Genomic DNA, 57671 nt, shown 5'->3' with positions numbered 1-57671 from the left:
CTCGGCGGGGTCAGCACGAACACTCGCAGCCGCCCGATCGGTGGCACGCCGCGCCGGGGCGGGCTTGAGGTCCGGCAGCACGCCGGTGGCGATCAGCAGTTGATTGGCTTCGGCGTAAAGCTGATCAACATTGCTGAGCACATAGCGTTCGAACAACTTGAGGATGATCAGCTTGACCTTGATCTCCATGCCCAGGTTGCGCCCGGCCTGCAAGAAATACTCGCAGAGCAGCGTCGGCCCCAAGGGGTTGTGCTGTTCGACCAGTGTCTTGCTCAACAGTGTGCTGAGTCGGGCGGTGAGCTGGTCGAGGGCGAAACCGTCGCGATTCAGCACTTTGCCGACCATGGCCTCCACCGCCACGTTGCGCTCCATGTCGTCATCGGGCATCGACGCCGAGGCATCGAAAGCCAATGCCCGGGGCAAGCCAGCGTGAGAACTGTCGTACTGCGCGAGGCTGACGAAGGCCTCGAAATATTGCTCGAGAAATCCCCGTTCAATGCTTTTGCGCTTGAGGCGCAAATCGCGCATGGCCTCGAAGAAGATGTTTTGCTCGACATTGTTTCGGGCCCGGTCGGCCATTTCAAACAGGGTGTCGTCGGCGTTATCGAACAGCTCTTGCAAACCTTGCTTGAGCTGTTGAGCGGCCTTGTCGCGAACCTGAAGCAGAATCACGGGCAGGCGGGCGAGCGGCGAGTGAGTCGCCTGGTCGGTAGCGGCCTTGTGCAAAGGCACTACATTCCCGTCGTTGTGCATCCAAGCCTCCTGAAACGGTGATTCTTCGGTTCGGTTCGGTAAGAAAGATCGAGTACGCAGGCCACACAGCCGACGCTCAACGGGGACAGTCACCACCCGTTGTCATTCAATAATCGGGAATCCAAAGCTACGTCAAAGCTATGACGTCAAATGCAAGGCGAATTATCTGCAAAAGACTCTCCTTGTGCCAGCAGACTCTGCCCTTCCCCAAGAAATAGACGTTTATGAGAGCCCCTTGCTTAGCACTGATTGCTCGCGCGAATCGACCAAATGCAGGTTGGCGAACGATGGAATGGCCGTTGATGCCTTGGGTTGCCTCGCAGCATGGCCCTATAATCGGGCCACTTTGTTTGTGGAGCCCGTTATGCCGAATCTACGTCTCGCCGATTTGACCGCCGAAATCGAAGCCAACGTGCGCCGTGCGTTGCTCGAGGACATCGGCAGCGGCGACATCACCGCGCAACTGATCCCGGCCGAACGCCTGGCCAAAGCCACCATCATCACCCGCGATGAGGCTGTCATTGCTGGCACCGCGTGGGTGGATGCGGTTTTCCGGCAATTGGACCCGCGGGTTGCCGTTCATTGGCAGGTGCGCGACGGCGAACGGGTGAAACCCAATCAGGTGCTATTCCATCTCGAAGGCCCGGCGCGCTCGCTGCTGACGGGTGAACGCAGTGCTCTTAATTTCCTGCAAATGCTGTCCGGCGTGGCCACTCGCGCGCAGCACCTGGCCGACTTCGTCGCCGAGACTCAGGTGAAGTTGCTAGATACCCGCAAAACCCTGCCGGGGCTGCGCCTGGCCCAGAAATACGCCGTGACCTGCGGGGGTTGCCACAATCACCGCATCGGCCTGTATGACGCCTTTCTGATCAAGGAAAACCATATCGCCGCCTGCGGTGGCATTCCTGAGGCTATCGCAGCCGCGCACAAGATCGCCCCGGGCAAACCGGTGGAGATCGAAGTGGAAAGCCTGGCGGAGCTGAAGGAAGCACTGGCGGCCGGTGCCGACATCATCATGCTCGATGAACTGAGCCTGGATGACATGCGCGAAGCCGTGCGTTTAAACGCCGGCAAGGCAAAACTGGAGGCCAGTGGCGGTATCAACGAAAGTACATTGCTGCCAATCGCCAAAACCGGGGTGGATTATATTTCGATTGGTGCGATGACCAAGGATGTGAAGGCTGTGGACCTGTCGATGCGTTTAAGCCTCTGATCACGCCTTTGATAATAAAAAATGCCAGCCTGATGAAGGCTGGCATTTTTTTAGACCACCAGATTGTTCATCTCGCAGTACTCTTCCCACTCCACGCCCAATACCTCGGCCGCCTCCTTGTGCAGCGCCAGGCGCGCGGCCTCGAACTCTTCCGGGGTTGTGGTGTATTTGAGCGTCAATTCCCACGGCTGCAAGCCCTGAGCTTCCGCCTCATCCTCGAACGCCCATTGGATCTGGTCTCTCCGATCGTCGGCTGGCAAGTCCTTGATCTCTTCGGCCAACTGAGGCGACTCAAGCAGGTACTTTTTAAGTGCTTCTTCGTGTCTGGCTTCTTGGGTCAATTCTTTAACGGTCATGGCGTTCTCGCTGATCTGGGGAATGGAAGATGGATCTGGATCATCAAGGATCTCTCTGACGCAAAAAACCGTTTGAAGCCCGGTTTGTCTGGCCTTCAGAACCATTCGGGATCATCTGAAAACTGCTGGGCGATGCTCATGCAGACAACGAATATAGGACGTTTTGTCGAGGATGCACACGGGTCTTTACATCTATCCCACAAAAAGCCACGAACATAAGGTGCAGGAGGCCTTGGAACATAAGTCGAAATCCCAAGTCGTAGCGATGTGCCATATCGTCACTTCACAAGGAACCCCAGTGATGCGCAGTTTTTCGAAGCTTTCGTCTGCCCAGCTTGCCACCGCTGCCCTGCTGCTTGGCAGCCTGACATTGGCCAGTGCCGCTCAAGCGGCTGTCGAAGTCACCTCTGACCCTTCGATGTACTCCGACAAAATCTCCGCCCTCCACAATTCATTCGGTAAGGACACGCTCGTCAGAACCAGTGTCAGCATCGATGATCTGGAAAACCTGCAAAAAACCGTGAAGGCCAATGCCACCGAACTGGAAAGCCAGAAGCGCACCCTCAGCGAGCAGGCCCGTCAGATCGAAGAACTCACACGCAACAGCGGTTCCAGCTCAAACTCCAGCAGCAAGGAGATTGACGATCTCAAGCGCACGATCAATGAGCAGGAGCGCGATCTGAACAACCTTGGCAAGCAAGTGGAAGAGCTAAAGCGCAACAACGGCTCCAGCTCAAGCTCGAACAACAGCGAAATCTCCAGTCTCAAACGGGAGATCAGCGATCAGGATCGCGCGATGGATCAACTCAAGCGCACCGTCGAGGACCTGAGCAGAAAGGTGAAGTGAAGAAGAGAATGGTGCCCGAGACAGGAATCGAACCTGCGACCTTCGCGTTACGAGTGCGCTGCTCTACCGGCTGAGCTACACGGGCTGTGGGCTAAACCTAGCACTGGCTTCGGGGTCCGGCAACTTGTGGCGAGGGAGCTTGCTCAGATATTTTTCTGTACACAAAAAAATGCCCCGCCGCTTTCACGGTGGGGCATTTTTTATAACGTTGAAGCGGTCAGGCGAAGGGGGTGATTAAACGCCCGAAGCCTTGGCTGCTGCTACGTCTTTGATGGACAGCTTGATACGGCCGCGGTTGTCCACGTCCAGTACCAGTACTTCCACTTCCTGGCCTTCTTTCAGGATATCGGTCACTTTCTCAACGCGAGCATCGCTCAGCATGGAGATGTGAACCAGACCGTCCTTGCCCGGCAGGATGTTGACGAATGCGCCGAAGTCGACGATGCGCTCAACCTTACCAACGTAGATCTTGCCGATCTCGGCTTCAGCGGTGATGCCCAGAACGCGCTGACGTGCTGCTTCAGCCGCTTCCTTGGTTTCGCCGAAGATCTTGATCGAACCGTCGTCTTCGATATCGATCGAAGCCTTGGTTTCTTCACAGATCGCACGAATGGTCGCGCCACCTTTACCGATGACATCACGGATTTTGTCGGTGTCGATTTTCATCGCGATCATGGTCGGAGCGTTTTCCGACAGCTCGGTACGCGACTGGCCAATGATCTGGTTCATCTGACCGAGGATGTTCAGGCGCGCTTCCAGGGCTTGGCCCAGAGCGATTTCCATGATTTCTTCGGTGATGCCCTTGATCTTGATGTCCATCTGCAGCGCGGTAACACCTTTGGCGGTACCCGCTACTTTGAAGTCCATGTCGCCGAGGTGATCTTCGTCGCCCAGGATGTCGGTCAGGACGGCGAATTTCTCGCCTTCTTTAACCAGACCCATGGCGATACCGGCAACCGGTGCCTTCATCGGAACGCCGGCATCCATCAGAGCCAGGGAAGCGCCACAGACCGAAGCCATGGAGCTCGAACCGTTGGACTCGGTGATTTCCGACACAACACGAATGGTGTACGGGAACACGTCGGCAGCAGGCAGCATGGCCTGAACCGAACGACGGGCCAGACGGCCGTGACCGATTTCGCGACGACCAGCGCCACCCATGCGGCCACACTCACCTACCGAGAACGGAGGGAAGTTGTAGTGCAGCATGAACGGGTCTTTTTTCTCGCCTTCCAGGGTGTCCAGCAGCTGTGCGTCACGGGCAGTACCCAGAGTCGCGACTACCAGGGCCTGGGTTTCGCCACGGGTGAACAGTGCCGAACCGTGGGTCTTGGGCAGAACACCGACTTCGATGTTCAGCGGACGTACGGTCTTGGTGTCGCGACCGTCGATACGTGGCTTGCCGTTAACGATGTTTTCGCGAACGGTGCGGTATTCGATTTCACCGAAAGCCGCTTTGACTTCAGCGGAAGTCGGCTGACCTTCTTCACCGGACAGGTTGGCAACAACCTGGTCTTTCAGCTCGCCCAGACGTGCATAACGGTCGGCTTTGACGGTGATGGTGTAAGCCTGGGAGATCGCCTCGCCGAACTCGGCACGGATAGCGCCCAGCAGTGCGGTGGCTTCTGGCTGAGGAGCCCAGGTCCAGGTTGGCTTGGCAGCTTCAGCGGCCAGTTCCTTGACGGCGTTGATCACCACCTGGAACTCGTCGTGAGCAAACAGTACAGCGCCCAGCATCTGGTCTTCAGTCAGCTCTTTGGCTTCCGATTCAACCATCAACACGGCTTCCGAAGTACCGGCAACGACCATGTCCAGGCTCGAAGCTTTCAGCTGTTCGTAAGTCGGGTTCAGCAGGTAGCCGGTGCTTTCATGGAACGCAACGCGGGCAGCGCCGATCGGGCCATCGAAAGGAATGCCGGAGATGGCCAGGGCAGCCGAGGTACCGATCATCGCAGCGATGTCCGGATCGGTCTTTTTGCTGGTGGAAACGACGGTGCAGACAACCTGCACTTCGTTCATGAAGCCTTCTGGGAACAGCGGACGGATCGGACGGTCGATCAGTCGGGAAGTCAGGGTTTCTTTCTCGGAAGGACGGCCTTCACGCTTGAAGAAACCGCCAGGGATCTTACCGGCAGCGTAAGTCTTTTCCTGGTAGTGAACGGACAGAGGGAAGAAGCCCTTGCCTGGATCGGCTTGTTTGGCACCAACGACGGTCACCAATACGCTGACGTCGTCGTCAACGGTGACCAATACTGCGCCGGAGGCCTGACGGGCGATACGGCCAGTCTCGAGGGTAACGGTCGACTGACCGAACTGGAATTTTTTGATTACCGGGTTCACGGTGTCCTACCTTCTTTTGTGGCTCTTGGGGAACTTGTCTTCTTGCGAAATTCTTGGGCAATGTCGGGAATCGGCCCAACGCCTGTCCAGGGTAAAACGTATATCCAGATAAAACTTGAGGCTGGGAGCCTGCCATGCGCCAGCGGGAAACCCACTGACGCACGACAGACAACCAACCTCTAGCGCAATCGCTTATTAGCGACGCAGACCCAGGCGACCGATCAGAGCCTGATAACGACCCAGATCCTTGCCTTTCAGGTAGTCCAGCAGCTTACGGCGCTGGTTTACCATGCGGATCAGACCACGACGGGAGTGGTGATCTTTACCGTTGGCCTTGAAGTGACCTTGCAGTTTGTTGATGTTGTGGGTCAGCAGTGCAACTTGCACTTCTGGCGAACCAGTGTCACCAACAGCTTGCTGGTAGTCAGCTACGATTTGAGCTTTTTCTTGAACGTCGAGAGCCATGAGGCAATCCTTTTATCAGGAAACTGTTTCAAAGAAACAGCTTCAACAGGCCAGGGACAAATCCCTGTATCTAAAAATGAGTAGTGACCGTGCCTGTTAACAGCCACACTCGTTCGGTCATTCTGACCGAATCAGTCGACGTGGCGCGATGCGCCCGTCTTCGCTCACTTCACCGATACCGATGAAGCGACCGTTGTGATCCTGTACCCGTACCATGCCGAATTTCGGTGCATCCGGGGCGCGTACCGGTTGGCCGTTAAGCCAGTAGAACGCGCTGTGCTCCGAGAAATGCAACAGTGGCCAGTCCAGCAGGCCGCTGTCCGATGGCATCAGAAAGCGGTCGACCGCTTCGTTGCCGCCTTCGGCATGTACCGCTTCAAGCTCTTCCAGAGTGACTGTCTGTGCAAGCGTGAAAGGCCCGGCCTGGGTACGTCGCAATTCAGCCACGTAAGCGCCACAACCGAGTTGCTCACCGATATCCTCCACCAGGGTGCGGATATAGGTGCCTTTGCTGCAATCCACCGCAAGCCGCGCAGTATCACCCTCGAAGGCCAGTAATTCCAAGCGCGCAATAGTAACAGAACGCGGTTCGCGCTCCACTACTTCGCCTGCACGGGCCAGCTTGTACAGTGGCTGGCCATCACGCTTGAGCGCCGAGTACATCGGTGGTATCTGACTGATTTGCCCACGAAATTTCGGCAGCACAGCTTCGATATCGGCGCGACCAACGGTCACCGGGCGCTCCAGCAAAACTTCACCTTCGGCATCGGCCGTGGTGGTGGTCTTGCCCAGTTGCGCCAGGGTTTCATAACCCTTGTCGGAATCGAGCAGGTATTGCGAGAACTTGGTGGCCTCACCGAAGCACAACGGCAGCACGCCGGTGGCCAGCGGATCAAGACTGCCGGTGTGCCCGGCCTTCTCGGCATTGAGCAACCAGCGGACCTTCTGCAACGCGGCGTTGGAGGTAAACCCCAACGGCTTGTCGAGCAGGATGATGCCGCTGACGTTACGACGGATACGTTTGACCTGAGCCACCGATTACTCCTTGGCGTCTTCGGGTTCAGCCGCTACCGGGTGCTGATTGTCTTCAGCCACCGCACGCTCGATCAGGGCCGACAGGTGCGCGCCACGCACGACGCTTTCGTCGTAATGGAAGTGCAACTGCGGAACGCTGCGCAACTTCATTTCGCGAGCCAGCTGCATACGCAGGAAACCTGCGGCGGAGTTGAGCACCTTGATGCTTTGCGCGATGTCTTCAGCGCTGTCCTGGCCCATCACGGTGATGAAGATCTTGGCGTGACCGACGTCACGGCTGACTTCAACAGCGGTAATGGTGACCAGGCCGACGCGCGGGTCTTTGACTTCACGACGGATCAGCTGTGCCAGCTCACGCTGCATCTGATCGCCGATACGTTGGGTACGGCTGTATTCTTTTGCCATGTCTTGTTACCTGTTACTGCCCCACGGTGAAACCCGAGGGGTCTGAAAGCGGCAAACGCCCGGCCTGACAAAAGCCAGACCGGGCGTTGCGTTTAGAGTCCGGACGTTGCGCCGCGCATCTGCATGCGGCGGCTCATCGTGGCCCTTGAAGTGCGCGAGTTAGAGGCTGCGAGCAACCTGCACCTTCTCGAAGACTTCGATCTTGTCGCCGACTTTGACGTCGTTGTAGCTCTTCACGCCGATACCGCATTCCATGCCGGCACGTACTTCGGAAGCGTCATCCTTGAAGCGGCGCAGGGATTCCAGCTCGCCTTCGAAGATAACGATGTCTTCACGCAGTACACGGATTGGACGGTTACGGTGAACAACACCTTCGATAACCATGCAACCGGCGATCGCGCCAAACTTCGGCGAGCGGAACACGTCACGCACTTCAGCGGTACCCAGGATGTTCTCGCGAACATCGCTGCCCAGCATACCGGTGAGGGCTTTCTTGACGTCTTCGATGATGTCGTAGATCACGTTGTAGTAACGCATATCCAGACCTTCCTGCTCGACGATCTTGCGAGCGCCAGCATCGGCACGCACGTTGAAGCCGAACAGTACAGCGTTGGAGGCCAGTGCCAGGTTGGCATCGGATTCGGTGATACCACCGACACCGCCACCGACCACACGCACTTGCACTTCGTCGTTACCCAGGCCGTTCAAGGCACCGTTCAACGCTTCCAGCGAACCACGGACGTCGGATTTGAGGACGATGTTGAGCGTCTTCTTCTCTTCCTGACCCATGTTCTCGAAGATGTTTTCAAGCTTGCCGGCGTGAGCACGGGCCAGTTTGACTTCGCGGAACTTGCCTTGACGGAACAGAGCCACTTCACGGGCTTTCTTCTCGTCGGCAACAACGCTCATCTCGTCGCCAGCGTCCGGGGTACCGTCCAGGCCGAGAATCTCGACAGGGATAGAAGGACCGGCTTCCTTGATTGGCTTGCCGTTCTCGTCGAGCATGGCGCGAACGCGGCCATAGTTCGAACCGACCAGCACCATGTCGCCTTGGCGCAGGGTACCGTCTTGAACCAGAACGGTTGCAACCGGGCCACGACCTTTGTCGAGACGCGATTCAACCACAACGCCACGGCCAGGAGCCGAAGGGGTCGCTTTCAGTTCGAGAACTTCAGCTTGCAGCAGAACAGCTTCGAGCAACTCGTCCACGCCAGTACCGACTTTCGCCGAAACCGATACGAACGGGGTGTCGCCGCCCCACTCTTCCGAAGTCACGCCGTGAACCGACAGTTCGCTACGGATGCGATCGAGATCGGCGCCCGGCTTGTCGATTTTGTTCACTGCAACAACCAGCGGAACACCAGCAGCCTTGGCGTGCTGAACGGCTTCAACGGTCTGCGGCATTACGCCGTCGTCCGCTGCAACCACCAGGATCACGATGTCGGTCGCCTTGGCACCACGGGCACGCATGGCGGTAAACGCGGCGTGACCAGGGGTGTCGAGGAAGGTGACCATGCCGCGTTCGGTTTCAACGTGGTACGCACCGATGTGCTGGGTGATACCGCCGGCTTCGCCAGCAGCTACCTTGGCACGACGGATATAGTCGAGCAGCGAGGTCTTACCGTGGTCAACGTGGCCCATTACGGTCACAACCGGTGCACGGGAGAACGCTTCACCTTCAAACTTCAGGGACTCGGCCAGGGAATCTTCCAGGGCGGTGTCGCTGACCAGGGTCACTTTGTGGCCCAGCTCTTCGGCAACCAGTTGGGCAGTTTCCTGATCCAGTACCTGGTTGATGGTCGCTGGAGTACCCAGTTTGAACATGAACTTGATGATTTCAGCAGCCTTGACCGACATCTGCTGGGCGAGATCGCCAACAGTGATGGTCTCGCCGATCTTCACTTCGCGCACAACAGGGCCGGTTGGGCTCTGGAAACCGTGGGCGTTGCGTTTCTTCAGCTTGGCCTTGCCGCGACCACCACGACGGAAGCCATCGCTTTCTTCGTCGGTAGTACGTGGCGCAACACGTGGAGCAGGCGCTTTTTCCTTGACCGAAGCACGATGCGGAGCGTTTTTGCGCTCGCCATCGCCACTGCCACGACGATTGCTATCGTCGGCACGTGGTTTGTCCGGACGACGCTGCTCGTCGCGTTTGCGAGTGTCGGCCGCAGGTGCTGGTGCAGCTGCAACAACAGGCGCGCTTTCACGCACTGGTTCGGCAACTGCAGCAGGCGCTGCAACGGCATCGTTAGTAGCGGTTTGCGCAGCAGCAGGCTGGCGACGCGCTTCTTCTTCGGCGCGACGCTTGGCTTCTTCTTCAGCCTTCTGACGTGCAGCATTTTCTACTGCGCGGCGTTCTTCCTGTTCGCGTTTGCGCTCGGCTTCGATTTCTTCCGGGCTGCGTTGTACGAAGACTTTCTTCTTGCGTACTTCAACGCTGATGCTCTTGCTACCAGCAACACGCAGGGTGCTGGTGGTTTTGCGCTGCAATGTAATCTTGCGCGGTTCTTCCACTTTCGCCTTGTGGCTGCTCTTCAAGTGAGTCAGCAAAGACTGCTTCTCACTATCGCTCACACCTTCATCGGCGGCGGTGTGCGGCAGACCTGCCTCACGCATCTGCTGCAACAGGCGCTCTACCGGTGTTTTGACCTCATCGGCCAGTTGTTTCACCGTGACTTGCGTCATGCACTTCTCTCCTCAGGCCGCGCCTAATTACTCGAACCAATGGGCTCGGGCGGCCATGATCAACTTGCCGGCACGATCATCGTCAATGCCGTCGATGTCGAGCAGGTCGTCAATAGACTGCTCGGCCAGGTCTTCGCGGGTAATTACGCCGCGCACCGCCAGTTCCATCGCCAAATCCTTGTCCATACCCTCAAGCGAGAGCAGGTCTTCGGCCGGATGGGCGTCTGCCAGCTTTTCCTCAGTAGCGATGGCTTTAGTCAACAAACGATCCTTGGCGCGAGCGCGAAGCTCGTTGACGGTTTCTTCGTCAAAGCCGTCGATGTTGAGCATTTCTTCCAACGGTACGTAGGCAATCTCTTCCAGGCTGGTAAAGCCTTCATCTACCAGCACCTGTGCCAGGTCTTCGTCGACTTCCAGCTCGTCGATGAAGTTGCGCAGGATGTCGCCGGTTTCTGCTTGCTGCTTAGCCTGGATGTCCGATTCGGTCATCACGTTCAGGGTCCAGCCAGTCAACTGGCTAGCCAGACGCACGTTCTGACCACCGCGACCGATGGCCTGAGCAAGATTGTCTGCGCCAACGGCGATGTCCATTGCATGGGCATCTTCGTCAACGATAATTGCCGCCACTTCAGCCGGCGACATTGCATTGATCACGAACTGCGCCGGGTTATCGTCCCACAGGACGATGTCCACACGCTCACCGCCCAATTCGCCCGACACTGCCTGGACGCGCGAACCGCGCATACCGATGCAAGCGCCTTGCGGATCAATACGTTTGTCCTTGGAGCGGACCGCGATCTTGGCGCGCGAACCCGGGTCGCGGGACGCAGCCATTACTTCGATCAGGCCTTCAGCGATTTCCGGCACTTCGATGCGGAACAACTCGATCAGCATTTCCGGCGCGGTACGCGACAGGATCAGCTGAGGGCCGCGGTTCTCGGTGCGGATTTCCTTGAGCAGCGCACGCAGACGCACGCCAACCCGGAAGGTTTCGCGAGAAATGATGTCTTCACGGGCCAGCAACGCTTCAGCGTTATTGCCCAGATCGACGATCACGTTGTCGCGGGTGACTTTCTTCACGGTGCCGGAGATGATTTCTCCCAGGCGCTCGCGATAGGCGTCAACGACTTGAGCACGCTCGGCTTCGCGAACTTTCTGCACGATGACCTGCTTGGCGGTCTGTGCAGCAATGCGGCCGAACTCGATGGATTCGATCTTTTCTTCGACAACATCGCCGACCTTGGCGCCAGGATGCGTTTCTGCAACCTTGCTCGGCCAGGTTTCGATGGCCGGATCGTCCAGGTCTGCTTCTTCGACGACCGTCCAGCGACGGAATGTCTCGTAAGCACCGGTGTGGCGATTGATTTCCACACGCAGATCGACTTCGTCCTCAAAACGCTTTTTGGTAGCAGTGGCCAGGGCCAGCTCCAGCGCTTCAAAAATTACGTTTGCCGGTACGCCCTTTTCATTGGATACCGACTCAACAACCAGCAGTACTTCTTTGCTCATCGTACGCCTCGCCTTTCGCAAGCCATTGGATCCGCGGGATCCGCGTCTCAGTCAAAACTGGGAATAATGTTGGCCTTGTCGATCATATCGATCGGCAACAGGAACTCATGGTCTTCAACCTGCACCACGACGTCCTGCTCTTCTACACCGCGCAGAAGGCCCTGAAAGTTGCGCCGACCTTCAAAAGGCGAGCGCAGCTTGATCTTCACTTGTTCACCGGCAAATTTTGCAAACTGCTCAATAGTGAACAGTGGGCGTTCCATGCCAGGCGAGGAAACTTCAAGGGTGTATTCAACGGCGATCGGATCTTCAACATCCAGTACACCGCTGATCTGACGGCTGACGATGGCACAATCGTCCACCAGCACGCCGCCCTCTTTATCAATATAAACGCGCAACATTGAGTGGCGACCTTGAGCCGAAAACTCAATACCCCAGCATTCATAGCCTAGGGCCACGACCACCGGGGCCAGCAAGGCCTGCAACTCTTCTAGCTTGCTCGACACCTGAACCCCCTCGTGCATGTATGTGCATGCTGTGCAAAATAAAAAAATGGGCGAAACGCCCATCCTTGAAACGCCGTTGAACAGCGGCGTTGAAAGTGTCCAGCTAACAAAAAGCCCCTTAAAAGGGGCTCCTTAAACTGGTTGCGGGGGCCGGATTTGAACCGACGACCTTCGGGTTATGAGCCCGACGAGCTACCAGACTGCTCCACCCCGCGACAAAGCTGGGGCGGAAGTATACGACCGATCCCTGACAGGGTCAATGTAACCTTCCACCTACAAGAAAGCCCGCAACAGCGGGCTCTCCTGATAATTGGTACCGAGAAGGGGACTCGAACCCCTACACCCTATGGGCACAACCACCTCAAGGTTGCGTGTCTACCAATTCCACCACCTCGGCAATACTACGTTTGAAACCCTTCTTACTTCTGCTCTTGAGCTGGAGGTACGTCAGTCGCTGGAGTAGCCGACTTTTGCTCTTGAAGCACCGGAACATCATCAGAAGCCGGTTGTTGCTTTGGAACTTCCAACACTGCTGGGTTTGGCAAACCTACTTGAGTCAGCTGGTGAGCCTTCTCTTTAGCAAAGTAACCTAACCCCAAGCTGGTTATGAAGAAACCGGCGGCAAGTATAGCAGTAAACTTACTAAGAAAGGTAGAGGAACCTTGGCTTCCGAACACAGTATTTGAAGCACCTGCTCCGAAAGACGCGCCAGCATCCGCACCTTTACCCTGCTGCAGCAAAACCAGAGCAACTACGCCCAATGCACCCAGCAGATGAAAAACGACTACGACTGTTTCCAGCATTTTTTCAGTTTCCCGCGGCGCGACAAATCGCACCGAACTCATCTGCATTCAGGGAAGCTCCACCAATGAGCCCCCCATCGATATCCGGCATGCCGAACAGTTCGACCGCATTGGCCGCCTTCACGCTGCCGCCGTATAGAAGCCGCACACCTTGCGCGACTTCAGAATTCTCTGCCGCCAACTGAGCGCGAATGGCTGCATGCACATCCTGCGCCTGTTGCGGCGAAGCAGTCAGCCCGGTGCCAATGGCCCAGACCGGCTCGTAAGCGATTACTGCCTTTGCAAAGACACCTACACCCAGCTCCTCAATTATGCTGCCAAGCTGACGCCCGACAACCTCAAGAGTTTTTCCAGCTTCGCGCTCTTCGAGGGTCTCCCCTACGCACAACACCGGAATCAAGCCACATGCCTGTGCCGCTGCGAACTTGCGAATCAGCATTCCATCCTGCTCGCCCATTATCTGGCGGCGCTCGGAGTGCCCGACAAGTACCAGGGAACAACCTGCATCCACTAATTGACTCGGCGCAATTTCACCAGTCAATGCACCTTGCATGGATTCCACTGCAGAATTCTGCGCGCCGATCGAAATCGACTTGCCTTTCAAGCCATCAATCACTTGATTGATATGCAAGCAAGGCGGGAATACCGCGACATCAACACCGCTTGGCAAGGCCAGATGACCAAGGCCGTTGATCAGCTCAGCGACGCTGGCGCGGGTACCGTGCATCTTCCAGTTACCAGCTACCATAGGGCGACGCATGCTGTACCTCGTCGGTCAAAGTGGGCGCAGATGTTACCCAACACAATCATGGCTGGCAAGCCGAAATCAGGCAGAAACTTCAGTTACCAGTTTTGCGAGCTCTTCGGCGTAACCGCGAACCTGCGTTTCGTCCTCGCCCTCGACCATGACCCGCACCAGCGGCTCTGTCCCGGACTTGCGTAACAGTACACGCCCACGACCGGCCATCGCCTGGGTGACACGGTCACTGGCCTCCTTGACGGTCGGATGTTCGATCGGATTCGCACCACCGCCAAACCGGACATTGATCAGCACCTGAGGACACTTGCGCAGCGCCTGACGGGACTGAGCCAGGCTTTCTACGCGCCTCTTCAGCGCCATCAACACCTGCAACGCGGCAATGATTGCATCACCGGTGGTGGTGTGACTGAAGCAGACAATGTGCCCCGAGTTTTCTCCACCCACCTGCCAATCGCGCTCCAGCAACTCGGAGATCACGTAACGGTCGCCAACGTTGGCGCGCACAAAAGGAATCGCCAGATCCGCCAGGGCCAACTCCAGCCCCAGGTTACTCATCAGCGTACCGACCACACCGCCCTGCAACTTGCCGCGCTCTTGCAGATCGCGAGCAATGATAAACAACAACTCGTCGCCGTCGACGACAGTGCCAGTGTGATCGACCATCTGGACCCGATCACCATCACCGTCAAAGGCAATACCCAAATCGGCGTGCTCGGCCAATACGGCAGCTTGCAGCGGTTCCATATGGGTCGAACCGCAATTCTCATTGATGTTCAGGCCATTGGGATGAGCAGAAAGCACAACGACATCGGCCCCCAGCTCACGGAACACACTAGGCGCCACTTTATAGGTCGCACCGTGAGCACAATCGATCACGATCTTCAGCCCAGCGAAACTGGTGCCGGTCGGAACGCTGCTCTTGCAGAATTCGATATAACGGCCCGAGGCATCGTTGATTCGCGATACTTTGCCGATCTTGCTCGACTCAACCACGGTCATCGGGGTGTCGAGCAACTCTTCGATCATCAGCTCGACCTCATCCGGAAGCTTGGTGCCCCTCCCGGAGAAAAACTTGATGCCATTGTCGTCATGAGGGTTGTGCGAAGCGCTGATCACGATGCCGGCTTCGGCATGAAAGGTGCGTGTCAGATAGGCGATGGCCGGCGTCGGCATCGGCCCCAGAAGCATCACATCAGCACCTGCCGAGGTCAGCCCGGCCTCAAGCGCCGACTCGAACATGTAACCGGAGATCCGGGTGTCCTTGCCCACGAGCACCTTGCAGGCACCCATGCTGCGAAATGCCATGCCTGCCGCCCAGCCAAGCTTGAGCATGAAATCAGGAGTAATCGGGTATTCACCGACCCGACCACGAATGCCATCGGTGCCAAAGTATTTTTTGCTCATAAGTACTCCATCATTCTTATTCGGCTGATTCTACTGCGGCAATCATTCGCACTACGTCGACCGTTTCAGCCACATCATGGACGCGCAATATACGCGCCCCCTTGATTGAAGCCAGTGCCGCGAGCGCTAAACCGCCATGCAAGCGCTCTCCCACCGGCCGATTCAAGGCTTGCCCGATCATGCTCTTTCGCGAAACCCCGACCAACAGGGGCCGCCCCAAGGCATGCAAGGCCTCCATATGTTTAAACAAGCTCAAGTTGTGCTGCAAGGTTTTCGCGAAGCCGAAGCCCGGATCGAGGATGATCCGCTCGGCAGGGATGCCTACCGACGCACACTGGAGCATCCGCTCGGCGAGAAACTCGCCAACCTCTTTCGTCACATCCTGGTACTGCGGATTGTCCTGCATGTCGCCCGGTTCACCGAGCATATGCATCAGACACACCGGCAAACCGGTGGCTGCAGCTGCATCCAGGGCTCCGTCTCGGCGTAACGAACGCACATCATTGATCAAACCCGCCCCCAGTCTTGCGGTTTCACGCATAACTGCCGGTGTGGAGGTATCGACCGAGATAATCACATCGAGTTCACGATGAATACGCTCGACGACAGGCGCTACACGCTCCATCTCCTCAAGGGGAGAAACCGCCCTTGCGCCGGGCCGGGTCGATTCACCACCGACGTCAATCAGTGTCGCGCCAGCCGCCACCATCGCCTCGGCGTGGCGCAGCGCCGCATCGAGCTGACTGTATTGGCCACCATCAGAAAAGGAGTCGGGAGTGACATTGAGAATGCCCATGACATGCGTCTGGGCCAAATCAAGAACCCGGTTGCCGCAAGGCAACCGGGTCGAGGACTGAACAGAAGTCATTTCAAACCTTATACGTCAGCAGCCGGGCCACCGATTGGTGTTTCCGGACGCCCATCCTGCACCGCCGGAGGCGTACCGGATGTATCACTACCGCCAGACCAGTCGCGAGGTTCGCGAGGGGTACGACCCGCCATGATGTCATCGATCTGATCGGCATCGATCGTCTCGTACTTCATCAAGGCATCAGCCATGGCATCGAGCTTGTCGCGGTTATCCGTGAGGATCTGCTTGGCCGTGCCGTAGCACTGGTCAATGATGCTGCGTACTTCGGAATCGATCAGCTTGGCTGTCTCGCCGGAGAAGCTGGCATGTTGACCGCCGCCGCCACGACCGAGGAACACTTCGCCCTCTTCTTCGGCGTACATCAATGGGCCGAGTTTTTCCGACAAGCCCCACTTGGTCACCATGTTCCGTGCGATCTGGCTGGCACGCATGATGTCATTGGATGCACCAGTGGTGACACCGTCGAAGCCCAGGGTCATTTCTTCAGCGATACGACCACCGTACAGCGAGCAGATCTGACTGATCAGCGCACGCTTGGACAGGCTGTAGCGATCTTCTTCCGGCAGGAACATGGTCACACCGAGCGCGCGACCGCGCGGGATGATCGACACTTTGTAGACCGGATCATGTTCAGGTACGACGCGACCGACGATAGCGTGGCCAGCTTCGTGATAAGCAGTGTTCTGCTTCTCTTTCTCGGACATGACCATGGACTTGCGCTCGGCACCCATCATGATCTTGTCTTTGGCCAGTTCGAACTCTTTCATCTCGACGATGCGCTTGCCGGCACGGGCTGCGAACAACGATGCCTCGTTCACCAGGTTGGCCAGGTCGGCACCAGAGAAACCAGGAGTACCACGCGCGATCACGGCCGGAGCGACGTCGTCACCCATTGGCACTTTGCGCATGTGGACTTTGAGAATCTGCTCGCGACCACGGATATCCGGCAGACCGACCACGACCTGGCGGTCGAAACGGCCCGGACGCAGCAATGCAGGGTCTAGCACATCGGGACGGTTGGTCGCTGCAATGACGATGATGCCGTCATTCATTTCGAAGCCGTCCATCTCTACCAGCAACTGGTTGAGTGTCTGTTCGCGCTCGTCGTGACCGCCGCCCATGCCGGCACCACGGTGGCGACCGACGGCGTCGATTTCATCGATGAAGATGATGCATGGCGCGTGCTTCTTCGCCTGCTCGAACATGTCACGAACACGACTGGCACCGACACCGACGAACATTTCGACGAAATCGGAACCGGAAATGGTAAAGAACGGCACTTTGGCTTCGCCGGCAATCGCCTTGGCGATCAAGGTTTTACCCGTACCAGGAGGACCGACCATCAGCACGCCACGAGGAATGCGACCGCCCAAACGCTGGAACTTGCCCGGATCACGCAGGAACTCGACCAACTCGCCAACTTCTTCCTTGGCTTCGTCGCAACCGGCAACGTCAGCCAACGTGGTTTTCACCTGATCTTCGGAGAGCAGGCGCGCCTTGCTCTTGCCGAAGCTCATCGGCCCGCCCTTGCCACCGGCACCGCCCTGCATCTGCCGCATGAAGAACATGAAGACGGCGATGATCACCAGGATCGGGAAGCTTGCGACCAGGAGTTGAGTCCAGATGCTTTGCTGCTCAGGCTGTTTGCCTTCAACTACCACATGGTTATCCACGAGGTCGCCGATCAGGCCATTGTCCTGGATTGCCGGACGAATGGTCTTGAAGCTGTCGCCATCGTTGCGCTTGCCGGTAATCACGTAGCCATCAACCGCTACGCGCTCGACCTTGCCATCCTTGACCTGCTGGATGAAGTCGGAATAGTTGAGGGTCTGCGGCTCGTTAGGGCTGGAGAAGTTGTTCATCACCGTCACCAGGACAGCCGCGATGATCAACCACAGGATCAGATTCTTTGCCATATCGTTCAATTAACTACCCTCTGAAGCAAGCTCCGCTAATGGCGCGTGCTTCGCATGATATTCACCGGCCTAACTTACTACATTACCTACGGCTCTGGCAGGCGCCGTCTGTAACCCTTTGTGAAACACTTTCTACACAATATTCGCTAATGCTCACGGGACGAAATACGAAAAACCTATCGACCCGCAAAAAAACCTCGATTTACTCACTACGGCCGCGGTAGCCCCAAGCCAGCATGTATTGCTCGCGGGAACTGCCACGGGAAGAGTCCGGCTTGATCATCTGGACCTTGTCGAACTTCTGACGAGCGTCCTTCACGTAAGCATCAAACCCTTCGCCCTGAAACACCTTGATCACGAAATTACCACCCGGCTTGAGTATCCGAGCCGCCAGATCAAGAGCCAGCTCACATAGAAACATGGCTTTTGGCATGTCCACCTCAGGCGTACCACTCATATTGGGGGCCATATCGGAAATCACAAGGTCCACCTGCGAATTACCCACGGCTTCAAGGATCTGAGCGAGCACTTCGTCCTGGGTGAAGTCACCCTGGATGAAAGTCACGTCCGGAATGCTGTCCATTTCCAGGATGTCCGAGGCGATCAGACGCCCCTGACCACCGATCAGCCGACTAGTGACCTGCGACCAGCCGCCGGGCGCCGCACCCAGGTCGACAACGCTCATACCCGGACGGATCAGCTTGTATTTCTCCTGGACCTCCAGAAGCTTGTAACTCGCACGCGAGCGATAACCATCCTTCTGCGCCTGCTTCACATAGGGATCATTGACATGTCTTTTCAGCCAACCAAGGCTTGTCTTGGAACGCGCCATTGGGCACCTCGATGATAAGGGTCGTGATTAATTGGGCGGATCCACGAACCCTCGGGTAAAATGGCCGCCATTTTACAGAATCCAGACTAAAGGGTCAGATTATGCCGCTCACTCAAGAGCAGAAGAAACAGTACAAATCCATTGGCCACCATCTGAAACCAGTTTTGATTGTGGCTGACAACGGTTTGACTGAAGGTGTGTTAGCCGAACTTGAACGCGCTTTGGCGGATCACGAGCTGATCAAAATCAAGCTCAACATCCTCGATCGCGAATCGCGCCTGGCAGCCATTGCAGAACTCTGCAAGGCCGGCAAAGCCGATCTGGTTCAGGTCATCGGCAAGATGGCTCTGATTTACCGCAAGAACTTCAGCGTCAACAAGCAGCTGTCGAACGTCCATCGCTTCAAGTGATGACAAGGGTCAAGGGTGTGCTTCGCGCACCCTCACACTCCATCCCGGCACCGGTTGCATCACCAGCACCAGCCCGGAAAACCCCAGAACAAGATAGCTGAACAGCTGCCAATGCACCGCCTGCGGCCAGCCGACGTGGACTGCGAAATACATCGCGCCCCCAAACAGCGCCATCATCAGCAGTTGCCCACGAATATCGCGCCATAGACTGGCAAGGCCCTTGGCCTGAACCAGCACCAAAGCCTGAAAACCCACACACGCCGTGGCAAATCCCACCATCAGCGTATTCAGCATGCCTGCGATTTCGTCGATCAGCAGCGGTGCCAGGCCTATTCGCCCCAGCACCGGCAGCAGACCAACGTGCAACAGCCACAGGCCGCCAACCCACAACATTTGGGTTAGTTGCCAAAGCATGGCGCCCGCACGTAGCGGGCGCCTTCTTTCAGAGGTGGCGAACTTCGACAATCTCGTACTCGATAACGCCACCCGGCGTTTTCACGGCGACCACATCCCCCTCTTCCTTGGCAATCAAGGCGCGGGCCAGTGGCGAGCCCACCGAAATCTTGCCGAGTTTGAAGTCAGCCTCATCCTCACCCACGATGTGGTAAGTGACGCGCTCATCAGTCTCGACGTTAGCGATTTCAACGGTGGTGCCGAAAATCACTTTGCCGGTATGAGGAATGGTCGTGACGTCGATGATGACCTGATTCTGAATCCGGCCTTCGATGTCACGAATCCGCGCCTCGACCATACCCTGCTGCTCGCGAGCAGCGTGGTATTCGGCGTTTTCCTTCAAATCACCCAACTCGCGGGCCGTACCGATGTCCTGGCTAAGCTTCGGACGGACGACCTTGGTCAGGTGAGCGTGTTCTTCTTCCAGGGCTTTCGCGCCCTGGACGGTCATTGGGTATTTGATCATGCCTTCAATCCTGCGTGTAGATCCTGCAAGCGGCGCACGGTCTTCTCGGGACCGAACTTCAGCGCTTCGCAGATAGCTTCGCCAGCAGCAATGGTAGTGGTGCAGTAGATCTTGTGCTGCAAGGCATTACGACGAATGGAGTAGGAATCGGCGATCGACTGGCGACCTTCGGTGGTGTTGATGATCAGAGTGACTTCGTCATTCTTGATCATGTCGACCACGTGCGGACGACCCTCGGTTACCTTGTTCACACGACGCACTTTCAGGCCTGCGGCTTCGATCAGCTTGGCAGTACCGGCAGTGGCGACCACTTCGAAGCCCAAGTTGATCAGATCACGGGCCACGCCTGCAACCAGTGGCTTGTCATCGTCACGCACGCTGATGAACGCGGTGCCGCCAGTCGGCAGTACTTCGCTGGCACCCATCTGGGCTTTGGCAAAGGCTTCGCCGAAGGTGTCGCCCACGCCCATCACTTCACCGGTGGACTTCATCTCTGGGCCCAGGATCGGGTCCACGCCAGGGAATTTGGCGAATGGGAACACCGCCTCTTTCACGCTGTAGAAGTTCGGAATGATTTCTTTGATGAAGCCGATTTCCTTCAGGGTTTTACCGGCCATCACGCGAGCCGCGATCATTGCCAGGGAAACACCGATGCACTTGGACACGAACGGAACGGTACGGGAAGCGCGCGGGTTGACTTCGATGACGTAGATGTCTTCGCCTTGCAGCGCCAACTGAACGTTCATCAGACCGACAACGCCCAGTTCCAGGGCCATTTTCTTGACCTGTTCGCGCATCTCGTCCTGGATGTGAGCAGGCAGCGAGTACGGCGGCAGGGAGCACGCAGAGTCACCGGAGTGAACGCCGGCCTGCTCGATATGCTGCATGATCGCGCCGATCACCACGTCGGTGCCGTCGCAGACTGCATCCACGTCCATTTCGATTGCGCAGTTGAGGAAGTGATCGAGCAGCACCGGGCTGTCGTTGGACACTTTCACCGCATCACGCAGGTAGCGCTTGAGCTCTTCTTCTTCGTAGACGATTTCCATCGCGCGGCCGCCCAGTACGTAGGACGGACGAACCACCAGCGGGTAACCGATCTTGGCGGCGGCACGAATTGCTTCGTCTTCGCTGCGCACGGTGGCGTTTGGCGGCTGACGCAGGTTCAGGCGCTCAACCATTTGCTGGAAGCGCTCACGATCTTCGGCACGGTCGATGGCGTCAGGGCTGGTGCCGATGATTGGCACGCCGGCTTCTTCCAGGGCTCGCGCCAGTTTCAGCGGGGTTTGGCCGCCGTACTGGACGATCACGCCTTTCGGCTTCTCGACGCGGACGATTTCCAGTACGTCTTCCAGGGTCACTGGCTCGAAGTACAGACGATCGGAGGTGTCGTAGTCGGTGGAAACGGTTTCCGGGTTGCAGTTGACCATGATGGTCTCGTAACCATCTTCGCGCAGGGCCAGTGCCGCGTGTACGCAGCAATAGTCGAACTCGATACCCTGGCCGATACGGTTTGGACCGCCGCCGAGGATCATGATCTTGTCGCGGCCCGACGGCGCGGCTTCGCACTCTTCCTCGTACGTCGAGTAGAGGTAAGCGGTGTCGGTAGCGAACTCGGCCGCGCAGGTGTCAACGCGCTTGTAAACCGGGAAGATTTCCAGCTTGTGACGGTGGCGACGCAGAGCCTTCTCGGTCACGCCCAGCAGCTTGGCCAGACGCATGTCGGAGAAGCCTTTGCGCTTGAGGCGGAACATCAAGTCGTGGTCGATGCTGGCCAGACCCAGGGTCTTGACCTTCTCTTCTTCCTTGATCAGATCTTCGATCTGCACCAGGAACCACGGATCGATCATGTTCATGCCGAAAATATCTTCGACCGACAGGCCGGCGCGGAACGCGTCAGCGACGTACCAGATACGCTCGGCGCCCGGCACGGTCAGTTCGCGCTTGAGGATGCTCATGCTTTCCGGGTTGCTCAGGTCGAGCTTCTCGTCCAGGCCGCAAACGCCCACTTCCAGACCGCGCAGGGCTTTCTGCAGGGATTCCTGGAAGGTCCGGCCGATGGCCATGACTTCACCGACCGACTTCATTTGAGTGGTCAGGCGCGCGTCGGCTTTCGGGAATTTCTCGAAGGCGAAGCGTGGCAGCTTGGTCACTACGTAGTCGATGGAAGGCTCAAAGGATGCAGGAGTAGCGCCGCCGGTGATTTCGTTCTGCAGCTCGTCCAGGGTGTAGCCGATCGCCAGCTTGGCAGCGATACGCGCAATCGGGAAACCAGTGGCTTTCGAGGCCAGTGCCGAAGAGCGGGATACACGCGGGTTCATCTCGATCACGACCATACGGCCAGTGTCCGGGCAGATGCCGAACTGAACGTTGGAGCCGCCGGTTTCCACGCCGATCTCACGCAGTACCGCCAACGAGGCGTTACGCATGATCTGGTATTCCTTGTCCGTCAGGGTTTGTGCCGGAGCAACGGTGATCGAGTCACCGGTGTGCACGCCCATCGGGTCAAAGTTTTCGATGGAGCAGACGATGATGCAGTTGTCCTTCTTATCGCGGACAACCTCCATCTCGTACTCTTTCCAGCCGATCAGCGATTCGTCGATCAGCAACTCTTTGGTCGGCGACAGGTCCAGACCGCGGGCGCAGATTTCTTCGAACTCTTCACGGTTGTAAGCGATACCGCCACCGGTGCCGCCCATGGTGAAGGACGGACGAATGATGCACGGGAAGCCGAGACGCTCGAGAACCGCGTTGGCTTCTTCCATGCTGTGGGCGATACCCGAACGCGGGCAGTCCAGGCCGATGGATTTCATCGCCTTGTCGAAACGCGAACGGTCTTCAGCCTTGTCGATGGTGTCCGCGTTGGCGCCGATCATCTCTACGCCGAACTTCTCCAGAACGCCTTCGCGCTCCAGGTCCAGTGCACAATTCAGAGCGGTCTGGCCACCCATGGTTGGCAGCAGCGCGTCCGGACGCTCTTTCTCGATGATCTTGGCAACGGTCTGCCACTTGATCGGCTCGATGTACGTGGCGTCGGCCATGTCCGGGTCGGTCATGATGGTCGCCGGGTTGGAGTTCACCAGGATGACGCGGTAACCCTCTTCGCGCAGGGCTTTACAGGCCTGGGCGCCGGAGTAGTCGAATTCGCAGGCCTGGCCGATCACGATCGGGCCAGCGCCGAGAATCAGGATGCTTTTAATGTCTGTACGTTTTGGCATGGGTTGTCACTCAAATCCGCAGGTCAGTCGGCAAGCCGTCTTGTTCAATCTCTGAAGCCTTGAGGGGGCCACCGGTTTCGGGACCGCCCTCAGGCTTCGCTACATCAGGGCGAGCGATTAGCGTCGCTTGGCCATTTCGTTGATGAAGCGATCAAACAGTGGCGCTACGTCGTTCGGGCCAGGGCTGGCTTCAGGGTGACCCTGGAAGCTGAAGGCGCTCTTGTCGGTACGCTCGATGCCTTGCAGGGTGCCGTCGAAGAGCGATTTGTGGATCGCCCGAACGTTGCCTGGCAGGGTCGCTTCGTCTACCGCAAAACCGTGGTTCTGGCTGGTGATCATCACCACACCGCTGTCCAGATCCTGGACCGGGTGGTTGGCACCGTGGTGGCCGTGGCCCATTTTCAGGGTCTTGGCGCCGGAGGCCAGAGCCAGCAGTTGGTGACCGAGGCAGATGCCGAACACCGGAATCTCGGTTTCCAGCACGTCCTTGATTGCCTGGATCGCGTAGTCGCATGGCTCAGGGTCGCCCGGGCCGTTGGACAGGAACACGCCGTCAGGTTTCAGTGCCAGCGCTTCGGCGGCCGGAGTCTGTGCAGGCACCACGGTCACGCGGCAACCGCGCTCGACCAGCATGCGCAGGATGTTCAGCTTGACGCCGTAGTCGTAGGCCACAACATGGTATGGCAGCTCGGAGGCTTCGATAGTTGCGTGGCTGTCGGTTTTCAGATCCCAGACCGTCGAGCGCCACTCGTACTTCTCTTTGGTGCTGACGACTTTTGCCAGGTCCATGCCTTTGAGACCAGGGAAACCCTGAGCAGCGGCGATGGCGGCTTCTTCGGAAATGTTGTCACCGGCCATGATGCAGCCGTTCTGTGCGCCTTTCTCACGCAGGATGCGTGTCAGGCGGCGAGTGTCGATACCGGCGATTGCCACCACATTGTTGGCTTTCAGGTAGTCGGACAGTGACATCGTGTTGCGCCAGTTGCTCGCAACCAGTGGCAGGTCACGAATGACCAGGCCAGCGGACCAGACGCGGTCGGACTCGGCGTCTTCCGGCGTGGTGCCGGTATTGCCGATGTGCGGGTACGTCAGGGTAACGATCTGTTGGGCGTAGGAAGGATCGGTAAGGATTTCCTGATAGCCGGTCATGGCGGTGTTGAACACCACCTCACCAACGGTTTGACCGTCGGCTCCAATGGCTTCGCCGCGAAAAATGCTGCCATCAGCAAGGGCGAGTATGGCTGGCTTAGTCAAGAAGACCTCCCGTAAATAAAGCCTGAAAGGGCGATCGCAGGTTGTAAAAAAGCGGAGTGACGTATGGACACGTCACCCCGCTTCTTCATCGAATTATTCTGCGCGCTTTTAGTGGACACACTAAAGCTGTAGCTTACAGAAAAAGGCATTTTTGGTCTACCGCCAATGAGCCCTAAAGGCCGGAGAATGCGACAGGACGTCGCTTGGCGGAATAAAACCGGGCCCAAACGCTGAGTTTGAACCCGATTTCGGGCACATCTTACCGCAGGTCGAGCACGTCTTGCATGTCGTAAAGGCCTGGCTCACGACCATCCAGCCACAAAGCTGCACGTACCGCGCCCTTGGCGAAGGTCATGCGACTGGATGCCTTGTGAGTGATTTCCAGTCGCTCGCCTTCACAGGCGAACAGCACCGTATGATCACCGACCACATCACCACCGCGAACAGTCGCGAAGCCGATCGTTTCGCGCTCACGCGCACCGGTGTGTCCTTCACGACCATAAACCGCAACCTTCTGCAGATCAAGATCGAGTGCATTGGCGATCACTTCGCCCATGCGCAGAGCCGTGCCTGAAGGCGCATCGATCTTGTGCCGATGATGGGCTTCGATGATTTCGATATCCGCGTCATCGCCCAGCACACGGGCCGCCATATCGAGCAGCTTCAGCGACAGGTTTACCCCGACACTGAAATTGGCCGCGAACACAATCGCAATATCTTCGCTCGCCTCGACCAGCAACTGCTTCTGCGCGGCGTCCAACCCCGTCGTGCCGATCACCATGGCCTTGCCCGCCTTACGGCAGAACGCCAGGTTTTTCAGCATGACTTCAGGGAGCGTGAAGTCGATCAACACATCGAACTCATCGGCCACCGCATCCAGCTTACCGGACAGCGGCACACCGATTCGTCCCAGCGATGCCAGCTCACCGGCATCCACGCCAATCAGCGTGCTGCCGGGGCGCACGATGGCTGCCGTCAGGCCGGTCAGCGGCGCGCGTTGCTGCACTGCCTCGACCAGAATCTTGCCCATGCGCCCGGCAGCGCCCATCACAGCTATACGTCGCATGCCGACTCCTTACAAATCGCCGAAGAAGCGCTTCACGCCTTCGAACCAACCGGTGGTTTTCGGAGAATGACTGTTGTCACCCGCCAGGGAGCTGCGCAACTCCTCCAGCAATTCGCGCTGACGACGACCCAGGTTGACCGGGGTTTCGACCGCCACGCGGCACATCAGGTCACCAGCACCGCCACCACGAACCGGCGCGACGCCTTTACCGCGAACACGGAACTGCTTACCGGTCTGAGTCCCTTCAGGGATCTTCAGCTTGACCCGACCATCGAGGGTCGGAATCTCCAGCTCGCCGCCCAGCGCTGCGTCGACGAAGCTGATTGGCACTTCGCAGAACAGGTGCTTGCCGTCACGCTGGAAGATTGCGTGCTCGCGCACATTGATCACCACGTACAGGTCGCCAGTCGGGCCACCCTGCGCACCCGCCTCGCCTTCGCCAGACAGACGAATGCGGTCACCGGTATCAACACCGGCCGGCACTTTCACCGACAGGGTCTTGTACTCTTCGACACGACCTTCGCCGTGGCAGGAATCGCACGGATCGGAAATGATCTTGCCTTGGCCATGGCAGCGCGGGCAGGTCTGCTGCACCGAGAAGAAGCCCTGCTGCATGCGCACCTGACCAATACCGCCGCACGTCGGGCAAGTGATCGGCGAGGAGCCTTTCTTGGCACCCGAACCATCGCACGGCTTGCAGTTGACCAGTGTCGGAACGCGGATATTCACGGTCGTGCCGCGCACCGCCTCTTCCAGGTTCAGCTCCAGGGTGTAACGCAGGTCGCTGCCGCGCTGAGCGCCGCCACGAGCACCGCCGCGGCCGCCACCGAAGAAGTCACTGAAGACATCGCCAAAGATGTCGGAGAAGTTCTGACCGCCAAACCCGGCACCGCCGCCACCCATGCTCGGGTCGACACCGGCATGACCGTATTGGTCATAAGCCGCGCGCTTGCTGGAATCGGACAGCACTTCGTAGGCCTCGTTGGCCTCCTTGAACATATCTTCCGACGCTTTGTCATCGGGATTACGGTCCGGGTGGTGCTTCATCGCCAGGCGACGGTAGGCCTTTTTCAGGTCCGCTTCGCTTGAACCACGCTCAACACCCAATACTTCGTAATAGTCACGCTTTGCCATAAGTCTTTGCACTCTTAAGGACGTTCGACAAACCTCTCCTGAGCCTCGCCAAACTCGTTGAGCCCCAATACAGGCCCGGACCCAACTCACGTCAATTCAACGATCCTGGTCTTTGATTCGATGCGGTACTTTCGACTCGAAAAGCAGGAGCATTTCCGGTCATACCGCCAACATCCGAGCGTTGTCGCATGCTGTAAAAATTCGCTTACTCCAGACACGCCAACGCGGGAGCAAGCTCCCGCGCGGCGACATCCTACCAGTCACCGCCTGAAGGCAGTCAACCGGGCGACCAACAACTTACTTGTGGTCTTTGACTTCTTCGAACTCGGCATCGACAACGTCGTCAGCCTTTTCAGCCGATTCGTCTTTCGGCGCCGCGCCTTCAGCTGGCTGAGCCTGATCAGCGTACATTTTCTGAGCCACTGGCGCAGAGACCTTGGACAGCTCTTCAACCTTGGCTTCGATAGCGGCCTTGTCGTCGCCTTTGATGGCGGTTTCCAGGGCAACTACAGCTGCTTCGATTGCAGTCTTCTCTTCAGCGCTCACTTTATCGCCAGCATCAGCGACCATTTTGCGCGTCGAGTGAACCAGGGCATCGCCTTGGTTACGGGCGCTGGCCAGCTCTTCGAACTTGCGGTCTTCTTCAGCGTTCACTTCAGCATCGCGAACCATCTGCTGAATTTCTTCCTCGGACAGACCGGAGTTGGCCTTGATCACGATCGACTGAGTCTTGCCGGTAGCCTTGTCTTTCGCGCCGACGTGCAGGATGCCGTTGGCGTCGATGTCGAAGGTCACTTCGATTTGTGGCACGCCACGTGGTGCTGGTGGAATCTCGGCCAGGTCGAACTTGCCCAGGGACTTGTTCTGTGCGGCTTGCTTACGCTCACCTTGCAGTACGTGAATGGTCACTGCGCCCTGGTTGTCGTCGGCAGTCGAGAACACTTGCGATTTCTTGGTAGGAATCGTGGTGTTTTTCTCGATCAGCGCGGTCATCACGCCGCCCATGGTTTCGATACCCAGGGTCAGCGGGCTAACGTCGAGCAGCAGAACGTCTTTCACGTCACCGGCCAATACCGCGCCCTGGATAGCAGCACCCATGGCAACAGCTTCGTCAGGGTTGACGTCTTTACGTGCTTCTTTACCGAAGAAATCGGTCACCAGCTTCTGAACCAGTGGCATACGGGTCTGACCGCCGACCAGGATCACGTCGTTGATCGAACCAACGTCGATACCGGCGTCTTTCATCGCGATGCGGCAAGGTTCGATGGTGCGCCGAACCAGGTCTTCAACCAGCGCTTCGAGCTTGGCGCGGGAGATTTTCACGTTCAAATGCTTAGGACCGGTAGCGTCTGCAGTGATGTACGGCAGGTTCACGTCGGTCGACTGGCTCGAGGACAGTTCGATCTTGGCTTTCTCAGCGGCTTCTTTCAGGCGCTGCATGGCCAGCGGGTCACCCTTGAGGTTCATGCCGCTTTCTTTCTTGAACTCGTCAACGAGGTAGTCGATCAGACGAATGTCAAAGTCTTCACCGCCCAGGAAAGTGTCACCGTTGGTGGCCAACACTTCGAACTGGTGCTCGCCATCGACTTCAGCGATTTCGATCACGGAAACGTCGAAAGTACCGCCGCCCAGGTCGTAAACGATCACGGTGTGATCGCCTTTCGCCTTGTCCATACCGTAGGCCAGTGCGGCTGCGGTTGGTTCGTTAATGATACGTTTAACGTCCAGGCCCGCGATGCGGCCGGCGTCTTTGGTGGCTTGACGCTGGCTGTCGTTGAAGTAGGCCGGAACAGTGATCACCGCTTCGGTCACTGGCTCGCCGAGGTAGTCTTCGGCGGTCTTCTTCATTTTCTTCAGAATTTCAGCCGAAATTTGTGGCGGCGCCATTTTCTGGCCGTTCACTTCAACCCAGGCGTCGTTGTTGTCAGCCTTGACGATCTTGTAAGGGACCATCTGGATGTCTTTCTGTACGACTTCTTCGTCAAAACGACGACCGATCAGACGCTTCACCGCGTACAGGGTGTTATGCGGATTGGTCACTGCCTGACGCTTGGCCGACTGGCCAACCAGGATTTCACCGTCGTTGGCATAAGCGATGATCGACGGCGTGGTACGCGCGCCTTCAGCGTTTTCAATCACTTTGGCTTTGCCGTTTTCCAGCACGGAGACGCAGGAGTTGGTAGTCCCCAGGTCGATACCGATAATTTTGCCCATGTTCACTCTCCCGAAACTTTGGATTTGGATGCCGCAGTAGTGGTGGCTGACTGCGGTAGCACTTAAACGCTTGACTTCTAAATGGGGGCCTTGCGGCTAATTTCAAGCCTGCTCGTCAATCGAAGGCGAAACCGGTGCAGGTGCCTTGCTGACCACGACCATGGCCGGGCGCAGCAGGCGACCGTGAAGCTGGTAGCCCTTCTGAAACACCTTGAGCACGCTGTTTGGCTCGACGTCGGCGCTTTCCTGCATGGCCATTGCCTGGTGATGCGAAGCGTTGAAGGGTTCGCCTTCAGGATCAATCGCTTCCAGGTGATAGCGTTTCAGGGTGTCCTGGAACATTTTCAGGGTCAGCTCGATCCCTTCGCGCATCGGACGAATGTTTTCGTCGTCAGGGTTGGATAGCTCCAGACCGCGCTCCAGGCTGTCGATGATCGGCAGCAGGTCGCCAGCGAACTTTTCCAAGGCAAATTTGTGAGCCTTTTCAACGTCCTGCTCGGCACGGCGGCGGACGTTCTGCAGATCGGCGGCTACACGCAAAGCCTGATCCTGCGCACCAGCCAATTGCTCTTCGAGCACTTGCACACGAGCCGCCAGGTCTTCACCCGAAGCCTCGGGGCCCTGGTTGGCGTCTAGATTTTGCGTATCCACTGTCTGTTCGTCAGCCATAGATTTCTCCTTCCAATATCGTCCGCGAGCTCAACTCGCGCTTCTGCCCGGTATATGGGGCCGCAAAATTCAGCTTCAAGGGCTATTTGATGATTAACCCTACAAAAAACAGCTGCATTGTCATTCCTCATCGCACTAAGGATTTCCTTCAATCAAGCAAATCGACCTAAGAGGGGGCATTGTCAGCCCGAAACAAAACACTGTATAAATAACCAGACCTAAAGCCTGGGAGCGGCCTTTATGCTGGTGCACCTGTCCGTACACAACTACGCCATCGTTGAACATCTCGATCTCGAACTCGATCGCGGGATGAGCGTGATCACCGGGGAAACCGGCGCCGGCAAGTCGATCATGCTCGACGCCCTCGGCCTGACCCTGGGCGATCGCGCCGACAGCGGCGTGGTCCGCCCGGGCGCCGACAAGGCCGATATCCTGGCCACCTTCGATCTGGTCGACATCCCGGAAGCCAGCGCTTGGCTGGCCGAACGAGACCTCGAGAACGACGGCCCGTGCATCCTGCGTCGAGTGATCACCGCTGAAGGGCGATCCCGCGGCTATATCAACGGCACCCCCTGCCCCCTCGGCGACCTGAAAGCCTTGGGCGAGTTGCTGATCGATATCCACAGCCAGCACGAACACCAATCCCTGCTCAAAACCGATACTCACCGCCGTCTGCTCGACGAATACGCCGGTGCCACAGACCTGGCCCGCCAGGTGCAATTGGCTGCCCAACGCTGGCGCCAGACCCGCCAGGAACTGGAACGCCTTTCCAACTCCGGCGACGAACAGCGCGCCCGCCATCAGTTGCTCAGCTACCAACTCGAAGAACTGGAAAACCTCGGCCTCGGCGAAAACGAGCTGGAGCAGCTGGAACAGGAACACAAGAACCTGACCAACGCCGAAACCTTGCTGGGTATTTGTCGGCAAGTGGTCGAACAATGCAGCGAAAGTGATTCCGGCAACGTACTGAACGCGCTGACCGCCAGCCTTAACCGCCTATCGAGCGTGAACAATTCGATCGGCGCCTTGGGCGAAGCTAGCAGCCTGCTGACCAGTGCGCAGATTCAGGTTGAAGAAGCCGTAGGCGAGTTGAACCGCTTTCTCGACAACTTCGACGCCGACCCGGCACGTCTTCAGTACCTGGAAGAGCGCCTCGACGCCATCTACACCCTGGCACGCAAACACCGCATCCAGCCGACCGAAGTCGCCGAGATGCAGCAGAAGCTACTCGATGAAATCGAAACCCTGAACGCCAACGATGAATCCATCGAGCGATTGAGCGATGAGCTGGCCTCCTACGCCCGCCATTATCAGGAGAAGGCTCGGGATCTGAGCGATCTGCGGCACCAAGCCTCGAGCAGCCTGGCCAGTGCCGTGGAACAGGAAATCCAGCGCCTGGGCATGCCCGGCGGCCGCTTCACCATCGAACTGCGCCCCAACAGCAGCGACGAACTGCTGCCCAATGGGCTTGAACAGGTAGAACTGCTGGTGAGCGCCAACCCGGGGCAACCGTTGAAAGCCCTGGCGAAAGTGGCGTCGGGTGGAGAACTGTCGCGTATCAGCCTGGCGATTCAGGTGATCACTGCGCAGACCTCGCGGGTGCCAACCCTGGTGTTCGACGAAGTGGACGTGGGCATCGGCGGCCCGACCGCCGAGATTGTCGGCCAGCTGCTGCGGCGCCTCGGGGAGCGTGGGCAGGTTCTAACCGTGACTCACTTGCCGCAAGTGGCGGCGCAAGGGCATCAACATTTATTTGTACACAAGGTTCGCGGTGAAGACGCCACGCATACGGCAGTCTCCAAACTGAGCAAGACCGATCGTGTCGAAGAAGTGGCACGGATGCTGGGGGGCATCGACCTCACCAAGGAATCACTGGCTCACGCGAAAAAGATGGTCGTTACCGCGAAAATTTAAGAACGGTAGAAAGCACGAAGGCGACCCTGGGGTCGCCTTCGTTCGTTTCGCGAACCTGAAGTTCGCGCGACATGCTTACTTTTTCTTGCGTACGTACAGTACAAGATTGTGATCAACCATCTCGAAGCCATACTTGTCGACGATTGCTTTCTGCAGCCGCTCGATTTCTTCGTCGAAGAATTCGATCACTTCACTGGTTTCGACGTTGACCATATGATCGTGATGCTTGCCGTCGTCCAGCTCGAAGACCGCATGGCCTCCGTCGAAGTTGTGCCGCACCACAAGGCCAGCTGCCTCGAACTGGGTCAGAACACGGTAAACCGTGGCCAGACCGACGTCCTCACCAGCCTCCATCAGCGCCTTGTAGACATCCTCGGCACTCATGTGGCGTTGCTCGGCGGAATCGAGCATTTGCAGAATTTTGACCCGTGGAAGGGTCACTTTGAGGCCGGCTTTGCGTAGTTCGCTATTTTCAACCATGGTCAGCTTTCTCGCGATGCTGCTTCGCAGCTTCTCTTAATGCGGGTATGATCGGCGTTTACGTTGTCCCAGCCAAGATAGTGGAAGTCGCCCACCGATGCAAAACACCAAGCTCTTGCTAACCAGTTTCACCTTTGTGGGACTGCTCGCACTCGCCGGTTGTTCATTCCCCGGGGTTTACAAAATCGACATCCAGCAGGGCAATGTCGTCACGCAGGACATGATAGACCAGTTACGCCCGGGAATGACCCGCCGGCAAGTACGGTTTATCATGGGTAACCCTCTGCTGACTGACACGTTCCATGCCGATCGCTGGGATTATCTGTACAGCCTGCAACCGGGTGGCGGTGAACGCCAACAGGAACGCATTAGCGTTATCTTCAACCCAAATGATCAACTTGTCAGCCTCTCTGGCGATTTCATGCCAGGCGTGAGCCGCGACGAAGCGATTCTCGGCAAGGACAGTGACACTACCGTGACCACGCCTGCAGAAAACGCCGAGAAGCCGAAGCCAGAAAAACCGGTCAAGCCAGGCTCGTTGCTGGACCAGATCCAGAAGGACGTGGACAACGTGGAAACCGTTCCAATCCCGACGCCAGAACCGCTGGAAACCTCGCCGCAATAATTTGCGACGCAATAAAAAACCCGGCATGTCCGGGTTTTTTATCGTCTGGCGTTTAACCGGATCACTGATTCCGGGCTTTGGCCTCGGCCGCTTTGGCGGCGCGCAACCGGCGAACTTCTTTCGGATCGGCAAGCAACGGCCGGTAAATCTCGAGGCGATCCCCGGCCTGAACCGGACGATTGGCCGGTTCAGCGATCACTTTGCCAAAGATCCCAACCGGACAACTGGCTAGATCCAGCTCAGGGAATTCGCTGTTCAGGCCGGATTTGAGCAACGCATCTCGCACCGCTGCACCCACCGGCACCGTTACGGTCAGCAGTACCTGACGATCAACAGCGGCATACACCACTTCGACCTTGATCATTGCCTCAACCATGCATCTGCTTCGCACGCTGGCAAAACGCGTCCATCAGCGTATTCGCCGCCTGATTGAACAAAGGCCCCAACGTCGCACGCACCAGCGGCCCCGAATAGTCGAACGACAAGTCCAGACTGATCTTGCAGGCCTTCTCGCCCAACGGCTTGAACACCCAGACGCCGTGCAACTGGCTGAATGGACCTTCCTCGAGGTTCATCTCGATCGAACGTCCTGGCACCAAGGTATTACGCGTCACGAAGTGCTGACTCAGGCCACCCTTGGCCACGCCGACGCGGGCACGCATGAGCTCAGGAGTACTTTCCAGGACTTCCGCCGACGAGCACCACGGCAGGAACTCCGGATAGCGGGCCACGTCGTTGACCAAGTCATAAAGCGCTTGTGCCGGATACGGCAGCAGGGCCGAACGTTGAATGTGTGTCGTCATGTCAGCGTTACTTCCACAGCTGGGCGGCAAACACTACAAGAATGCCGATGGGCGCCACATAGCGCATCAAGAACAGGGACAAGGCGAACAGCACCGGACGGCGGATCGACAATTCGTCGCGCACCGCTTCACGCCCCATCACCCAGCCCGCAAACACCACGAAACACAAACCACCGAGTGGCAACATGATCCGCGAGGTGAAGAAATCGATCACACCAAAGAAGTCCAGACCACCGGCTGCCTCCCATTGATAGAGGTGGAACATCCCGCCTTCGTTCACGAAAAACTTGGCTTCCTTCCAGATATTGAAGGAAAACACGGTACCCAGACCGACGAACCAGCAGATGAATGCCAACCAGAAGGTGACCCAGGCGCGGCTGATCTTCGTGCGTTCAACCAGGTAAGCCACCATCGGTTCGAGCAGGGAAATCGCCGAACTCCAGGCCGCAATCGCTACCAGCACGAAGAACACTACGCCCATCAACTGGCCGAACGCCACGTTACCAAAGGCAAACGGCAGGCTGACGAACATCAGCCCCGGTCCTTCGCTCGGGTTCAGGCCCGCGGCAAACACAATCGGAAACAATGCCAGACCGGCCACCAGAGAGACGAATGTATCGAGCAGTGCTACGCCGACCACAGTCCCGGAAATCGACGAACTCTTCGGCATATAAGCGCCATAGATCATGATCGAGCCGACGCCCACGCTCAGGGAAAAGAAAGCGTGCCCCATCGCTGGCAGCAAGCCGTCGAGCACTTTTTCCGGATGAAAGTCGAACATGAAATGCACGCCTTCCATGAAGTGACCGGTGGTCATGCTGTAACCCAGCAGCACCAGGATCATCACGAACAGCAGCGGCATCATGATCCGCAGGCTGCGCTCCAGACCGGCGACCACACCTTTGGCGATCACCACGGCGGAGAGGAGCATGAAAATCGTATGCCAAAGTGTCAGGCGCCATGGATCAGCAATCACATTGCCGAAATAAGCGCCGACCTGGTCTGCCGTCACACCCTCGAAGTCGCCACGGCCCATATCAATGATGTAGTCCAGCGACCAGCCGCCGACCACACTATAGAAAGACAGAATCAGCAGCGCCGTGATCATCCCGGCAAATGCGCCCCAGGACCACTTCGCCGAATGCCCCGCTTCCAGCGCCAGGACCTTCAAGGCATTCGCCGGGCTCTGCCGCGCGCGGCGGCCGATCAGGGTTTCGGCCAGCATGACGGGCATACCGATCAGCGCGATACAGGCGAGGAACATCAGCACGAAGGCTCCGCCACCGTAGACGCCGACCATGTAAGGGAATTTCCAGATACTACCCAGCCCCACGGCCGAACCGGTCGCGGCGAGTATGAAGACCCAGCGGCTAGCCCAACTGCCGTGGACAGAAACCTTGTCTGTCGACATCGTTATCACGCCCAAGCGTTCAAAAAAGAGGCCGCATTGTCCGGGATTCAATCAACCTGCTCAAGCACGTAGCGATACCGTAGCCGACTCGCTTGCAACTCCCTATAATGCCGCCCCTATGGCTAAACAGAAGAAACACCCAACAGGGACCATCGCGCAGAACAAAAAGGCGCGACACGATTACTTCATCGAGCATAAGTTCGAGGCTGGTCTGGTCCTGGCCGGCTGGGAAGTAAAAAGTTTGCGGGCAAGCAAGCTACAACTGGTTGACAGTTACGTACTGCTCAAGGATGGCGAAGCCTGGCTGCTCGGCAGCCACATTACGCCGCTAATGACTGCCAGTACCCACGTCATCGCTGATCCGACCCGCACCCGGAAATTGCTGCTCAATCGGCGCGAGCTGGAAAAGCTGGCCGCTGCCGTGCAGCAAAAAGGTTACGCCTGCGTATGCCTTTCCTGGTACTGGAGCAAGCACATGGTCAAGTGCGAGATCGCTCTGGGCAAGGGCAAGAAGGAATACGACAAGCGTGATACCGAACGCGAACGCGACGCCGGTCGTGAGTTGCAGCGTGCGGTGCGCAACAAGGGCAAGGAAGATTAACTCTTTACCTTGAGATCGCCTTCGCGGGCACGCCTCGCTCCTACACCGGACCACGCAATCCTGTAGGAGCGAGGCTTGCCCACGAATGTCTCACCGCAAACACCCGCCTGACTACATCCCCTTGCGCCGCTCCGCCCGAGCCACGCGCTGCACTTCCTGACGCACCTCTTCCAGCACTTCCTGCACATACAAAATGTGCCGACTGGAAACTTCCCGCGCTTGCTCTGCCCGACCTTCGATAATCGCCAGATACAATTCTCTGTGCTGCGCGATCAACATGTCGCGTGTTTCGGAGCGCTGTTTGTACATACCGCCGATGTTGGTCACCACGTTGCGCTTGAGCAGGTCGAACAGACCACGAATGGTGTGCAGCAACACCGCGTTATGACTGGCTTCGGCGATTGCCAAATGAAATCTTGCATCCGCCGCCCCCTCTTCCACCCGACTCACTTCGTCATGGCGCGAATAGCAGTCCTGCAATTCATCGAAGGCTGCAGTCAGCCGCTCGCGATCCACGTCTGTGGCACGCAATGCCGCGTAGTAGGCACAGGATGCTTCCAGCGTATGACGAAACTCCAGCAAATCGCGCTGGGCCTCGGGGTTGCTTTCCAGCAGATGCAACAGCGGATCGCTGAACGTCGAGCCCAGGGATTCCACCACGTAGTTACCGCCGCCCTGACGGCTCACAAGCAACCCTTTGGCCGCCAGTTTCTGGATCGCTTCGCGCAACGAAGGGCGTGACACGCCGAACTGCTCGGCCAACGCACGCTCTGCCGGCAGGCGTTCGCCGGCCTTCAATGTGCCCTCGAGAATCATCCCTTCGAGCTGCTCGACAATATCGTCAGACAAACGGCGCTGCCGAATCTGATCAAACCCCATCACTCAATTCTCCACGATCCCGGCGGCTCGCCGGGCTCTCTATTCTGGCCTATCGGCGCTGCATCAGCACCTACCAGACGACGCTTGATCGAACAGATCAGATGCGTTCTGCACCGCTCATTCGACAAAAGTTTTAGGGCGGCAAATTGACACACCGCATACAAGGCTTTTACCCTAGCCAACAGCGATTGTAAATTGGTATTACCAATTATCCAAGAACGCTGACCAGTGCCTGACCAACAACAATTAGGGGCCACCCCATATGCAAACCTGGCAACAGCTCTACAGCCCGCTCGGCAGTCTCGGCGTGTCCGCACTCGCGGCCGTCATCCCCATCGTATTTTTCTTCCTGGCCTTGGCCGTGTTCCGCCTCAAAGGCCACGTGGCCGGCAGCATTACCCTCGCGCTGTCGATTGCCGTGGCAATCTTCGCGTTCCAGATGCCGGTCGATATGGCCTTCGCGGCAGCCGGATATGGCTTCGCCTACGGCTTGTGGCCGATTGCCTGGATCATCGTGGCAGCGGTGTTCCTGTACAAACTGACGGTTAAAAGTGGCCAATTCGAAGTGATCCGCAGCTCGGTGCTGTCGATCACCGACGACCAACGCCTGCAAGTGCTGCTGATCGGTTTCTGCTTCGGCGCGTTCCTGGAAGGTGCAGCCGGTTTCGGCGCACCGGTAGCGATTACCGCCGCACTGCTGGTGGGACTGGGCTTCAACCCACTGTACGCCGCCGGCCTGTGCCTGATCGCCAACACCGCGCCGGTAGCCTTTGGCGCATTGGGGATTCCGATCATCGTCGCCGGGCAAGTCACCGGCATCGACGCGTTCAAGATCGGCGCCATGACCGGTCGCCAGCTGCCATTGCTGTCGCTATTCGTGCCGTTCTGGCTGGTGTTCATGATGGACGGCCTGCGCGGCGTTCGGGAAACCTGGCCCGCGGCACTGGTGGCCGGCTTGAGCTTCGCCATCACCCAATACTTCACCTCGAACTTCATCGGCCCGGAACTGCCGGACATCACCTCGGCGCTGGCCAGCCTGATTTCCCTGACACTATTCCTGAAAATCTGGCAGCCAAAACGTGCCGCAGGCGCGCACATCGTCGGCGCAGTCTCGGCTTCCGTGGTGGCCAGCGCAGGTGGTTTCGGCCAACCGCGCACCACCGTGGCTTCGCCCTACAGCCTGGGGGAAATTTTCAAAGCCTGGTCGCCGTTCCTGATCCTCACCGTACTGGTCACCATCTGGACGCTGAAACCGTTCAAGGCGATGTTCGCTGCAGGCGGCTCGATGTATGGCTGGGTATTCAACTTCGCGATTCCGCATCTGGATCAAATGGTGATCAAGGTCGCCCCGATCGTAACCGCCCCGACGGCGATTCCGGCGGTGTTCAAACTCGATCCGATTTCCGCGACCGGCACGGCGATTTTCTTCTCGGCGCTGATCTCGATGCTGGTGCTGAAGATCAATTTAAAAACTGGTCTTACCACTTTTAAAGAGACCTTCTACGAACTGCGCTGGCCGATTCTGTCCATCGGCATGGTGCTGGCCTTCGCCTTCGTCACCAACTACTCGGGCATGTCGTCGACCATGGCTCTGGTACTGGCAGGCACGGGGGCGGCATTCCCGTTCTTCTCGCCGTTCCTCGGCTGGCTCGGCGTGTTCCTGACCGGCTCCGATACTTCGTCCAACGCACTGTTCAGTTCGCTGCAAGCAACCACCGCGCACCAGATCGGCGTCAACGACACCTTGCTGGTGGCGGCGAATACCAGCGGCGGCGTGACCGGCAAGATGATTTCACCGCAATCGATCGCCGTGGCCTGCGCCGCGACCGGGCTGGTGGGCAAGGAATCGGATCTGTTCCGCTTCACCCTCAAGCACAGCCTATTCTTTGCAACGATCGTCGGCCTGATCACGTTGGCTCAGGCTTACTGGTTCACCGGCATGCTGGTGCACTAAGAACTACACGCGGCACGGAAAAAACCGACACTGGGTTACGCCCCGGCGTCAGCTATTCACAACCGGGTCTGCAAGGCTGCTGAAAGCTTCCCTCTCTATATTCAGCAGCCTCAGCGGACGGATAACCGGGACCACCCGGAGACACGCCTGATGAGCGAGCTTTTTTACAACGCAGTGCCGAACGCGACCCGCGTCGCCCCGCCACTGCCCGAGCCTCGGCAATACCCCAGCGAAAAACCGTCACGGGTCTACCTGTTCGGGACTTGCGTGGTGGATCTGTTCTACCCGGAAGCCGGGATGGACGCGATTCATCTGCTGGAACGCGAAGGCATTCGTGTCGAATACCCGCAAGGGCAAAGTTGCTGCGGGCAACCGGCCTACACCTCGGGCTACACCGAACAGGCCCGGACCGTGGCACGCTCGCAACTGGCGTTGTTTGCCGGCGATTATCCGGTGGTGGTGCCGTCGGGGTCTTGCGCGGGCATGTTACGCGAACACTACGCCGACTTGTTCAAGGACGAGCCGCAAACGTTGAAACAGGTTCAGGCCCTCGCGGCACGGACTTATGAGCTGGCCGAATTCCTGCTGTTTGTCTGCAAGGTGCAGCTCAAGGACAGCGGCGAACCGGTCAAAGTGGCGTTGCACACGTCGTGCTCGGCACGTCGAGAAATGAACACCCACCTGCACGGCCGTGAGTTGTTGGCGCAGCTAAGCAATGTGGAACGAGTCGACCACAGCCACGAAAGTGAATGCTGTGGCTTTGGTGGGACTTTCAGCGTCCGTATGCCAGATATTTCCGGCGCGATGGTGGCTGACAAGACCCGGGCGTTGAAGGAATCCGGCGCGCACAAGGTACTCAGTGCCGACTGCGGTTGCCTGATGAACATCAATGGCTCACTGGAGAAACAGCAGGAAGCGTTGCGCGGCCAGCATCTGGCCAGTTTCCTGTGGCAGCGTACCGGAGGTGCCCGATGAGCACCTCCACGATTATTCCTACGGTCACAGTAGAAGAAGATTTTCGCGCCCGGGCTCACGAGGCTTTGGCTGATACGCAACTGCGAAACAACTTTCGCAGCGCGATGGATTCACTGATGAGCAAACGGGCAGCGTCCTTCAGCGATGCCCATGAAAGAGAACATCTGCGAGTGCTGGGCAATGCTGTCCGCGCCCGTGCTTTATCCAAGTTGCCCGACCTGCTTGAGCAGCTTGAACAGAACCTGACCCGCAACGGTGTGACAGTGCACTGGGCGGAAACGGTGGACGAGGCCAATGGCATCGTCTTGGCGATCATCCGCGCTCACGAGGCGCGGCAAGTGATCAAGGGCAAATCGATGGTCAGCGAAGAGATGGAGATGAACCATGTCCTCGCGGCTCAAGGCATTGAATGCCTGGAGTCGGACATGGGTGAATTCATCGTCCAGCTCGACCACGAGAAGCCTTCACACATCATTATGCCGGCGATCCACAAGAATGCCGGTCAGGTCGCGTCCTTGTTCCACGACAAACTTGGCGTGGAGTACACCAAGGACGTTGACCAACTCATTCAGATCGGTCGCAAAGTCTTGCGACAGAAATTCTTCGAAGCAGACATCGGCGTCTCCGGCGTCAACTTCGCCGTGGCCGAAACCGGCACTCTGTTGCTGGTGGAAAACGAAGGCAACGGGCGCATGTCAACCACCGTGCCGCCCGTACACATTGCCGTCACGGGCATCGAGAAAGTCGTCGAAAACCTGCGGGACGTTGTACCGCTGTTGTCGCTACTGACCCGCTCGGCACTCGGCCAGCCGATCACCACCTACGTCAACATGATCTCCGGGCCGCGCAAGGAAGATGAACTCGACGGCCCGCAGGAAGTGCACCTGGTATTGCTCGACAACGGTCGCAGCCAGGCGTTTGCCGACAGCGAATTACGCCAGACCCTGAACTGCATCCGTTGTGGCGCCTGTATGAATCATTGCCCGGTCTACACCCGAATCGGCGGCCATGCCTATGGGGAGGTTTACCCTGGGCCTATCGGAAAAATCATCACCCCGCACATGGTCGGCCTGGCGAAAGTCCCCGACCACCCAAGTGCGTCTTCGTTATGTGGTGCTTGCGGTGAAGTTTGCCCGGTAAAAATTCCGATCCCCGCATTACTTCGTCGCCTACGGGAAGAGAACGTCAAAGCGCCGGACAGCCCACATCAGGTCATGCGCGGTCAGGGCAGCAAGTACTCGCGCAAAGAACGGTCTATCTGGAACGCCTGGGCGAAGCTCAACAGTTCGCCAACGCTCTATCGCCTGTTCGGTTTCTTCGCCACTCGCCTGCGCGCGCTGACGCCGAGCAACGTCGGCCCATGGACCCAGAACCACAGCGCACCGAAACCCGCCGCCCGCTCACTGCATGACATGGCCCGCGAGCATTTGGCCAAACAGGGAGACCGCTGATGAGCGCCAAGCAAAATATCCTCGCCAAATTGCGCAACAGTCTGACGGGTACCACGCCGGTGCCTGACAACTTCGATATCGAACTGGTGACCGCGCCCTACACCTACACGCCAGAGCAACGCATCCCGCAACTGCGCAAACTGATGGAAGCGGTGCACACCGAAATTCATCTGACGTCCGCAGATGGCTGGCCCGAATTGCTGGCGCAATTGCTGCAGGATCGCCAGCTGCCAAGCCTGTTGATTGCGCCGACGACACTTCACGGTCAACGCATCACTCAGCATTGGGCGAAAAATCCTGGCCTGCCCGCGCTCAAAGCCTACGAGCGTCCGGTCGAGGAATGGAAGGCCGAGTTGTTCAACGACACCCCGGCCAGCCTGACCACCACCCTCGGCGCGATCGCCGCGACAGGCAGCCTGATTCTCTGGCCGACGCGGGAAGAACCGCGCCTGATGAGCCTGGTGCCGCCGGTGCATTTCGCCCTGCTCAAGGCCAGTGAAATCCGCGACAACTTCTATCAGGTACAGCAGGAATTCGAATGGGCCCAAGGCATGCCGACCAACGCCTTGCTGGTCTCCGGCCCGTCTAAGACTGCCGACATCGAACAAATACTGGCCTACGGCGCCCACGGCCCGAAAGACCTGGTCGTTCTAATCCTGGAGGATCAATGAGTCTACCGGCGGCTTTCCTGCGAGATGCGCAGCAACTGATTCCTCAGGCACGACGGTTCGACGACCCGCTGTCGACTTTGGCCTTCGGCACCGACGCCAGTTTCTACCGGCTGATTCCGAAACTGGTGATCCGCGTCGAGTCCGAAGACGAAGTGGTGGCGCTGCTCAAACTGGCGCAACGGGATAAAGTCCCGGTGACCTTCCGCGCCGCCGGCACCAGCTTGTCTGGCCAAGCCATCAGCGATTCGGTGCTGATCGTACTGGGGGATAACTGGAACGGTCGCGAGATTCGTGGCCAGGGTATGCAGATCCGTCTGCAACCGGGCGTGATTGGCGCCCAGGCCAACGCCTGGCTGACACCGTTCGGACGCAAGATCGGCCCAGACCCGGCATCGATCAACGCCTGCAAAATCGGCGGCATCGTCGCCAATAATGCCAGCGGCATGTGCTGCGGCACGGCGCAGAACACCTATCACACACTGGCCGGGATTCGTCTGGTGTTGGCTGATGGCAGTCGTCTCGATACCGAAGACGCCGCCAGTGTGGCGGCCTTCCATGAGAGCCACGCCGAACTGCTGGAACGTCTGGCGACGCTGGGCCGCGAGACCCGCGCCAATGCCGAACTGGCTGCGAAAATTCGCCACAAATATCGTCTGAAAAATACCACCGGGCTGTCACTCAATGCGCTGGTGGATTTCGACGAGCCTGTGGATATCTTGAGCCACTTGCTGGTGGGCTCCGAAGGCACGCTCGGATTTATCAGCGCGGTGACTTACGACACGGTGATCGACCACCCGAACAAGGCGTCGGCGCTGATCGTGTTCCCGGATGTAGAAACCTGCTGCAACGCCGTCACCGTGCTGAAAAGCCAACCCGTATCGGCGGTGGAATTGCTGGACCGTCGCAGCCTGCGCTCGGTGCAGGACAAACCCGGCATGCCGGCTTTCGTACAACAACTGTCGACCAATGCCTGCGCCCTGCTGATCGAATCCCGCGCCGCCTCTTCCACTTTGCTCCAGGAACAACTGACGCAAATCATGGCGTCGCTGACCGGTTTCCCGGTAGAGAAGCAAGTCGACTTCACCGAAGACCCGATGGAAAATGCCCGGCTCTGGGCGATCCGCAAAGACACCTTCCCTGCCGTCGGCGCGGTGCGCAAAACCGGCACCACGGTGATCATCGAAGACGTGACCTTCCCGGTGGAACAGCTGGCCAGTGGCGTCAACCGCTTGATCGAGCTGTTCGACAAACATCACTACGACGAAGCGATCCTTTTCGGACACGCCCTGGAAGGCAATCTGCACTTTGTCTTCACCCAAGGCTTCAACAGCGCGGAAGAAGTCGCACGCTACCAGGCGTTCATGGACGACGTCGCGCAGTTGGTGGCCGTTGAATTCGGCGGCTCGCTGAAGGCTGAACACGGTACCGGTCGCAACATGGCGCCTTTCGTCGAGCTGGAATGGGGCAGCGATGCTTATCAGTTGATGTGGCAACTCAAACGCCTGCTCGACCCTAACGGCATTCTCAACCCGGACGTGGTGCTCAGCGACGATCCGCAGATCCACCTCAAGCACCTGAAACCGCTGCCCGCCGCCGATGAGATTGTGGATAAGTGCATCGAATGCGGCTTCTGCGAACCGGTGTGCCCATCGAAAGGCCTGACCTTGAGCCCACGCCAGCGCATCGTGATCTGGCGTGACATTCAAGCGAAGAAACGCGCCGGCACAGACACCAGCGAGCTGGAGCAGGCCTACGAATACCAAGGCATCGATACGTGCGCTGCGACAGGCCTGTGTGCACAACGTTGCCCTGTAGGAATCAACACCGGCGAGCTGGTGAAAAAGCTCCGAGGCCGTAAGGCAACCCATACGAAAACCGCCAACTGGATAGAGGGAAATTTCGCCACCGCGTTGCAAGGCGCGCGCTTCACCCTGCACGTCGCCAACGGTGCGCGGATGCTGCTGGGGGCACCACGCCTGGCGAAGCTTTCGGCATCGCTGACGCGGCTGTCCAAGGGTCAGGTTCCGCAATGGACCAACGCCATGCCACAGCCGGAAAGAGCCATTCGTTTCAGCCCGACCGTGTCGGACGAGCGGCCTCGGGTGGTGTACCTGGCGGCCTGCGTGTCGCGGGTCATGGGCCCGGCAGCGGGTGATAAAGAGCAAATGTCGCTGTACGAAAAAACCCGTGGTCTGTTGGAAAAGGCCGGTTACCAGGTAGTTTTTCCGGACAATCAGGACAACCTCTGCTGCGGTCAGCCATTCGCCTCCAAAGGCTACGCCGAACAGGCCGAACACAAACGCCAGGAACTGATCGGCGCCCTGTTGCACGCCAGCCGCGGCGGGCTCGACCCGATCTACTGCGACACCAGCCCCTGCACCTTGCGGCTGGTTCAGGACTTGGGCGACGTGCGACTGGACCTGTACGACCCGGTGCGCTTCATCCGTACTCACCTGATGGATCGTCTCGATTTCACCCCCCAGGATGCGCCGATCGCGGTACACGTCACGTGCAGCACTCAGCATCTCGGTGAGAGCCAGGCGTTGATTGATCTCGCGCGCAAATGCAGCAATAACGTGGTCATCCCGGAAGGCATTCACTGCTGCGGTTTTGCCGGTGACAAGGGCTTTACCACCCCAGAATTGAATGCCCATTCGTTACGCACGCTCAAGGACGCGGTACAGCAATGCAGCGAAGGGATTTCCACCAGCCGCACCTGTGAGATTGGTCTGACACAACACGGTGGAATTGACTACCACGGGCTGGTTTATCTGGTGGATCGAGTAACGCAGGCCAGGGCGACCTGAAGAAAAATAGAACCCTGACGCATCGTCGCAGTCCACCGATCAAGTCCCGCAAACGTGGGACCTTTCCCAAAATTGGCAGCCTGTCCTGATGGCCAGCGATGCCTGGACCCTCAGTTCAAGGAGATACACATGAAACGCTCTGTACTGTTAGGTCTGTTCGTTACTGCCTCAATGCTGGCCTCCTCCTCGTTTGCCGCCAGCGATGATCTCTGTGCAACCAACCTGCAAGCCATCGCCAATGCCAAGTCCGAGACCTTGGCGCCGGAAATCAGAACTCGCGTCGAGGCCAGCGTCCAGCAAGCCAAGGCCTACCAGGCGCAAAACACCGAGGAAGGCACCAAAAAATGCATCTCTGAAACAACTCAAACGCTGCAAGAGATCCAGAATGCAGGCAAAGACGGTAAAAGCTCATAAGCGTGAGGGCCAACCTTCGGGTTGGCCTTCTGAGCCCTGTAAACCCTAAGCTTGCGGAGCATCAGACAGACGACTGCTTCGCAGCCGAACGCAGCCTCGCAAGCTCGGCAGCTGCAACAGATTGCATTTCGTCTTAACTGACTGGCATCAGGCGTTTCTTGTCCCTTTTTCGCTCCCGTCTCCCGGAAAAATCTTTCACCCTAACGCCCGCAAAAACAGAACCCTTGCACGCCATCACAGTCCATTTGTTAAGCCCCAATCAGCGTGGCCCAATTCCCCCCGTTCCAGGAGATACCCATGAAGCGTTCCGCCCTGGCTGGACTGCTCATCGCTGCAACAATGCTGGCCTCCTCCGCATACGCCTCAAACGATAGCGATCAATGCGTAATGAAGCTCCAGGAAGTCAACAGCAAGCTGTCCAGCGCAGCCACGCTGGACGCCGCCACCAAAGGCGTCGTCATCACTAAAACCGAACAAGCCAAGGCCGCCCACGCCGCCAACAATGACAGAGAGTGTGTATCCCTGACGCAGCAGGCTCTTCAAGACATTCAAAGCCACATGAATAGCCATTAGGGCCGGGCCAGAGCCAATCCGACGCTGGTCCCGATGCGCAGGTAAGGACAGAAGGTCGACTCGCCGCGCGCATTGGCGTACACTGCGCTTGCCTGCTGGTTACACACAGCAGGTTCGGGGCCGTTTAGGATTCGACGCCGGTTGCGAAACTTTAGGTGCATGCCGAGTTGGTAACAGAACTCGTAAATCCACTGTTGCAACTTTCTATAGTTGCCAATGACGAAACCTACGGGGAATACGCTCTCGCTGCGTAAGCAGCCTTAGCCCTTCCCTCCTGGTACCTTCGGGTCCAGCAATCATCAGGGGATGTCTGTAAACCCAAAGTGATTGTCATATAGAACAGAATCGCCGTGCAGTACGTTGTGGACGAAGCGGCTAAAACTTACACAACTCGCCCAAAGCACCCTGCCCGTCGGGTCGCTGAGGGTTAACTTAATAGACACGGCTACGCATGTAGTACCGACAGCGGAGTACTGGCGGACGGGGGTTCAAATCCCCCCGGCTCCACCACTTCAACATCTAAAGACGTCCACGGACGTCTTTTTTTGTGCCTAAGATTCAGTGAATACGGGGTTTCAGGGCTTTTTGGGGCTTTGGAGGTTTTTTGAGTTCCAGGCGCTTTGGTATCCCAGGTGGTATCCCGGGCTACCAGGTGCTATTTTCAGGATACCAAAACGGTGCTGGAGGTAGCCCCATGCCTACTAACGCAACCCGCCTCTCTGATCGCCAGCTCAAGGCAGTCAAGGCAACTGGTAAAGACTTCGTCCTCAGCGACGGCGATGGCTTGCAGCTTCGAGTACGCGCCAGCGGCTCGATGATGTGGAATTTCAATTACCGCGAGCCGTTAACCAGAAGCCGTATCAATATGGCGCTCGGCCCATACCCCGACCTCTCATTAGCGAATGCTCGGAAGAAAGCAGTCGAGGCGCGAGAGCTACTTGCTCAAGGCATCGATCCCAAAGCCCAGCGCGATGAGCAAAGGCAAGCCAGACTGGCTGAGACCGAACACACCTTCGAGAAGATAGCCACTGCCTGGTTCGAACTGAAGAAAGACTCAGTGACGCCAGCGTATGCCGAGGACATTTGGCGTTCACTCACGCTGCATGTTTTTCCGAGCATGAAATCGACGCCGCTCTCTGAAGTCAGTGCTCCTATGGTGATCAAGCTCCTTCGCCCGATTGAGGCCAAAGGCAGCCTCGAAACAGTGAAGCGTCTGAGCCAACGACTCAACGAGATCATGACCTACGGGGTCAATTCAGGACTGATCTTTGCGAACCCCCTCAGTGGCATTCGGGCGGTGTTCAAGAAACCCAAGAAAGAGAACATGGCCGCGCTACGACCTGACGAGCTTCCGGAGCTCATGATGGAAATCGCGAATGCCAGCATCAAGCGAGTCACGCGCTGTCTGATCGAATGGCAGTTGCACACGATGACCCGCCCTGTCGAGGCGGCCACCACTCGGTGGGCAGACATCGATTGCGACAAACGCATTTGGAGCATCCCACCGGAGCGTATGAAAAAGCGTCGCCCGCATACCATCCCGCTGACTGAACAAGCACTCGCGCTACTGGAGACACTCAAGCCCCACAGCGGCCACAGAGAATACGTGTTCCCGGCAGATAGAAACCCGCGTACCCACGCTAATAGCCAGACAGCCAACATGGCGTTGAAACGAATGGGCTTTCAGGACCGCTTGGTCAGCCACGGCATGCGCTCCATGGCCAGCACAATCCTGAACGAGCACGGATGGGATCCGGAGCTAATCGAAGTCGCGCTGGCGCATGTCGATAAAGACGAAGTTCGAAGCGCCTACAACCGAGCGGATTACATCGAACGCCGGCGTCCGATGATGGCTTGGTGGAGTGACCATATCCAGAAGGCGGCCACCGGCAGCCTCTCGGCATCTGCCATCAATCAACCCAGGGACCGCAACGTCGTGCCTATACGCTGAGAATCCAAAGATTGGCGACGCCGACGACAATCCGTGTCGCGCAGCAAGGCGACAGAAGTGACGACTGTCGCCAAATCTGTCGTATGCCTGCGCTTCTTTGGCCAAGCCCCTGAGTATGGGAAGGCTCCGCATTCCCATACTCAGGGGCTCACGCTTAAAAGCGTCTATCAGATAACAACGAATTGCGCCTTTCTGCGGCGGATTAGCCCTGCTGTTAATTCGTAGTAGTAGACGGTCGCTGGAGCTGAGCAACGCAGAGAGTGTTCGAAAAACCATTTCACGTGCTTCTCCTTCCAGGACCAGGGAGTTGCGCAACTCCAGCGTTCACGAATTACTTCGTGCATCCTTTCTGCTTGCCTGATGTGCCGCTGCCGCGTGGCATGCGCACCTTTGAGCACGGGGCTCAGAAACAACGCCATATCGAACTCGGACGTCATCGCCGACCTCCGATGTAGGCACTCACCACATCGATGCGGTTATGTCCCAACTCGTGGCTGATCTGACGTCGTGCACGCTGATCAAGCTCTCGATTTTCTCGGTGATCACGGCCGCCATTTACCGGTGCAGGGAAGCCGGTCAGTTGCTCATAGCGCTCACAGGCGTAAGCCGCTCTCAGTTCATGAAAGCCTTTCAAACCCTGCTCATGCAGGAGGTCCCGTGCCGGCCGCACGACTTTTTGTATGAAGTCTTTGTAGCTTTCATCGGGTGCCAACAAATTCCGACTGCCACTGGGTGACGCCTCGCAGGCCCTAGCCAGGGCGCCGCGGACTTGATCAGTGACTGTAATCCAACGCGGTGCGGACGCGCCTGATCGACCGCCTTTGGTGCCGTCCTGGATATTGATCTTGCCCAGTCGTTGGGCTTCTCGTTGCAACCGTGGCAGGTCCGCCAAGATCGCTTCACGCAGGCGCATACCAGTCTCACGGGCTATGAGCACGATGGCATTCACTCTCGATTGCTGTCGCTCTGTCAGCGCTTGCGCAATCAGCCTGACCTGCACACGGTCTTGGCCTTGCGGGGCCTCACTACGCACGCTTGAGCGCTGCAAGCCCAGCGCCTTGCTCGGACTGGGGATTTTGACGCACTGATCACCGCGCAGAGCGGCCATCGTTCGGTTAACGCTGGACAGGCGGTTTTGCGCGGTGGCGATGCCGACGTTGCCCTGATCGACCTGCTCCCGCATGTGAGCGGCGTACCGCATGAGGATCTCGTGGTCGATCTGTCGCGCGTCGTTGAGTCCCGGTCCTTCATTGGATCGACACCACTGCACGAATGCCTGCCAGCGATCGCTATGGGCTTTGACGGTAGCAAAATGGCCGTCGCCAAACAGATCTTTCAGGGCTTGCGGCCCGGCATAGCTGAGCTGGCGACCGAAGCCAAAATTACACCCAGTTCGCTTACCGACCCGAGCCATTTTTCTGCTCCTGATCGACTGCAGTGAGAGCATGCAAAAGGGCTCGCCAGTGAGCACTCACGATGGCGAACTGGTCCCAATCAGTCGGGCGAAAACACAGCCTGTTGTCGGTGACGTAGAGATGCGCGCCCTCCTCTTTTAACCATTGGATGATGGCTGTCGTCGAGGCAATAGTTTTGTGGGTGGTGGCGACAGCGGCGACAGCGGCGACAGCGGCGACAACCCTTGTCCTGCCTGGCTTTAAGTGTGGCGACAAAGTGGCGACGGTAGCGGCGACAAATCGCACTTTCGGCTCCTTTTGGCGCTGAGCCAGATGGTTACGCAACGCTTCATCAAGATTGAACATGGCGCACCTCGAAGGTGTGGCCGTCGGTGATCAGCCACTGATGATCAATCAACTCGACCAGCAGCTTGGCGGCGTGACGACTGCTCTTACGGGCAAAGCGGGGACCGTTGCGGTTCAGCTCCCGAATACTGAAGCGTTTCCAATCCTTGACCTGCAGCCAGCGCAGCAGCCGGTCCGCCTCCTCCTTTACCCGGCACACCGGTTCCTGTTCGGTCAGGCGCTGGATCTCGGTGAGGTAGTAGCCGACTAAAGCGGAGGCCCGTTGGATATGGTCGACCTCTACCACACCGCTCTCCTCCACGACTGCCAGGATGCCAGCGACGCGCAGCAGGTTATCGGCGGCCTTCGATCCGCTAGGCCGTACGCTGGCCAGCTCGCCAAACTCACCCAACTGGGCTTCGATGGCATCATGTAGATCAATCCAGCGACGGCGGGCCAACGGACTGAGGCTAAGCGGTGATAGCTGCAAGGCACCGTCAGTGGAAAGTGACCAGGGCTGATAAAACAGGGCCGAAAGGCGGCGGTGATATCGCTTCAGGGCGGCGTCTTTGGATAAGTCGACAGCCTGGTAGCTGCGTTGTCCGGCCAGGCTGGTGGGCCAGGTCATCAAGCAGCGACCGAGGATGCCTTGCCCCTGCAGCAACGGGTCACTGAGTAACTGCATGGCCAAGTACGGTTGCAGCATGAGGTGCAGGCTCAAGCGCCGGTCATAAGCCCGCAGGCTTTCACCGGCCATGGAGCGAGCACGATCAATCGGGCTACCGTCCCAGAGCGACGATAAGGTCGTCACGGCTTTCAAACGGTTATCCCGATTCATGGTGCTGCTGCCGAGGAACTGCCCCCCTTCATCACAGAACAGCCCCATGCTGGGCAGGTCATGGCAGAGCCCCTTAATCAGGGCCTCGATAGTCGGGTCCGTGGTGATCAGCCGAGGGGCCGAGGGCTCAGCTTCGAGCGGTATGCCGTTTGTGGGATTGGCATCGGCAGGATTGATACGCTGCGCCTGTCGCTGTGCGGCACGGTACCGGGAGAGCTGTTCGCGGTGGCGCTGCCACTGTTCACGCTCCCATTGCCGTGCTGGCAGCAACGCAAATCGGTCTGCCGCCGTTTTACGATCACCGGACGCGGCCACCGTGATCAGGTACAGCGACAGCGGATAATTTCTCCCGTCGAGCTGTAAGCCCGCATGACCTTGAGTGGCCAGCGCCGAGGCAGCCAAGATCGATTGTGCAGCCAGTGCCTGAGGCACGCCAATCACTTCGGCCATGCGCTCCACCGCAGGCCCAAGAATTCCACCCAACGCCTTAACTGGATAAGGCTCGGCCGCGGGATTCGACTCGATTAACGGTCGAGGGGATCGTGGTAGTTCAAGCTTCGGATCTAACTGCTGCATGGGCCCTCTCCTCGGTGATTGCTGGTTGTCCTCACGTGCTCCCGCCACTGCTGTTGAGTGTTATCAGGGATCAAGGCCCCTGCGGCCTGTGAGGTGTTCACTGACGCGGAACGAACGGCTCCTTACGACCGGGAGCGAGGGCATGAACCCATGAATCTGGCCTCCTTAGTCGCATCCGAAGATGCGGGCGGGTGAAGGCTGTGCCGAGTGACGAGTTCGGCACCTGGAGATCCTGAGCAGGAGAAGGCAACGACATGGACACCTGGGGCATGCCTGACTGTCAGTCAGGTGCAGCCTTTCCAAAGGCTGCGGCACCGGTGCCTGTGTCGATGCGGATGGCGACGAATCGGATTTGTCAGGCCGATTGTCACGAGGAGAGTTGCGGCAATGCCTTGTAAGACGTGGCTTGCAGCAGTGGTACGAGCGCCCGTCTCTTTCCAGGAGAAAGAGACGGGCGCGGTCTGGCGCAGCGAGGTGTACCGAAAGGTGAGGTTGCTGCAGCGCAGCGAGGTAGGTCCATCGTCTGCCGCAGTGGACAGATAAGTCGAGTAGGCATCCATCACTCTTGGGGAGTGACCGTGCGAGCCGCCGGACGCTGTATCGCACTTGGGGGGAACCACCACAGAAGTGGCGTAGCCTTAAAGGTTCTGGCTACCTGGGCTGGTGCTGTCAACGACAGCGATCCACGCGCCAATTGTTATACCGGCTCGAAAAGACGGTCAAGCATTCCGGGTAAAGTGGGCAAGAAGTGGCGACTGTCGCCACTTTGTCGCCACGCTCCAGACCCCGTCCTACTTGGGTTGTCGCCGGTGTCGCCAGTGTCGCCACTTCTCTGGCCATGGCCCCACGACAAGATCCGCTCTGACACAGGAACTGCACTGCGCTCGATAACGATCGCGAGTAATTTCTGACGGGTAAACGACGGTGTGACGCTAATCAAATTTGAAATGGGAGGGTGGAACGAGGCGGCTTCAAGAAAGAGCGAGTGAACCCTCCGATCGGCGCGATCAAAGATCGCTGGATCGGAGGGTTTGGCGGGAAAAGCAAATCTCAAACGTCAAATACAGCCTCAAGCATCAAAGTTGGTTGATTGGGAGATGGCGGCTTCACGCCGTGTGATTAGCGTTTGCTGCAAACGCAGCAGAAAACCGGCCTCGAACGCTTCCTGAGAATCACCTGGGCGATGACGCTTTCGGTTCTGCGCCAGTGCCCACCACAGCGGCAGTGATGAGCCGTCAAGCCAAGTCTCCGCACAACGAACGCCGTCCTCAATCATCGGGCCAAACTCATTGCCCCACGGGGTTCGGATAATCAGACTATTCGAGTCAGAAGAGCACCGCCCATTTAAACTTCATTTTTATTTGAGAGAGCAAACTCGTCCATCCACGCAACTACTCGACTATGGCCTTTAAGAAAGCATCTCGCGCGTCCTGATAAAACTGAATGTCGATTTTGGTCGCCATATCATCAGAAAGATCGTGCAGTTGGCGACGACAGGTGACAGGCATAAGCAGTGTGCTTGCGCCCTTTTCAACCGCCAACTCAGCAATAGTCACCGGGTTATGGACAGGCTCGATGGATCCACCCAGATTGATCTCGCCAACCACAATAAGCCCGCCACGCACGGACTTTTTCAGCAGCCCGCTACACATGGCAATCAGTGCCGCGACGCCCAACTTTGATCCGCGCTTTGCAGCATCGAAGGCACGTAGCTGGATGGTAAACTCGTGAGCACGAGGATCACGATCACCTATTAACTGAGCAGCCCTAGCGTACAAGTTCTGCTCTGCGTAACGCACCGACTCCTTAAAAGGCGCGGGCACCGGGTTATTGAGAATTTTTACTCCTGAACCAGGCCCTTCATTGACTTCAATTCGATAGAGTCCCACGTTATCGTCAACGTCGGCACCACCTTCGCTGATGGTCCAGATCTGACCAGGCTCTAGGGGATCACCGCCAATCTCGTTATCGGCGCGCAGTTCTGGAGTGGCCACAAACTTCTCTACACCATCGTCACCGATGAAATAGCTGAAGTGGGTGTTCCTAAATTCGGCCGAACCTATACGTTTTTGCTGCTCCTTGACCCGGCGACGCACCTCAAGCGCCAGCCGAACGGCCCACTCAAGATCTTCATCCGAAACCTCCATGGAGGCATCAGGATAGAGCAGCTTGAGCAGACCGGAGACCGTCTTGTTCACTGCATTGGTGTCGCGGCCGCTAAGCGCCCCGCCCAAGTGCACTCGGTTTTGCATGACACTGACCCGGCTCTCATAGCGCAAACGGCTCAGGCACTCGGAGAAGAAATCGCTGACCAGGCCGAAATGGTCGGTGGTCAACTCACGATTCATCTTCGGTACGTCCCAACCTGGCAGAAAGCAATGAATCCGGTCCATCCAGGCGGTATCGTCACGCATCTCCGGAGGCAACGGGCCGAACAGGTGTCCGACACGTTGCTGATGCTCCACATCGACATCGAAGTTGCCCACGAACACCAGTGAACCATCAGCGCGAATGCTTTCCTTGCCGCGGCTGAACTCACCAGACTCCATATAGCCCTTCATGATATTGATACCTTCCTTCGAGTCGAAGGAAATACCGCTGATCTCGTCAAAGCAGACTACGTCGTATTGGCAAACCAGGCCGCGCTGGCCGCTAGCATTGTTGACGAACATCTTGGCAATGGTCGCCTTCCCCCCAGAGATCAGGTGAGCGTAAGGCGAAACCTGTTGAAACAGGTGGCTTTTACCCGTTCCACGAGGACCCAGCTCAACCAAGTTGTAATTGCGCTCTACAAAAGGAACCATGCGCAATAACAAAGCATCCTTCGCCCGCGGATTCAGATTATCCGGCTCAAGACCAATGGAGCGTAAAAGGAAATCTTTCCACTCAGCACTGCTGAATACCTTGCGCGCCTCACCCAGGCTGTCCAACACATCACGCTTGGAGAGCTGAATTGGCCGCAGATCCTGAACACCGAATGGATTGCCTCGCTCTTCTGCAATGGCTGCGTCGTACTCCAGCGTGATTTCAGCGTAAAAGCCACCGGTCAACAGACGCTCATTGTCATCCACCAGCTTGTCTGCGATACGCACATTGTTAAGTTGTACGCTGGGCAGACTTACCAGATAGCCATTGTCCTTCTGACTAAAGCGGGCACTCACCAAGTCAATCAGCTTAACCGTACCATTCTTATAGGCACGAGCTTTGAACAGCTCCTCTTCGCCAGCCTTGACGGTACGCGAGGAGAGTTGGCGTTCAACGATTTCGATGCCTTCCTCGATCTCCTCCGGATCGGTACTGGCGCAATAACGCCCCAGCAGAAATTCAACCACGTAAGTAGGCACCGGAAATTGGCGGGCAAAGGTACGGACGAGGTCTTTGCGCACGATATAACCCTCGAAAGCTGTCGCGGCCTTCGAGTCGAGGACATCTAGTTCAATCACGCTTCATCTCCCACCAAAGTCGCCTGTCGTGCCAATACATTACCGGCCTCATCCAGAACCACCACCACAGATGCTGCACCTACCTGCTCATCGTCCTCCACCAGTAAGCTGCATTTACCCCCCTTCAGAGCCTTGGACCGCACAATCGAGCTCGCCGCATCAGCGGGACTGCTGCGCAAATCCACTTGGAGATTTTCAGCGCTACTCTGCGCTTCAACTCGGCAAGTCAGCCCCAACCACTGAACCTTGGTAATCGTCGCCAGAGCGAGGTTCTTGGCTGGGGCTACGGTGTTGATCACTTCCAGGATTGGGGTCAGACACTCCTGTAGGCTCAGACCGCCATGGTCGTAGTAACGACCAGCCAGGAATGCACTGGCGCCAGGCGCCACTGCAATCGTTTGTGCAGGACTCCAATACCAATTGACCGTAGGCAGACCTGTCTGCACGGTATCTTTGATTTCCGCGCAACGTGCCCAGCGGATCTCTGTGAGATGCTTGGGCAGGTCAACTTTGCTCATAGGCAGGGGTGTCAGCAACCACCCATGGTCAGTAACGATCCGTACTTTTCGCCAACCTGCTTGCAACAACTCCTGCACCCGCAAGTACACATCCTGCAGGAGTGAATCAATGCGGCCAGCCAAACGCAGCTTATCTGTGTGTCCAGCCTCGTCGATATTGCCAGTCTGTACCCAAGCACGCCCTTTAGGATCACCGTTTTCATCAGCTGCAAGCACCTGCCAACCACTCTCTTCCATCAGCTTGCGCAAGTAATATCCACTAAAGGGCTTGTCTTCGTTTTTCAGGCTGGGCTGAAAATCGCTGTCAGTATCGCGCCCTGTAAGCTGTTGGTGAATTGGCAAGATCGCTGCTTTTGCTGTAGCCGTGACCGAGGGCAATGCCGACCAGTTATAGCCGTGCCTAACCTCTCCCAGCGCCTGTAACTGCAAGGCAAAGCGCTGTGCCACGTCGTAGCGCAGACCATCAACGAAGAACACAACCTCACCAGCAGTCTGGTAGGCCGCAACTGCTTCGTTAACCCCTCGACTACCGGGATACCCTTTAAGCCTCACTAATTGCTGAAAGTTGAGCGCTGTCTCATGCAACCAAGGGGTATATAGGTTATTCAGCAACTCTTGCACCACAGCCTGCAACGAAGGCTCACGAGCCATTGCCAAGGCGCGTAGCATCGCATCATCAACCTTCCAGTAATTGTGACGGTAATGCTCAGCCATCTCTTCAGGACTTGTTCCTGAGAGACCGCTATCGCCAACCAGCCCGGCAATCAACACCAGAGGTTCAAGCAGACGAGCCAAAGGCGCTAACCCCATTTCTGCCCACACCCAACTCCGGCGCACGCCATGATGCTGTTCAAGCGTGATTAGACGCTGACGTAACACGGACGATCCTTGCCCAACTAGAGAATTGAGCTGTTTCAACAACTCAGCTTCTTGCTCGTGGTTGTAGCTTGGGAAACTCGACACATCAGCTGCCAAATCAGGCTGACAGCGCATTAATAAGGCTGGCAAACGAGAATAAGCCGCCGTATTTTCGGCAAAGCGCTCCCAGACCCTCGCCCAGGCCCCCAACCGACCACAGAAGTTTTCTGCAGCGACTAGGTCTCCGTCGCGCTCAGGGTGGACCTGAAACTCGCTATGACAGATCCCTACAAATGCTTCCCAACGCGGCCCAGCCCAGTTCTCTTGTACGGCCTTGGAATCGGACATCCAGGTCAAGACGTCTCGCACCGCATCGGTACTGAGCAACTGATTGAAATCACTGGCCTCAAGCCGATGGTTCTGTAATTGCGCTATCTCACTGTCCAATAACGGCTCTAAAGCACGCAACAAAGCCGCTTGGGTCTTGCCATCTTGAGCCACATCCAACGCCAGACCGCCATTGCGAGAAACAAGAAATGCATTAAGCGTCCAGTCCTTGGCATTTATCTGGCTCCATAAGGTTCCGCGATATTGCAATTCAGCCAAAGGCTGCAAATCGGGTGGACAGGCTGCAATTGCTCGAAGATCCTGACGACTGACGCCAGGTAAATAGATAATTGGAATGAGACCAGTAGGCAATGAAACTTCAGGCAAGGCATCAGCAAGCACGCATTTGAGCCAGATGGCCGGACCTTGCCGACGCTCTGGCTTATAGCTACCTAGACAGAAAAGCTCGGGTAATGCGCTCTGCAACTGAGTCATTACCGGTAGCCACTCACGCTCCTTGTCAGTCCAAAGGATTGCCGCTGGCGCAACCTGAGCACTCGCGTTGTACTGCGCTGCTGAACGCAGGCTTTTAATCAGGGCTTCAATTACTTTCATTACTGTTGCTCGCAATCCATATGTACTGGCCGGTCGTCAGCATCGTCAGATCCTGAGGGATGATCCATTGCGCTTCAAGCTTTCAAAACACCAGTTATCCTCGGGGCAAGCGCCACATCTACAATCCAAGACCCAAAATCTGAAGCGGAGCCAGGCGATCAAAACACTTCCACCAGCCACCTTTAATGACTCGAAGTATGCCGATAGCTTTTTCTCGTGACGTTTGCATTCCAGAGCGAATACGTTGCTCACCAACCCACATTGAACGTGACCGTATTCAACTTCACCAGGGTTCGGAATCCGTCCCTTATTCGATCTGTAGGAGGATGACTGCCATTACACCAATCGCCAGTCCCGCTTGAGCACCTCAAGCATGCTTTTCTGACGACGTTCCGCAACCACAGGAGTCCACTCAGCCTCGTGCAGTACCTGACTGGTCAAGGCATAAGCGTTAACACCACTATTGCCGGCAAAATATGCCGACTTTTTCCTGTCGAAGTCATAGTTTAACGCTTTTGAGTTACGTGCCCGCGTTAGTGGTACTAGGTTGGCCAGGCGATGCAGCCAGCGCGCTCGCTCATCAACATCGGGCCATGTCCGTGCCCACTCACTGTTCGCATCGACCGTCTGCGGCAACACGTGTTCGATAGTCAGTACGTTGGGCGTGTAGTTGGCCGACATTGCAGAAACAAAGGAATCCAGACGCAGAATCAAGTAATTCCTCCTACGAGCTGTCAGCTCGTAGACATTGCCATCTAGCTCCCTGAGCATCGAGACACACTCCCCTGGGGTCAGCTCGATACGATCGAAAAGCACGTCTTTGAAGATGTCCTCCAGAACATGGGCGTAGCGCTCGATACGCTGGTTCACGTTCCGCGCCGTGATATGTAGATAGGCCGCCAATCGTTCCAGACGGGTGACGAAATCCAAAACTGTATTCGCATCGCTACCATGACGGGCCAGGAAGGCTATCGCGACTGGCACCCAATCAGAATTGTCGATCCTGTTCAGCCAGGTGAACAGCTCATTAATCTTCCCGGCATTAGTAGAAGATATGTACTGTGCGTTCTTCGCTACCAGATACGCCTGAGCGTAGGGAGTAACTATCTTATCGATCAGTGCCTCGGACGACTCCACCTTGTTCAGCACATGCTCCCGAAACTCCTCCAGCAGCATCCGCCGCGCCTTGAAGCGGGCGTAAATCATGCGAATATGACCGAACAGTTCGTTGAAACCATCACGACCGGTGGCGACTTCCAATTCCTCCCAACGATCATTGAAATCATCGCGCTTATCCTCAGCCAGCTTGCCGATCACCTCCGCCTTAATAATGTCCGTGGGCAATAGATCCAGCCCGCGATTGTTCAGCACGGAAAACACCCGGAACGCCGACTGCTGACTCGGCGTCGTCACGGCTACCAAAAAGCAGCGCATGAGCAGGAAGGAGCCAAAATCGACCAGGCTTGACTCGTTGCCTGTAAATTTTGTCGCCAAACGCTCCAGTAGCAACCGGGCATTCCCCTGGATGTTGCGCTGAGACTCGTTTTCCAACTGCGCTGGATCGATCCTCGTCAAGTCATCGAACCTCAGCCCCTGGACATGTTGGGCAAAGAAGGCTCGATCGCGCTCGCGCAGGGCCAGCCGCGGCTTGGGATTCAACTTCA

The 57671-nt window shown here is 57.5% G+C and carries 50 protein-coding genes, 3 tRNA genes and 1 other RNA gene (2 of these 54 only partly in view); 15 read left to right on the top strand and 39 right to left on the bottom strand.

Features of this window, described 5'->3' with window-relative positions; all coding sequences use genetic code 11:
- Nucleotides 1–753, bottom strand: the 5' portion of a protein-coding gene (locus tag AB7M29_RS07300) for a DUF1631 domain-containing protein (protein WP_454246618.1). 1455 nt of this gene lie to the left of the window's left edge; only the first 753 of its 2208 coding nucleotides appear in the window; it begins with the start codon at nt 751–753; its stop codon lies off the left edge, out of view.
- Between the two features lie 364 nt (nt 754–1117).
- Between AB7M29_RS07300 and nadC the strand changes: the two genes are divergently transcribed.
- Nucleotides 1118–1966 (top strand): carboxylating nicotinate-nucleotide diphosphorylase, encoded by an 849-nt coding sequence (gene nadC, locus AB7M29_RS07295; RefSeq protein ID WP_217857605.1) that lies wholly within the window; start codon nt 1118–1120, stop codon nt 1964–1966.
- Nucleotides 1967–2016: 50 nt separating this feature from the next.
- Here the strand turns inward: nadC and AB7M29_RS07290 are convergent, their stop codons facing one another.
- Entirely contained in the window at nt 2017–2322 is a 306-nt protein-coding gene (locus tag AB7M29_RS07290) for a DUF6388 family protein (RefSeq protein ID WP_454246617.1), read from the bottom strand.
- A gap of 301 nt (nt 2323–2623) precedes the next feature.
- Between AB7M29_RS07290 and AB7M29_RS07285 the strand changes: the two genes are divergently transcribed.
- On the top strand, nt 2624–3169 hold the full coding sequence (locus AB7M29_RS07285; RefSeq protein ID WP_217857603.1) for a hypothetical protein: 546 nt from the start codon (nt 2624–2626) through the stop codon (nt 3167–3169).
- A gap of 9 nt (nt 3170–3178) precedes the next feature.
- Here the strand turns inward: AB7M29_RS07285 and AB7M29_RS07280 are convergent.
- The 16 genes from AB7M29_RS07280 to rlmE form a co-directional block, all read right to left on the bottom strand.
- A tRNA-Thr gene (locus AB7M29_RS07280) sits at nt 3179–3254 on the bottom strand.
- 149 nt (nt 3255–3403) lie between these two features.
- Nucleotides 3404–5509 (bottom strand): polyribonucleotide nucleotidyltransferase, encoded by a 2106-nt coding sequence (pnp, locus tag AB7M29_RS07275; protein ID WP_052965657.1) that lies wholly within the window; start codon nt 5507–5509, stop codon nt 3404–3406.
- A 195-nt stretch (nt 5510–5704) separates the two neighbouring features.
- Nucleotides 5705–5974 (bottom strand): 30S ribosomal protein S15, encoded by a 270-nt coding sequence (gene rpsO, locus AB7M29_RS07270; protein WP_003176135.1) that lies wholly within the window; start codon nt 5972–5974, stop codon nt 5705–5707.
- Nucleotides 5975–6091: 117 nt separating this feature from the next.
- Nucleotides 6092–7009 carry a tRNA pseudouridine(55) synthase TruB gene (gene truB, locus AB7M29_RS07265; RefSeq protein WP_007900465.1) on the bottom strand — a complete coding sequence of 306 codons (918 nt, stop codon included), beginning with the start codon at nt 7007–7009 and terminating at the stop codon, nt 6092–6094.
- A 3-nt stretch (nt 7010–7012) separates the two neighbouring features.
- Entirely contained in the window at nt 7013–7414 is a 402-nt protein-coding gene (rbfA, locus tag AB7M29_RS07260; RefSeq protein WP_030128077.1) for a 30S ribosome-binding factor RbfA, read from the bottom strand.
- A 159-nt stretch (nt 7415–7573) separates the two neighbouring features.
- Entirely contained in the window at nt 7574–10099 is a 2526-nt protein-coding gene (infB, locus tag AB7M29_RS07255; RefSeq protein WP_217857602.1) for a translation initiation factor IF-2, read from the bottom strand.
- A 27-nt stretch (nt 10100–10126) separates the two neighbouring features.
- Entirely contained in the window at nt 10127–11608 is a 1482-nt protein-coding gene (gene nusA / locus AB7M29_RS07250; protein ID WP_007900474.1) for a transcription termination factor NusA, read from the bottom strand.
- Nucleotides 11609–11655: 47 nt separating this feature from the next.
- Nucleotides 11656–12114, bottom strand: coding sequence for a ribosome maturation factor RimP (gene rimP, locus AB7M29_RS07245; protein WP_010463487.1), 459 nt, complete (start codon nt 12112–12114; stop codon nt 11656–11658).
- A gap of 138 nt (nt 12115–12252) precedes the next feature.
- Nucleotides 12253–12329: transfer RNA gene (locus tag AB7M29_RS07240), tRNA-Met, on the bottom strand.
- A 96-nt stretch (nt 12330–12425) separates the two neighbouring features.
- Nucleotides 12426–12511: transfer RNA gene (locus tag AB7M29_RS07235), tRNA-Leu, on the bottom strand.
- Between the two features lie 22 nt (nt 12512–12533).
- A complete protein-coding gene (secG, locus tag AB7M29_RS07230) occupies nt 12534–12917 on the bottom strand; it encodes a preprotein translocase subunit SecG (RefSeq protein WP_017336473.1) in 384 nt (127 codons plus the stop codon).
- 4 nt (nt 12918–12921) lie between these two features.
- Nucleotides 12922–13677, bottom strand: a complete 756-nt coding sequence (gene tpiA, locus AB7M29_RS07225) for a triose-phosphate isomerase (RefSeq protein WP_052965661.1) — start codon at nt 13675–13677, stop codon at nt 12922–12924.
- Nucleotides 13678–13743: 66 nt separating this feature from the next.
- The gene (glmM, locus tag AB7M29_RS07220) at nt 13744–15081 is read right to left on the bottom strand and encodes a phosphoglucosamine mutase (RefSeq protein ID WP_454246616.1); all 1338 of its coding nucleotides are present in this window, start codon (nt 15079–15081) and stop codon (nt 13744–13746) included.
- 16 nt (nt 15082–15097) lie between these two features.
- Nucleotides 15098–15949, bottom strand: coding sequence for a dihydropteroate synthase (gene folP, locus AB7M29_RS07215; protein WP_217857600.1), 852 nt, complete (start codon nt 15947–15949; stop codon nt 15098–15100).
- A gap of 8 nt (nt 15950–15957) precedes the next feature.
- Nucleotides 15958–17868, bottom strand: a complete 1911-nt coding sequence (gene ftsH / locus AB7M29_RS07210) for an ATP-dependent zinc metalloprotease FtsH (RefSeq protein ID WP_052965666.1) — start codon at nt 17866–17868, stop codon at nt 15958–15960.
- Nucleotides 17869–18070: 202 nt separating this feature from the next.
- Nucleotides 18071–18700: a 23S rRNA (uridine(2552)-2'-O)-methyltransferase RlmE gene (rlmE, locus tag AB7M29_RS07205; RefSeq protein WP_007900501.1), complete on the bottom strand. Its 630-nt coding sequence runs from the start codon at nt 18698–18700 to the stop codon at nt 18071–18073.
- A 101-nt stretch (nt 18701–18801) separates the two neighbouring features.
- Between rlmE and AB7M29_RS07200 the strand changes: the two genes are divergently transcribed.
- On the top strand, nt 18802–19110 hold the full coding sequence (locus AB7M29_RS07200) for a YhbY family RNA-binding protein (RefSeq protein WP_007900503.1): 309 nt from the start codon (nt 18802–18804) through the stop codon (nt 19108–19110).
- A gap of 9 nt (nt 19111–19119) precedes the next feature.
- Here AB7M29_RS07200 and AB7M29_RS07195 read toward each other — a convergent pair whose 3' ends face one another.
- The 8 genes from AB7M29_RS07195 to grpE all read right to left on the bottom strand — a co-directional run bounded on the left by AB7M29_RS07195 (nt 19120) and on the right by grpE (nt 29584).
- A complete protein-coding gene (locus AB7M29_RS07195) occupies nt 19120–19524 on the bottom strand; it encodes an MFS transporter (protein WP_217857599.1) in 405 nt (134 codons plus the stop codon).
- 28 nt (nt 19525–19552) lie between these two features.
- On the bottom strand, nt 19553–20029 hold the full coding sequence (greA, locus tag AB7M29_RS07190; protein ID WP_007942892.1) for a transcription elongation factor GreA: 477 nt from the start codon (nt 20027–20029) through the stop codon (nt 19553–19555).
- On the bottom strand, nt 20026–23247 hold the full coding sequence (carB, locus tag AB7M29_RS07185) for a carbamoyl-phosphate synthase large subunit (protein WP_454246615.1): 3222 nt from the start codon (nt 23245–23247) through the stop codon (nt 20026–20028). Before carB ends, greA begins: the two co-directional genes overlap by 4 nt.
- 117 nt (nt 23248–23364) lie before the next feature.
- Nucleotides 23365–24501 carry a glutamine-hydrolyzing carbamoyl-phosphate synthase small subunit gene (gene carA, locus AB7M29_RS07180; protein WP_217857598.1) on the bottom strand — a complete coding sequence of 379 codons (1137 nt, stop codon included), beginning with the start codon at nt 24499–24501 and terminating at the stop codon, nt 23365–23367.
- Nucleotides 24502–24760: 259 nt separating this feature from the next.
- The gene (gene dapB / locus AB7M29_RS07175) at nt 24761–25567 is read right to left on the bottom strand and encodes a 4-hydroxy-tetrahydrodipicolinate reductase (RefSeq protein WP_454246614.1); all 807 of its coding nucleotides are present in this window, start codon (nt 25565–25567) and stop codon (nt 24761–24763) included.
- 9 nt (nt 25568–25576) lie between these two features.
- Nucleotides 25577–26701, bottom strand: a complete 1125-nt coding sequence (dnaJ, locus tag AB7M29_RS07170) for a molecular chaperone DnaJ (RefSeq protein ID WP_007900528.1) — start codon at nt 26699–26701, stop codon at nt 25577–25579.
- A gap of 297 nt (nt 26702–26998) precedes the next feature.
- Nucleotides 26999–28915, bottom strand: a complete 1917-nt coding sequence (dnaK, locus tag AB7M29_RS07165) for a molecular chaperone DnaK (RefSeq protein WP_454246613.1) — start codon at nt 28913–28915, stop codon at nt 26999–27001.
- 102 nt (nt 28916–29017) lie between these two features.
- Complete coding sequence (gene grpE, locus AB7M29_RS07160; protein ID WP_007900531.1) at nt 29018–29584, bottom strand: nucleotide exchange factor GrpE; 567 nt, start codon at nt 29582–29584, stop codon at nt 29018–29020.
- A gap of 240 nt (nt 29585–29824) precedes the next feature.
- On the opposite strand from grpE, the gene recN reads away from it, so the two are divergent.
- The gene (gene recN / locus AB7M29_RS07155) at nt 29825–31498 is read left to right on the top strand and encodes a DNA repair protein RecN (RefSeq protein WP_052965677.1); all 1674 of its coding nucleotides are present in this window, start codon (nt 29825–29827) and stop codon (nt 31496–31498) included.
- Nucleotides 31499–31573: 75 nt separating this feature from the next.
- On the opposite strand, the gene fur is transcribed toward recN, so the two are convergent.
- Complete coding sequence (gene fur, locus AB7M29_RS07150) at nt 31574–31978, bottom strand: ferric iron uptake transcriptional regulator (protein ID WP_003197684.1); 405 nt, start codon at nt 31976–31978, stop codon at nt 31574–31576.
- 97 nt (nt 31979–32075) lie between these two features.
- Between fur and AB7M29_RS07145 the strand changes: the two genes are divergently transcribed.
- On the top strand, nt 32076–32603 hold the full coding sequence (locus AB7M29_RS07145; protein WP_217857595.1) for an outer membrane protein assembly factor BamE: 528 nt from the start codon (nt 32076–32078) through the stop codon (nt 32601–32603).
- A gap of 61 nt (nt 32604–32664) precedes the next feature.
- Here the strand turns inward: AB7M29_RS07145 and AB7M29_RS07140 are convergent, their stop codons facing one another.
- The 3 genes from AB7M29_RS07140 to AB7M29_RS07130 are packed head-to-tail and all read right to left on the bottom strand — an operon-like array spanning nt 32665 to nt 34817.
- Complete coding sequence (locus AB7M29_RS07140; protein WP_454246612.1) at nt 32665–32979, bottom strand: RnfH family protein; 315 nt, start codon at nt 32977–32979, stop codon at nt 32665–32667.
- Nucleotides 32972–33406, bottom strand: coding sequence for a type II toxin-antitoxin system RatA family toxin (locus tag AB7M29_RS07135; protein ID WP_052965683.1), 435 nt, complete (start codon nt 33404–33406; stop codon nt 32972–32974). The genes AB7M29_RS07140 and AB7M29_RS07135 overlap by 8 nt, the downstream gene beginning before the upstream one ends.
- Nucleotides 33407–33413: 7 nt before the next feature.
- On the bottom strand, nt 33414–34817 hold the full coding sequence (locus AB7M29_RS07130; RefSeq protein ID WP_454246611.1) for a sodium-dependent transporter: 1404 nt from the start codon (nt 34815–34817) through the stop codon (nt 33414–33416).
- Between the two features lie 118 nt (nt 34818–34935).
- Here AB7M29_RS07130 and smpB point away from each other — a divergent pair, with 118 nt between their 5' ends.
- Complete coding sequence (gene smpB, locus AB7M29_RS07125) at nt 34936–35418, top strand: SsrA-binding protein SmpB (RefSeq protein WP_007900551.1); 483 nt, start codon at nt 34936–34938, stop codon at nt 35416–35418.
- Between the two features lie 111 nt (nt 35419–35529).
- Here smpB and AB7M29_RS07120 read toward each other — a convergent pair whose 3' ends face one another.
- Nucleotides 35530–36297 carry a GntR family transcriptional regulator gene (locus AB7M29_RS07120; protein ID WP_454246610.1) on the bottom strand — a complete coding sequence of 256 codons (768 nt, stop codon included), beginning with the start codon at nt 36295–36297 and terminating at the stop codon, nt 35530–35532.
- 262 nt (nt 36298–36559) lie between these two features.
- Between AB7M29_RS07120 and AB7M29_RS07115 the strand changes: the two genes are divergently transcribed.
- The 9 genes from AB7M29_RS07115 to AB7M29_RS07075 all read left to right on the top strand — a co-directional run bounded on the left by AB7M29_RS07115 (nt 36560) and on the right by AB7M29_RS07075 (nt 47093).
- Nucleotides 36560–38251 carry a lactate permease LctP family transporter gene (locus tag AB7M29_RS07115; protein ID WP_217857592.1) on the top strand — a complete coding sequence of 564 codons (1692 nt, stop codon included), beginning with the start codon at nt 36560–36562 and terminating at the stop codon, nt 38249–38251.
- A gap of 150 nt (nt 38252–38401) precedes the next feature.
- Complete coding sequence (locus tag AB7M29_RS07110; protein ID WP_018929467.1) at nt 38402–39226, top strand: (Fe-S)-binding protein; 825 nt, start codon at nt 38402–38404, stop codon at nt 39224–39226.
- Nucleotides 39223–40677 carry a LutB/LldF family L-lactate oxidation iron-sulfur protein gene (locus tag AB7M29_RS07105; RefSeq protein WP_454246609.1) on the top strand — a complete coding sequence of 485 codons (1455 nt, stop codon included), beginning with the start codon at nt 39223–39225 and terminating at the stop codon, nt 40675–40677. Before AB7M29_RS07110 ends, AB7M29_RS07105 begins: the two co-directional genes overlap by 4 nt.
- Nucleotides 40677–41348 (top strand): LutC/YkgG family protein, encoded by a 672-nt coding sequence (locus tag AB7M29_RS07100; protein ID WP_217857590.1) that lies wholly within the window; start codon nt 40677–40679, stop codon nt 41346–41348. The genes AB7M29_RS07105 and AB7M29_RS07100 overlap by 1 nt, the downstream gene beginning before the upstream one ends.
- A complete protein-coding gene (locus tag AB7M29_RS07095; protein ID WP_454246608.1) occupies nt 41345–44155 on the top strand; it encodes an FAD-binding and (Fe-S)-binding domain-containing protein in 2811 nt (936 codons plus the stop codon). The genes AB7M29_RS07100 and AB7M29_RS07095 overlap by 4 nt, the downstream gene beginning before the upstream one ends.
- Before the next feature lie 129 nt (nt 44156–44284).
- Nucleotides 44285–44569: a hypothetical protein gene (locus tag AB7M29_RS07090; RefSeq protein WP_217857588.1), complete on the top strand. Its 285-nt coding sequence runs from the start codon at nt 44285–44287 to the stop codon at nt 44567–44569.
- A 297-nt stretch (nt 44570–44866) separates the two neighbouring features.
- A complete protein-coding gene (locus AB7M29_RS07085; RefSeq protein WP_454246607.1) occupies nt 44867–45142 on the top strand; it encodes a hypothetical protein in 276 nt (91 codons plus the stop codon).
- Nucleotides 45143–45258: 116 nt separating this feature from the next.
- Nucleotides 45259–45652: a transfer-messenger RNA gene (gene ssrA / locus AB7M29_RS07080) on the top strand.
- 184 nt (nt 45653–45836) lie between these two features.
- Complete coding sequence (locus AB7M29_RS07075; protein WP_092146132.1) at nt 45837–47093, top strand: integrase domain-containing protein; 1257 nt, start codon at nt 45837–45839, stop codon at nt 47091–47093.
- A gap of 167 nt (nt 47094–47260) precedes the next feature.
- Here AB7M29_RS07075 and AB7M29_RS07070 read toward each other — a convergent pair whose 3' ends face one another.
- The 8 genes from AB7M29_RS07070 to AB7M29_RS07035 all read right to left on the bottom strand — a co-directional run.
- On the bottom strand, nt 47261–47530 hold the full coding sequence (locus tag AB7M29_RS07070) for a hypothetical protein (protein WP_092146134.1): 270 nt from the start codon (nt 47528–47530) through the stop codon (nt 47261–47263).
- Complete coding sequence (locus tag AB7M29_RS07065) at nt 47527–48507, bottom strand: integrase domain-containing protein (protein WP_454246606.1); 981 nt, start codon at nt 48505–48507, stop codon at nt 47527–47529. Before AB7M29_RS07065 ends, AB7M29_RS07070 begins: the two co-directional genes overlap by 4 nt.
- On the bottom strand, nt 48491–48853 hold the full coding sequence (locus AB7M29_RS07060) for a hypothetical protein (protein WP_454246605.1): 363 nt from the start codon (nt 48851–48853) through the stop codon (nt 48491–48493). Before AB7M29_RS07060 ends, AB7M29_RS07065 begins: the two co-directional genes overlap by 17 nt.
- Nucleotides 48840–50246 carry a YfjI family protein gene (locus AB7M29_RS07055; protein WP_065945472.1) on the bottom strand — a complete coding sequence of 469 codons (1407 nt, stop codon included), beginning with the start codon at nt 50244–50246 and terminating at the stop codon, nt 48840–48842. Before AB7M29_RS07055 ends, AB7M29_RS07060 begins: the two co-directional genes overlap by 14 nt.
- Before the next feature lie 1069 nt (nt 50247–51315).
- A complete protein-coding gene (locus AB7M29_RS07050) occupies nt 51316–51555 on the bottom strand; it encodes a LasR-specific antiactivator QslA (RefSeq protein ID WP_256530433.1) in 240 nt (79 codons plus the stop codon).
- 82 nt (nt 51556–51637) lie between these two features.
- Entirely contained in the window at nt 51638–53689 is a 2052-nt protein-coding gene (brxL, locus tag AB7M29_RS07045) for a protease Lon-related BREX system protein BrxL (protein ID WP_204375879.1), read from the bottom strand.
- Entirely contained in the window at nt 53686–56007 is a 2322-nt protein-coding gene (pglZ, locus tag AB7M29_RS07040) for a BREX-1 system phosphatase PglZ type B (RefSeq protein ID WP_454246604.1), read from the bottom strand. Before pglZ ends, brxL begins: the two co-directional genes overlap by 4 nt.
- A gap of 336 nt (nt 56008–56343) precedes the next feature.
- Nucleotides 56344–57671, bottom strand: partial view of a DUF262 domain-containing protein gene (locus tag AB7M29_RS07035; RefSeq protein ID WP_065945474.1) — the 3' portion only. The gene runs 346 nt beyond the window's last position; 1328 of the gene's 1674 nt are visible here — the last part of the coding sequence; its start codon lies beyond the right edge, outside the window — the gene reads right to left on this strand; the stop codon is at nt 56344–56346.

The sequence above is a fragment of the Pseudomonas sp. F-14 TE3623 genome (genome assembly GCF_053629015.1).
Note: the sequence above shows the minus strand (reverse complement) of the source record. Positions and strands in the feature narration are given on the sequence as shown.

Excerpts from the sequence above, each read along its gene's own strand:
- nadC (WP_217857605.1), top strand. The coding sequence starts at position 1,118 with ATGCCGAATCTACGTCTCGCCGATTTGACCGCCGAAATCGAAGCCAAC.
- AB7M29_RS07290 (WP_454246617.1), bottom strand. The coding sequence starts at position 2,322 with ATGACCGTTAAAGAATTGACCCAAGAAGCCAGACACGAAGAAGCACTT.
- AB7M29_RS07285 (WP_217857603.1), top strand. The coding sequence starts at position 2,624 with ATGCGCAGTTTTTCGAAGCTTTCGTCTGCCCAGCTTGCCACCGCTGCC.
- rpsO (WP_003176135.1), bottom strand. The coding sequence starts at position 5,974 with ATGGCTCTCGACGTTCAAGAAAAAGCTCAAATCGTAGCTGACTACCAG.
- rbfA (WP_030128077.1), bottom strand. The coding sequence starts at position 7,414 with ATGGCAAAAGAATACAGCCGTACCCAACGTATCGGCGATCAGATGCAG.
- infB (WP_217857602.1), bottom strand. The coding sequence starts at position 10,099 with ATGACGCAAGTCACGGTGAAACAACTGGCCGATGAGGTCAAAACACCG.
- nusA (WP_007900474.1), bottom strand. The coding sequence starts at position 11,608 with ATGAGCAAAGAAGTACTGCTGGTTGTTGAGTCGGTATCCAATGAAAAG.
- secG (WP_017336473.1), bottom strand. The coding sequence starts at position 12,917 with ATGCTGGAAACAGTCGTAGTCGTTTTTCATCTGCTGGGTGCATTGGGC.
- tpiA (WP_052965661.1), bottom strand. The coding sequence starts at position 13,677 with ATGCGTCGCCCTATGGTAGCTGGTAACTGGAAGATGCACGGTACCCGC.
- glmM (WP_454246616.1), bottom strand. The coding sequence starts at position 15,081 with ATGAGCAAAAAATACTTTGGCACCGATGGCATTCGTGGTCGGGTCGGT.
- folP (WP_217857600.1), bottom strand. The coding sequence starts at position 15,949 with ATGACTTCTGTTCAGTCCTCGACCCGGTTGCCTTGCGGCAACCGGGTT.
- ftsH (WP_052965666.1), bottom strand. The coding sequence starts at position 17,868 with ATGGCAAAGAATCTGATCCTGTGGTTGATCATCGCGGCTGTCCTGGTG.
- rlmE (WP_007900501.1), bottom strand. The coding sequence starts at position 18,700 with ATGGCGCGTTCCAAGACAAGCCTTGGTTGGCTGAAAAGACATGTCAAT.
- AB7M29_RS07200 (WP_007900503.1), top strand. The coding sequence starts at position 18,802 with ATGCCGCTCACTCAAGAGCAGAAGAAACAGTACAAATCCATTGGCCAC.
- AB7M29_RS07195 (WP_217857599.1), bottom strand. The coding sequence starts at position 19,524 with ATGCTTTGGCAACTAACCCAAATGTTGTGGGTTGGCGGCCTGTGGCTG.
- greA (WP_007942892.1), bottom strand. The coding sequence starts at position 20,029 with ATGATCAAATACCCAATGACCGTCCAGGGCGCGAAAGCCCTGGAAGAA.
- carB (WP_454246615.1), bottom strand. The coding sequence starts at position 23,247 with ATGCCAAAACGTACAGACATTAAAAGCATCCTGATTCTCGGCGCTGGC.
- dapB (WP_454246614.1), bottom strand. The coding sequence starts at position 25,567 with ATGCGACGTATAGCTGTGATGGGCGCTGCCGGGCGCATGGGCAAGATT.
- dnaJ (WP_007900528.1), bottom strand. The coding sequence starts at position 26,701 with ATGGCAAAGCGTGACTATTACGAAGTATTGGGTGTTGAGCGTGGTTCA.
- dnaK (WP_454246613.1), bottom strand. The coding sequence starts at position 28,915 with ATGGGCAAAATTATCGGTATCGACCTGGGGACTACCAACTCCTGCGTC.
- grpE (WP_007900531.1), bottom strand. The coding sequence starts at position 29,584 with ATGGCTGACGAACAGACAGTGGATACGCAAAATCTAGACGCCAACCAG.
- recN (WP_052965677.1), top strand. The coding sequence starts at position 29,825 with ATGCTGGTGCACCTGTCCGTACACAACTACGCCATCGTTGAACATCTC.
- fur (WP_003197684.1), bottom strand. The coding sequence starts at position 31,978 with ATGGTTGAAAATAGCGAACTACGCAAAGCCGGCCTCAAAGTGACCCTT.
- AB7M29_RS07145 (WP_217857595.1), top strand. The coding sequence starts at position 32,076 with ATGCAAAACACCAAGCTCTTGCTAACCAGTTTCACCTTTGTGGGACTG.
- AB7M29_RS07140 (WP_454246612.1), bottom strand. The coding sequence starts at position 32,979 with ATGGTTGAGGCAATGATCAAGGTCGAAGTGGTGTATGCCGCTGTTGAT.
- AB7M29_RS07135 (WP_052965683.1), bottom strand. The coding sequence starts at position 33,406 with ATGACGACACACATTCAACGTTCGGCCCTGCTGCCGTATCCGGCACAA.
- AB7M29_RS07130 (WP_454246611.1), bottom strand. The coding sequence starts at position 34,817 with ATGTCGACAGACAAGGTTTCTGTCCACGGCAGTTGGGCTAGCCGCTGG.
- smpB (WP_007900551.1), top strand. The coding sequence starts at position 34,936 with ATGGCTAAACAGAAGAAACACCCAACAGGGACCATCGCGCAGAACAAA.
- AB7M29_RS07120 (WP_454246610.1), bottom strand. The coding sequence starts at position 36,297 with ATGGGGTTTGATCAGATTCGGCAGCGCCGTTTGTCTGACGATATTGTC.
- AB7M29_RS07115 (WP_217857592.1), top strand. The coding sequence starts at position 36,560 with ATGCAAACCTGGCAACAGCTCTACAGCCCGCTCGGCAGTCTCGGCGTG.
- AB7M29_RS07110 (WP_018929467.1), top strand. The coding sequence starts at position 38,402 with ATGAGCGAGCTTTTTTACAACGCAGTGCCGAACGCGACCCGCGTCGCC.
- AB7M29_RS07105 (WP_454246609.1), top strand. The coding sequence starts at position 39,223 with ATGAGCACCTCCACGATTATTCCTACGGTCACAGTAGAAGAAGATTTT.
- AB7M29_RS07100 (WP_217857590.1), top strand. The coding sequence starts at position 40,677 with ATGAGCGCCAAGCAAAATATCCTCGCCAAATTGCGCAACAGTCTGACG.
- AB7M29_RS07095 (WP_454246608.1), top strand. The coding sequence starts at position 41,345 with ATGAGTCTACCGGCGGCTTTCCTGCGAGATGCGCAGCAACTGATTCCT.
- AB7M29_RS07090 (WP_217857588.1), top strand. The coding sequence starts at position 44,285 with ATGAAACGCTCTGTACTGTTAGGTCTGTTCGTTACTGCCTCAATGCTG.
- AB7M29_RS07085 (WP_454246607.1), top strand. The coding sequence starts at position 44,867 with ATGAAGCGTTCCGCCCTGGCTGGACTGCTCATCGCTGCAACAATGCTG.
- AB7M29_RS07075 (WP_092146132.1), top strand. The coding sequence starts at position 45,837 with ATGCCTACTAACGCAACCCGCCTCTCTGATCGCCAGCTCAAGGCAGTC.
- AB7M29_RS07070 (WP_092146134.1), bottom strand. The coding sequence starts at position 47,530 with ATGACGTCCGAGTTCGATATGGCGTTGTTTCTGAGCCCCGTGCTCAAA.
- AB7M29_RS07065 (WP_454246606.1), bottom strand. The coding sequence starts at position 48,507 with ATGGCTCGGGTCGGTAAGCGAACTGGGTGTAATTTTGGCTTCGGTCGC.
- AB7M29_RS07060 (WP_454246605.1), bottom strand. The coding sequence starts at position 48,853 with ATGTTCAATCTTGATGAAGCGTTGCGTAACCATCTGGCTCAGCGCCAA.
- AB7M29_RS07055 (WP_065945472.1), bottom strand. The coding sequence starts at position 50,246 with ATGCAGCAGTTAGATCCGAAGCTTGAACTACCACGATCCCCTCGACCG.
- pglZ (WP_454246604.1), bottom strand. The coding sequence starts at position 56,007 with ATGAAAGTAATTGAAGCCCTGATTAAAAGCCTGCGTTCAGCAGCGCAG.